Origin of the sequence: Paenibacillus intestini, from assembly GCF_030803945.1 — a bacterium.
In the GTDB taxonomy this organism is placed as follows: Bacteria; Bacillota; Bacilli; order Paenibacillales; family Paenibacillaceae; genus Paenibacillus; species Paenibacillus polysaccharolyticus.
In genome coordinates, this window is record NZ_JAURUN010000003.1 from 461,371 (window position 1) to 519,041 (window position 57,671).

Consider the following 57,671-nt stretch of genomic DNA (forward strand, 5'->3'; position numbering starts at 1 on the left):
TGATTTTATTCGCAAGCACGGCGGTGAACGATTCCGTAACCAGATTGTTGATGGCGCCGTAACAACAACAAAATTTAAGCTTATAAACCTCAAGAAAAACCATATACTGCTAGAAGGCGGCGGACAAATCGCTTATTCCAAAGAAGCAGTGAAATTGATTGCTCCCTTGTCCTCACCAACAGAGCGTGAAGTGTATCTTCGTGAACTTGCTGCTGAAGTCGATGTTTCTTTCGAAACATTGAAGCAAGAATGTAACGAGGAACGGGAAGCGATGAAAAATAACGAGGATTATGGGGATAATAACCCGAAAAGGTGGAATAATGGTAGGCAACAAAATAGGCAGGTGCCTACACCCAATCTGTTGCCGGCATACCATGCTGCTGAGCGCAAACTGATTGCCTGGATGTTACAGGATGATGAAGCGGCTCAGTATGTAAATGAACATCTTGGCGAAGCTTTTAACTTGGATGATCATGCAGCAATTGCTGCTTATCTATATGCCTATTATGCACAGGGCAAACCGCCGGATACAAGTCGTTTTATGTCTTCGTTGCATGATGATCGTCTGGAAAAGACGGTCAGCTCAATCTCGATGATGGATGGCCCGGGTGAATGGAGCGTCCAAGTGCTCGATGATTGCATCAGGGAAGTGTTGAAGTATCCGCGCAAAAAACAGTACGATTTAAAAAAGGAAGAAATGATTGCTGCAGAGCGGGCAGGTGATTCTGTACGCGCGGCACAAATTGCACTTGAGATGATTGCCCTAGAGAGACAGTGAACGTCTGGATGACTTGGATGTTTCTAGGGAGGAGGGAGTCGAGTTATGGCGAATGATCAGCATACTGAACTAGAAACAGAATTGACACTGGATCAGGTTAAAGATCAATTGATTGAATCAGGTAAGAAAAGAGCTTCACTCAACTATAAGGAAATTATTGAGAAACTTTCTCCGTTTGAGCAGGATGCAGAACAAATGGATGAGTTTTACGAACAACTCAGTGATCTCGGTATTGATGTTGTTAACGAAAATGATGAAGAGGTAACCCTTCGTCCTAGCGAGGATTCCGAAAACAATGGTCGAGAGGGAGACGATGAGTTCCACTTTGATGATGATCTAAGCTTGCCTCCTGGTATCAAAATTAATGACCCTGTGCGGATGTACCTCAAGGAGATTGGACGTGTACCGTTGTTGTCAGCTGATGACGAGGTGCAACTCGCAAAACGGATCGAAAACGGGGATGAAGAAGCGAAGCGCCGTCTGGCTGAAGCGAACCTTCGTCTCGTTGTAAGTATTGCGAAACGTTATGTAGGACGCGGAATGCTGTTCCTGGATCTGATTCAGGAAGGTAACATGGGTCTGATTAAAGCGGTAGAGAAGTTTGACCATAAAAAGGGTTACAAGTTCAGTACGTATGCGACATGGTGGATTCGTCAGGCGATTACACGTGCAATTGCTGACCAAGCACGTACGATCCGTATCCCTGTGCACATGGTAGAAACCATTAATAAGCTGATTCGGGTATCCCGTCAACTATTGCAGGAACTTGGACGCGAACCGACTCCTGAAGAAATCGCTGCGGAGATGGATCTAAGCGTAGAAAAAGTGCGTGAGATTACAAAGATTGCTCAAGAACCGGTTTCCTTGGAAACACCAATTGGTGAAGAAGACGATTCCCATCTGGGTGATTTCATCGAGGACCAGGAAGCATTGGCTCCAGCAGATGCTGCTGCCTATGAGCTTTTGAAAGAGCAGCTTGAAGATGTTCTGGACACATTGACGGAGCGTGAAGAAAATGTTCTTCGTCTGCGTTTTGGTCTGGACGATGGACGTACGAGAACACTTGAAGAAGTTGGTAAAGTTTTTGGTGTTACTCGTGAGCGTATTCGTCAGATTGAAGCCAAGGCTCTTCGTAAATTGCGTCACCCGAGTCGAAGCAAACGACTTAAGGATTTCCTCGAATAATTAAACTGTGGGAGACTTTCTGCGAGACGCTTTGGCGGCGGCGGGGTCTCCTTTCGTTTTAATTTGAACGGTTAGATTTCTTTCTTTTGGAAATTCATCCTTGAAATGTTTGATTGGATTTTATTTTATCGCTTTTCTTTACGCAATGCAAATCAATAAATTAAATGAATGGTGTAGGTGCCCCATGAAACTTTCGAATCGATTACAACAAATACATGACCAAATTCCTGAAGGTAGTCGGCTGGCGGATATTGGATCAGACCATGCTTTACTACCCGTCGCTGCAATCCGAAGTGGAAAAGCGGTGAGTGCAATCGCTGGGGAAGTCAATCCGGGTCCTTATGATGCGGCTTCTAAACAGGTCAGTGATGCCGGACTTCAATCGCAAATCACGGTACGTCGTGGAGATGGTCTCGATGTCATTACTGCTGGAGAGGTTGATGTAATTACCATTGCTGGCATGGGCGGCGCACTGATCGCCTCCATTTTAGACCGGGGAATCTCCAAACTGGAAGGTGTACAGCTTCTGATTCTGCAACCCAATGTAGGCGAGGATATTTTGCGACGCTGGCTACTTCAGCATCATTGGGTTGTCGTGGCTGAGCAACTTCTTGAAGAGGATGGCAAGATTTATGAAATTATTACCGCAATGCCGCAAGCAAGCAGCCCAATCACGAATGAAGAGGTATATCGTGCTCGCCCGTTACAGGGTGACGTGGAGTTAACTGAAGATTTGCTACTGCGTATGGGGCCGTACTTGGTGGACCGTGCAACAGACGTATTTTTTGCCAAATGGGAAAGTGAGATACTTAAATTACAGAGTGTGGTACAGTCCATCTCCAAGTCCGATCAGGATTCTTCCAGAGACAAAGCAGCAGAGGTGGAACAGCTTATCATGAGTTTGAAGGAGGTATTGGCATGTTTGCCAAAGGTCAAACCGTAATTCAATGGATGGAGCAACTTGCTCCTAAACATCTGGCAGTACCCGACGACCGTATTGGCTTGCAGCTGGGAAGTCTGCAAAAGGACATTACCCATGTGCTTGTAGCGTTGGATGTCACGAATGAGGTTGTGGATGAAGCAATTCGGATCGGAGCCAATCTGATTATTGCCCATCATGCTATTATTTTCCGTCCCGTAAAATCACTCAGCACCGATACGCCTATGGGCAAATTGTATGAAAAGCTGATCAAGCATGACATCGCGGTTTACATCAGTCATACGAATCTCGACGTGGCTGAAGGTGGTATCAATGACTGGATGGCTGAGGCGCTTGGCATTGAGAGCAAGGAAGCGCTCGAGGATGTGCACACAGATCAGTTGTACAAGCTGGCGGTATTTGTGCCTAGGACGCATCATGAGCAGGTACTGCAGGCGATTTTGGAAGCTGGAGCAGGTAGTATCGGTCAATATAATAAATGCAGTTTTAGCACCGAAGGAACAGGCACATTTGTACCTGGTGAAGGGACTCAGCCTTTTATCGGATCACAGGGACAGTTGGAACGTGTGGAAGAAATGCGGATTGAAACGGTTGTACCTCAAAGTTTGCGGGGCAAGGTCATTCAGGCGATGTTAAAGGCGCATCCCTATGAAGAAGTGGCATATGACCTTTATGCAATGGATTTAAAAGGGCGTACACTTGGCCTAGGACGTCTTGGTCCTCTTCGGGAATCTAAAACACTTGGCGAGCTGGTAGAGGTCGTGAAAGCCCAATTAAATGTGCCTCATGTGCGCGTTGTCGGTGATTTGAACAAAAGAATCAAGAAAGCGGCTGTGCTAGGCGGCTCGGGTAGTCGTTATGTGCTCACTGCACGTTTCAAGGGTGCGGATGTCATTGTAACCGGAGATATTGATTACCACACGGCACATGACGCGTTGATGGCAGGGATGTGCATTATTGATCCGGGTCATAACACGGAGAAGATCATGAAACCTAAAACAGCAGATTGGCTTCGTGGCCGACTAGCCGATCAGCGATACGAGACACAGGTCACTGCATCCGAGGTGGATACTGAAGTATTTCGTTTCTTGTAAAAGAGAGAGCATGTAGCCTGATTTCCATTAATATTTAGCTTGTGTGGGACAGCAAATGCCTGTATACTATGTAATGTTGTTCGGAAAGCTTGACAGACAATCGCTGGTGGCCTTTGTTGCCACGAGAGGAAAGTCCGGGCTCCACAGGGCAGGATGCTGGATAACGTCCAGTCAGCGCGAGTTGAAGGATAGTGCCACAGAAATGGACCGCCGATGGCCGGGTTTCCCGGCACAGGCAAGGATGGAACCGAGGTGTAAGAGACCCCGAGGAACGCTGGTGACTTCGTTCCTGGTAAACCCCATCTGGAGCAAGACCTAATGGGACACGGTCGCCTCTTTGGAGGAGACAGCCTTAGCCCGAGGTGTGTCTAGGTTGGTCGCTTGAGCTGTGTAGCAATGCATGGCCTAGATAGATGATTGTCGCTTCTGGTGGGAGGGTAGTTCCCGTTTGAACCACGAAGAGCACAGAACCCGGCTTACGGTAAGCTTTCCTAACTGCAACAACAACTTTTAAAATGAAATGTTCCTGTTCACGACGGGACAGGTTATATAAAATAAGGCAGCAGATTCGGATTAACGAATTTGCCGCCTTATTTTTTTGTCTTTAAGGAAAACCGCCTATCCCATATATGGAATAAGCGGTCAACTGTTATGGTGATCAATTACAGATGATTACAGTTTTCATGCTTTACCGATCAGTTACATGGTAACGACATGGTCTGATTGATTGGAAGCATGCCAGCGCTGAATCGCGCGATCCATTCGCTCCACGGCCTCAGGAAGAAGTTCAGGGTCAGTATGAGTAAAGTTGATACGCATCCGGTTAAGCTCTGGCGTGCCGGCATAGAAGGAATCTCCAGGCACGATGCACACTTTTTCCTGAATGCCATAAGTAAATAGATTGCTGGCGAGCATACCTTCAGGTAATTGTAGCCATAGGAACATTCCGCCTTGTGGGGAGTTCCATGTAATGCCATCCCAGGATTTAGAAGCCATGAGTGTGGTTAGTTTTTTCATGCGCTCTTCATAGTCCTGAGAGATGTGGCGAATGTGGCCATCCAAATCAAAGGTCTCAAGCAAGGCATGGAGTGCCCGCTGATCAATGCTACTCGAATGCAAATCTGCGCCTTGTTTGGCCCGAGCAGCGATTTTGACAATGTCGGGAGCAGCCAGAATCCAGCCTGTACGAAGACCTGGGGCTACTGTTTTGGAAAAGGTGCTGGTGTAAATCACGTTAGATGGTCCTTCATAGGAAGCGGCATCGAGTGCAGCGAGAGCGGGTACGTCCAGCTGTTCCGGGTTAAAGCGGATTTCGCCGTAAGGGTCATCTTCCAGAATAAGTACACCATATTTACGGCACAAATCTACGGCTTGTTGTCTTCTTTCCCGTGACCAGACTTTTCCTGTCGGATTGGAGAACGTTGGGTTAATGTAGACGAGTTTAGGACGATGCAACTGAAGCTGTTCCTCGAGTGATTCAGGCAACATGCCGTGATCATCACAAGCGACTCCATAAGATACTCCTTGATAGGATTGAATGACTTGCAAGGCAGCTAGATAAGTGGGTGATTCCACGAGCACGCGATCACCGGGATCTAAAAGAATTCGGCAGATGAGATCAATTGATTGCTGTGATCCAGTAGTCAAAAGCATATGATCAGGTGAGGCCGCAAGTTCTTTCGATTCCAGACGCTCGGCGATTTTGACACGAAGAGGACGGTAACCTTCCGTTTCAGCATATTGAAGAGCGGCTGATCCGCTCATAAATACTTTTTCATACGCCAGGCGTATAGCTTCCAGTGGAAATGAAGTCTGTGCTGGCAATCCACCAGCAAGTGATATCATTCCAGGTGCCTGAGCAGCCTGCAACATGTCGCGAACGACAGAGGACGGGGTGTTTTGTGCCATTTTAGACCAAGGTGTACTCATATTATTCTCATCTCCTGTTATTCACTGTTATACTGATATTATAAACTATATTAGACGTAGCGCACTATAACAGTAAAACAACGATCATAACAGTTAGGGGGATGAGTAGACATGCATATTGAGCTTAAAAGGGGAAGCAGTACCAAATTATATATGCAGATTGCTCTGACCATTGCAGATCGTATCCGCTCAGGTTTGATTGAACCGGGAACGAGGTTGCCATCTGTTCGTAAGATGACCGCTGATTTAGGCGTTAGTTTGGTAACTGTAACTAAAGCATATGCGGAACTGGAGGCTATACAACTCGTTCGTTGCTCTCAGGGAAAAGGCTGTTATGTAAGGGGAACAGAGCCTTCGGATCAAATGTCCAGAGAAGCAGTTGCCCATAGCAAAATGAGCACCAGCGACTCCGGTGTTTCGTTGAACTGGCAGATGACACTGGTAGATTATTTACCCAGAGCACAACTGTGGAGACATTTTGACGCATCCCCTCAAGTCCGATATGAACTGCATATGTCAGCGATTCAGCCTGAGTTATTACCTACGCGTGATATTATCAATAGCGCCTATCACTTGTCCTCAGATCATGCAGAGCGCATGGCGGCCTATGGATCATTTCAGGGGGATTGGGAACTAAGACAGACTTTTGCAACACATTTTGCTTCTCGCGGACTGCAAGTTACGCCCGAAAGAATGTTAATTACAAGCGGAGCACAGCAGGGGATTGATCTGGTAGCTCGTACATTTATCGGTCCTGGAGATGTCGTATATATGGAGGCACCAACGTATACAGGGGCTATAGATGTGTTCACGAGTCGAGGAGCCAAAATCATTACCGTTCCTATGGACAATGAAGGTATGCGTATCGATCTGCTTACCCGCTTGTGTGATACATACCCGCCCAAGTTAATCTATACGATCCCTACATATCACAATCCGACAGGTGTGACGATGAGTACTCAAAGACGGGCCCAATTGCTAAATATCGCACAAAGTTATCACTGCCTCATTCTGGAAGATGATCCGTTTGCAGATTTATACTTTCGTGAGCCTCCACCGGCTTCGATTAAGTCCATGGATAGAGCGGGGCATGTGGTTTACATTAAAAGTTTCAGCAAAGTACTCTCCCCCGGTTGCCGTATAGCTTGTGCTATAGCCGATGGAAGTGTGCTTACCCGGCTTGTGGCCGCGAAGTCTACGGCCGATCTTGGGAGTCCGTTATTAACTCAGAAAGCAATTCAGGCTTATATTCAGGAACAGTATGACACTTACGTTTATCAGCTCCGAGAAGAACTCTACTCGCGCTTGTGTGTTGCCTCAGAGGTGCTCGAGCAGTATGCAACGGACGAGATGCAGTGGCGTCTTCCTGAGGGAGGGCTTAATTTGTGGCTCGAATTGCAGGGGAATATGGACATGCATGAACTGCATCGGCAGTCTCTCGCTGCTGGCGTGTCTTTTTTGCCTGGTTCAGCCTGTTATGTTGCGGAAAGTGACACAACGAGTTTACGGATATGTTTCACTGTGACGAGTAGTGAAGCGCTGAAGCAAGGGCTTCGAATTCTGTGTACTGTCATTGAGAGGGTCTCATCACAACAAGTTGGGGCAACGGCGGACAGGCTACCGCTCATTTAATTTTTTAGAATATGGACATCCATCCATACCACATCGGGTTCATTGCAATAGGTTATAGTATCACTTGAAAGGGAGTTGGTTTGAAATGAACCATTGTTGTCCGCAAGTTTCACCGATTGTATGTGACCCGATTCAGGTTGTTCAGGATTATTACATTCCACAGATCGTACCTGTAATCCACCCGATTGAAGTTGTGAAGCAACATCACTGTGTTCCAATACCTCATCATATGTACCCCGTTGTTATCAGAGAAGAAGGTCCAATGTATGTATCCAGTCATAAGAAAAAATCCGTGAAAAAATCAAGCAAAGCCCGCTCGACTTCTCGCAAACGCTAATCGCAGTTAACGCCCCGGGAAAAAGAACAAACCAAAGAGCAGCATACGCCCCGGGGCGCAGCTGCTTTTGTTTTTGGTATAATTCGACCAGGAAAACGTACACAGTCCACTCTGATGTCCGAATAACCTGGAGATTAACGCTTATCCCATAAGTTAAGGTTATTAAATAAGATATTATTGGATATATTTTTTCATCGTGTTATCCATCTGCTGTCTGACATGCTGAGGCCAGAACTGTAACGGAGCACTGCTTCCCGATGCGGCTTGCAACGCTTTGTATACATCGATCTGACCATAACCGTAGTACTTATCATGGCCGGGTTCCCCTAGATCAATTACACTTTGCCGCATCAGATCCATAACCTCCGTATTGGTCAGATCCGGGTTCAACGAGCGAATTAATCCTGCAAGTGCTGCGACGTGCGGACTAGCCATGGATGTGCCTGACAGAGCAGCGTACTGATTGTCCGGGTACGTACTGGCAATACTTGATCCGGGAGCCATGACATCCACATAGTCTCCATAGTTGGAGTAAGAGGCTTTATTCATATCCGGGTCTGTAGCAGAGACTGCAAAAACTTCGGGATAAGCAGCAGGATATCCTGGGCGCTCGGTATTATCGTTGCCGGTTGCAGCGATAAGTACGATATCCCGGTCAAAAGCGTATTTAATAGCATCATGGAGAAATTGAGCGTCCGCATAGTTACCAAGACTCATATTAATGACTTTGGCGCCATGATCGGCTGCCCAAATGATGCCCTCAGCAACCGCATACGTTGTACCTGATCCCGAGTTGTCCAGTACTTTTACAGGAAGCACCTTATTGTACCAGCTCATACCAGCTACACCTTCGTTATTGTTTACAATCGCTCCGATGATACCGGCAACATGGGTACCATGACCGACATCATCGAGCGGTTTGTTGCCCGGATTCACGACATTGTACCCCTCGAGCAATTTTCCTTTGAGATCCGGGTGATTCACATCAACACCTGTATCTACCACGGCTACGATAACATCTTTGTTGCCCTTCGTAATATTCCACCCGCGATTTGTCTCAATGGCAGGCAGATTCCACTGATAATCCGAGAACAGTACATCGTTAGGGATAGGTACATCCGGTTGTTCAGTGGCCGTTTCATTGGTTAAGTACATATAGTGGGGTTCCATATACAGCGGATTCCATTTACTTCCGAAATATTCTCGCAATTGTTTATAATTCATCGTTTCAGACCGAAAAACATACGTATAACCGAGCTTGCGAGCAGACTGCGTTTTCACGTCAGAACGAATGATGCGCATATCTCGTTCACCCGGATCTTGCCGGAAACGAATGACGATTTCATTTTCGTAAAAATGGCTTGCATTGGCGTTGTCATGCCCTGTTTTTACCGTGATTTCGTTTAATGTGTCGGGATGAACCGATTCGATTTTGAATTTCCCTTCACGTGGATAAGGAATCATCCGCAAATTTTTACGCTGATGCTCTTCCACGGCATTTAATACACTTTGACTAAACAGAGCGATGATGGCTCGTTTGCCATCCTTGGAGGGTTGTCCCATGACAAAGTATTTTTCTTTTCCAAGTGGAAACGAAGAGGACTCGAAGCTTTGACGCTTGTGTACCGCTTTTTTTGCCAAATTCATTGCATGAGATAATTTTTGTTGCTCCAGTTTACTGCCTTCTTTGAACGCACGATCAAATCGTTTACTCGATGAGTCATCCATATTCATTAATTGAATAGACCGCATGTGCCCGTGTGAATCTTGAAGATCTTTCATATAACGGGTCACCTGTGCATCTGTCATCGTGTTCGTTTTATCCAGTATGATCCCGAGGTGCTGTTTGGCATCTACACGGGTCAGCAGATCGGTGGCTTTGATATCCTGAACTTTCAAACGCTGTTTACTTGCATGTTCCTTCTGAGGATTCTCCTGCATAGCGCTTGGCTTGGGTACGGTACGATTGGATGTTGGAAGCAGTAAGGTCAGCGCTAAGGCGCCCGCACCTGCTGCGAGAGCCCAGTTGATCCACCTTGGTCTGGACATAAGACAGAACCTCCTCGTTCATTTTGGACAATGACTTATACGGCGTGCTTGAACGCATCGTCGTTGTCACGGATGTAGTTATCGTTAGGAGAAGCACATATTTTTATACAAAAGAGTTTCGAGTCATTGCATGTTCCGAAGCATATATCATGACAGGAATGGAAAGCACGATTAAGGGATACCGCTCGTCAACTTTTTATGGTAGGATTATATCTGAGTATTCAAAAGGTCAGGAAACAAACATGGTTTGGCCTACCTAGATGTAAAAATGTAAGGACTTATTTAAGGGGGAGCTACCTTTATGTCAGCAGCCAATGTACAAAAAACATGTGAGTCAACCAGAGAAAAGTTAAAACCGGCGATCGATCGGATCGAAAAGTTTTTGAATGAAAATGCTTTGCCTGAACTGGATCAGAACCAGACGGAGGAGTCAACCGCCTTCTACAAAGGTTTCCTTTCAGATCTCCGTCATTTGCTCGTTTTTTCTGAAGTTTCTTACGAAAAACTTGGCGTTGTGCTGCGTCGTGCCAACTTTGATGTCGAATTTGCCGAAAAGGCTCTTTATAATACGTATCACCAAAGTGTAAACAGCTTTTTCTATCCGAAAAATGAGTGCTACTCTGAGGACGGAAGATATGCTTACACAGGTCAGGATGCCATCCGTTTCCGTGATAAGCCGATTCGGGCTGTACGCGACGTCATTTTGGAAATTTCCAAGACTTATGAAGAACTTCGTGACGACTTGGCCTATTACGAGAGTGATTATCTGACCCAGCGTCGTATGCAAAGCCAACGTAACCACGCCTAATATTTCGTAACAGACAGACCGCCCTTGTGGCGGTTTTTTTTGTTTGGATGTAAGGATGGAACGTTCGTTTCGAACTGAATGGCTTTAGATAAATACGTATCCTGATACATGTTATCATCTGGCATTTCGGCGAAGAATATCGGATTTGGCGCGTGGGAACATTAGATGTCGAGGTGATAAAAAATGAGCCATGACAAACCAATTGTCAAATGCAGCGTTTCCAACTGTCATTTCTGGGGAGAAAACAACTTTTGCCAGGCCGATGCCATCATGATTGACATTGACCAGCACGCTACCCGTCGTCTGCATGAGGAATTTGCCGGAGAGACTTTTGACTCCGATCATCATGATCATGCGCGTACCTCTTCAGCAACATGCTGTCACACATTCAGACCCAAGTAAGCAGTCATCCAATCCATTAACGGAGGTGCTTTCACGTGAAGAATGATGATTTCAATGACGAACATTTGGATCGTTACAACACAGAATCGCAGAGCCAACAACAGCGCCAGCGTGTGGATTATCCAAGAAAAGCATATCGTGAGGAATACGGTGCGGAGATTACGCCGAGAGCAACCGTGCGAACCAGGGAGAGCAACCGTGTCGATTCAGATGCAGTACCGCAGAAACATGAGGCTGATCGTGTAATGGAATCCACAGGCCGTGTTGCAGGGTATATGGGTCTTGCTTTTGGTATCGCGTCGTTGTTCATGTGGTCCATTGTATTGGGTCCCGCTGCGGCTGTACTTGGTTATTATGCTTATGTGAATGGACGCAAGACAGCAGGAGCCTGGTCCATCGGACTAGGTATCGTCGCTACACTGAGTTACTTTTTTATGATTCCTTTTGCACGTTAAAAAAAGCGGACATTCGTTCATGGGATGGAAGAGTTATCCTCGGATCTCAGGACAATAGAAAAGCCTTCTGTATTCACTTCCTTATGGTGAATCAGAAGGTTTTTTTCACATTTGCGCATATTTTTAACGTCTAATCAGCTATTTTTTATGAAAATGATGGAACCTGTCTGTAAAACCATGTAGAATAAAGTCATCTAGCTTGAATGAAACGGGAGTGGAATTAACTCATGCAAATTGATCCACGCAATTCGCGGCAATTATTGGAGTTGCAATTGTCCAATATCAATAATCAAACGAACGGATCAGCTGTGCCAACTGGTTCGACGACTGACTTTTCAAATATGATGGATGGATTGTTAAATGCGGATAATCGTAGTCTGAGCGATACGGAAAATCAAACTTCGACCTCTAAGCGATCCAATGACGGTTTGTTGTGGTTGCAACTTGGCAGTTCCTATAGTCCGGATACGAATATTACGGGTTCCTCCCAAGCAGGTAATCTGGATTCACTGCTTGCTTTGAGTAATACAGGACAAGCTGATTCCGGCAAATCCGTGCCTACGGATTTCGAATCACTGATCTCACAGGCCAGTGCGAAGTACGGGGTCCCTGAATCTTTAATCAAAGCGGTCATCGATACAGAATCGGGTTTTAATCCGAATGTTGTCTCTTCGGCAGGTGCGAAGGGGCTGATGCAATTAATGGATGGTACGGCAGCCGGACTTGGTGTGAGTGACTCCTTCGACCCGGGTCAAAATATCGATGCAGGCACCAAATATTTATCCCTTCAGCTTCAGCGTTTTGGCGGGCAGGAGAAAATGGCTTTGGCAGCCTATAATGCTGGCCCAGGTCGGTTGTCCAGACTGGGCGTTACCAATGATAATGAACTGATGAGCATGCTCCATTTGTTGCCTGTGGAGACGCAAAATTATATTACCAAAGTTGAACGGGCTCGTTCCAAATATTCGATCTAAAATGGACATCTTCTGAGCATGTCCCAAACAAAGAGATCCAGCTTAAAAGGCAGGCCTTCATTGCCTACTTTCAGTTGGTCTTTTTTTTGTGTTGTACGGAGATCGTGGTACAATGCTCAATATAGGTTAATGAACGAACGAATAAGGAAGGTGCACCTTGTTTTGAAATATTTTGATTATGCTGCAACGACTCCTCCATATCCCGATGTGGTTCGCACGATGGCGGAAATTATGGAAACACAGTTCGGAAATGCGTCGTCGATTCATGGATACGGTGAACGTGCAGATCAATTACTACGCCGAGCGCGGATAGGCTGTGCAGCCACAATCGGTGTAAAAGCAGATGAAATCGTATTTACATCCGGAGCAACGGAGAGTAATAACCTCGCGATTAAGGGGGCTGCACTTCGGTATCGTTCACGGGGAAAACATATTATAACTACGGCAACGGAGCATGCGTCTGTGTATGAGAGTGTGTTGCAGTTACAGCAATGGGGATGGGATGTAACCTTTATCCCTGTAGATTCAAGAGGTGTCGTTACTGCTGAGCAGGTACTAAAAGCTGTTCGTTCCGACACCGTGCTTGTTAGTCTGATGCATGTGAACAATGAGACGGGTGCGATTCATCCGGTAGAAGAGATTGGTAATCTGCTCAAAAAAAACGCGCCACGGGTCCTTTTTCATGTAGATGGCGTACAAGGTTTCGGAAAAGTGCACGTTGCACCAGCCAAATGGAAAGCGGATCTGTACAGTTTGTCCGCTCATAAAATCCGTGGGCCGAAAGGTGCCGGGCTCCTCTATGTGAGAAGTGGCGTAGAGCTTATACCACTGCTATCCGGCGGCTCACAGGAGCATGGGCTAAGAGCAGGCACAGAGAATACGGCTCTGATTGTGGGTATGGCCAAGGCAATGCGAATCGCAACAGAAAGGCAGATTGATTTTTCGAGTCAAATTCGCATACTTCGAGACCGGGTGATGAAGACGATTGCTGCTATCCCGGAGCTCGAGCTCAACAGTACGCATGACGGAGCGCCACATATTGTACATTTTTCCTATCCTGCTATGAAAGCAGAAGTAGCCTTGCATACCCTGGAGCAACTTGGCTGTACGGTGTCTACCCAGTCGGCATGCTCCTCGCGTTCGGCTGAGCCAAGCCGGGTGCTGCTTGCCATGGGAAGAGATGTTGCCTGTGCCGCTGGGGGATTGCGAATTAGTTTCGGTGACGAACATACAGAAGAGGATGCAGCCATGCTGGAAAAGGCACTGCATCAGATGGTGGCACAATTACGGCCACTCGAAAGGCGGATGTAAATTAAATGTTGAATTATGATATGCTACTTCTCCGTTTTGGAGAGTTTATGTTAAAAGGAAAAAATCGTGCGCGATTTGAGAAAACGATCATCACTCAAGTCAAGGCACTGCTTAAGCCTTATCCAGGGGCAAGTCTGCGTAAAGAATACGGCCGAGTCTACGTGGATCTTGGTGGTGAATCCCACACACAGCTTATTCCCGTGCTCAAACGTGTATTTGGTGTAGCGTCCATCAGTCCTGTGAAAGTAACCCCTTCCGAGATTGACGAAATTGTTCAAACTGCGGTTGCGTTTATGGATGAACGAGCTGAAGAATTCGGTGAAGTCACGACCTTCAAGGTAAATGCGCGCCGAGTGTGGAAGGCCTTCCCGCATTCTTCTCATGAAACAAATCATTTGGTCGGTTCACCGATTCTGCGCAAATTTCAGCAGTTGAAGGTCGATGTGCGTGACCCTGATATCGAGTTGCGTGTAGAAATCCGCGAACAAGGCACATATATTTTCAGTGAAGTCATTCCTGCCGCAGGCGGATTCCCGCTTGGAACAAATGGCAAGGCAATGGTTCTTTTATCCGGGGGGATAGATAGTCCCGTAGCTGCATGGTCATCTATGCGCCGGGGACTCGAAGTCGAGTGTGTGCATTTTTATAGTTATCCTTTTACCAGTCAGCGGGCCAAAGAAAAAGTGATTGATCTTGCCCGTGCGCTTGCAGATCACGCGGGTTCGATCAAATTACACCTGGTTCCATTTACAGAGATTCAGACCGCATTCACTCAGTTGGGTCAAGATAATCTGATTATTACCTTAATGCGGCGTTCCATGCTACGAATTGCCACCAAGCTGGCAGAACGCGAACGTGCATTGGCGCTGATTACTGGTGATAGTCTGGGTCAGGTAGCAAGCCAAACCCTTCCGAGCATGAATGTCATCGGCCGCGCTACGGACCTGCCTCTGCTGAGACCGCTGGTCATGATGGACAAGCAGGAGATTATTTCACTTTCCAAACAGATTGGAACGTATGATATCTCGATTCTGCCTTATGAAGATTGCTGTACATTGTTTGTTCCAAAATCACCATCCACCAACCCGAATCTGCGGATTGTGGATAAAATCGAAGCAACGATGAGCCATCTTCCGGAATGGCTGGATCAAGCGGTAGAACAGACAGAAACGATAACTTTGTATGCCGGGGAAGCTTCAGTATTGACGGGGCAGTCAGAGAACAGTGAAATGAAGGATGACTGGTTTTAAATGTGGCGGTTATTTGGGGCATGCCAAATTAGAGGTAGACATAACAAATGAAATGTAAATAGAACACAAAAAGAACAGGACTAACCAAGGTGAGAAGGGGTAGTCCTGTTCTTTTTGTGAGACGTTATTTCTTAAATGTATTGCCTCTATTTCCTTGGCCCGTCTATGAATAAGAACGTTGCCGTTCAGCTCGAGCTTTCTTACTTGTGCTTCGTTTACGGTAACCCGCAAAAACAACGCCTCCTATCACTGCAACGATAAACAAGACGCGGAGTGCCGGATGCTCCGTGAAAAAAGGCATAATCCGTTTTTCTTCAGTAATCATATTGGCAGCAGTATAACCTAGTACCATAGCGCCAACATAGATAATCCATGGAAAGTGGTTAATCAGTTTGATAAATAAGGTGCTACCCCAAACGATAATCGGCACACTAATCAGCAATCCGAGGATAACAAGTACTAGATGTTGTTGTGCAGCCCCCGCGACGGCAATCACGTTGTCTAGTCCCATGGCTGCATCAGCAATGATGATTGTACGAACAGCGGCCCATAGGGAAGTATCGGCTTGAATGTCATTGTGTTCCTCTCCCTGATCAGCCAGCAGTTTATAGGCAATCCAGACCAGAAGCAAACCTCCTACAAGTAAGAGCCAAGGCACTTTGAGCAACCATAATACAACGACTGTAGCTGCAATTCGGATGAGAAGTGCACCGCCTGTGCCGAACAGGATGGCCTTTTTTTGCACGGAAGGATGGAGATTTCTGGCTGTAAGACCAATGACGATGGCATTATCGCCAGCCAGGATCAGATCAATAAAGACAACATTCAGCAGGGACAGCCAGAATGTTGGACTAAACAGCTCCATGTGATATGTCACTCCTTATATATTCTTCAAACACTAAGAATAGCATGTACATCTTTCACATACAAGTTAGAGTGGGGGGATGAGGAGATGGATACGCTATGGTTGTTAACACAAATTTTAATGATTAATCTGGTATTGAGTGGAGATAACGCAGTTGTCATTGCAATGGCGAGCAAAGATTTACCTCCAGCTCAACGTAAAAAAGCAGTATGGTGGGGAGCACTTGGTGCAGTACTTCTACGTTGCATACTTACTTTCGCAGCTGTACTGTTGCTGGGGATTCCTTTTATTCAGGCGGCAGGCGGGTTGTTATTGTTCTGGATTGCGCTGAAGCTGCTGCTTCAAAATGATGATGAGGTACATATCCGTAACGCATCCACAACCTGGAAAGCGATTCAGACAATATTGGTAGCTGATTTCGTGATGAGTCTGGATAATGTATTAGCGATAGCTGCATTGGCGGATGGAGACCTGGCTCTAATTGTTATCGGGATTGCTATTAGTATTCCTATTGTAGTATGGGGTAGTGGTGTCATTGTGGGACTGCTCAAACGCTTTCCGATTCTGGTGTATGCGGGATCAGGAATACTTGCGTTTACCGCAGGAGAAATGTTGATGAGAGACCCGAAGCTAGGGGAGTGGCTGGGCGGAATGGCAGCACAGGCTCATGCAATGTTACCAGCAGCGTTAGCTTGTCTGGTTATAGCGGCGGGAGGGGCACATAGATTCGTTCGCCGAAATGCTTAGATGTCAACATGAGTTGAAATTTGCTTTTTGTTTGAGAGGTATCCCATAAGGGATACCTTTTCTGTTTTTAAATATGCCTGAGGGGTTCCGCCAAGAAAAATCTATGTTTTTTCGCATGGGGAAGATACTTCGTATCGTAAGTTTATCTGATATTATATATGGTGTCTCTAAAGGGAATACAGATTAAGGTTGGAGGCATAATGTTTATTTCGCTTGAGTTAGGACGACTCATTTTCGACATCAGTATAGTTTTTTGTGGAAACATCAGATACACTGTTAACATCAGGTTATAGCTTGTTTTTACAATTCAAAATGTGTTTAGTACTGGGAGAGTCAGCATAGTTCGGAATTACATAATTAACGAAAACAAGAGGTGATTATAATGAAGAATGAAAGAGCGATCGGATTATTTATTGTAGTTGCTGGTCTTGTCATTTTGCTCGGTAAATTAGGAGTTTTTGGGTTTATTGGTCGAAATTTCTGGCCTCTGTTGCTATTGCTGCCAGGTATTGCTCTTTATGCATTGTTTTATGCCCGAATTGCGCCGTCCTGGTCGTTAATGCCTGCGGGAGTTCTCACGGTGTATGGTGTACTGTTCAGCATAACGAACATATGGGGAGCCGGGCTAATGAGAAATTTGTGGCCAATCCTATTGCTTGGAATAGCTGTCGGCTTGCTTGGATATGGTGCAGTTGAGCGGCGAAGACCCGAATTTGTCTATCCTGCTGCCCTAATTATCGGAGCGGTATCCATCGTATTGTTGGCGTTTACGCTGTTACAGACAGGGATCATTTATGTACTTGCTGTTCTGCTTATTTTGGGTGGAGTCTGGTTGCTTGCTGGGCGAGGGCGTATAGGCCGAGGCAGGGGATGGTAAACATCTCCGGTCTTAACCAATGGAGTTTCGAGCGAAATATCTTGATTTTTACCTATGATAAACTATAATATAAGGGATATAGACATGCGTCGGGTTATCACCGACGCTTATTTTGTGAGTAACCTGCGATTTTGCGGGAAGTTTAGTAGATAAGAATTGAAATTGGAAAGGATATGGATACAAACCATGCATTCAAGAGAACACATTCGCAATATTGCGATTATTGCCCACGTCGACCACGGGAAAACAACACTCGTCGACAAGTTGCTCCAGCAATCCGGTACATTCCGTGACCACGAGACTGTACAGGAGCGCGCAATGGACTCCAACGATTTGGAGCGTGAACGCGGTATTACGATTTTGGCCAAAAACACGGCTATAACGTATAAAGATTACCTGATTAACATTGTAGATACACCTGGACACGCCGACTTCGGTGGTGAAGTAGAACGTATCATGAAAATGGTTGACGGCGTATTGCTCGTTGTTGACGCTTATGAGGGCTGCATGCCACAAACGAAGTTCGTACTTCGTAAAGCACTGGAGCACAACTTGACTCCAATCGTAATTGTAAACAAAATTGACCGTCCAGCGGCTCGTCCGGCTGAGGTTATTGATGAAGTACTTGACCTGTTCATCGAACTGGGTGCCAACGATCAACAACTTGAATTCCCTGTTGTATATGCTTCCGCATTGAACGGAACATCCAGCATGGAAGACGATCCTGCCAAACAAGATGACAACATGATGGCGATCTACGATACCATCGTAAGTCATATCCCTCATCCAACAGAGAACGTTGAAGAGCCACTGCAATTCCTCGTTACGCTGATGGACTACAATGAATACCTTGGACGTATCGCTATCGGTCGTGTAAACCGCGGTGTGATCCGTCAAGGCCAATCCGTTACTGTTATTATGCGTGATGGCAAAAGCAAAACAGCTCGTATCGAGAAACTGTTCGGTTTCCAAGGTCTGAAACGTGTTGAGACAGAGGAAGCTGGCGCAGGTGACATCGTGGCGATCGCAGGTATTAAGGATATCAACATCGGTGAAACGATTGCTGATCCGAACAACCCTGAAGCTTTGCCGGTTCTGAAAATTGATGAGCCAACACTGCAAATGACATTCCTCGTAAACAACAGTCCATTCGCAGGCCGCGAAGGTAAATGGGTTACTTCCCGTAAACTGCGCGAGCGTTTGTTAAAAGAATTGGAAACTGACGTATCTCTTCGTGTTGAAGAAACAGAGAGCCCGGATGCATTTATCGTTTCCGGACGTGGTGAACTTCACCTCGGTATCCTGATTGAAAATATGCGTCGTGAAGGGTATGAGCTTCAAGTATCCAAACCAGAAGTTATCATCAAAGAAGTTGACGGTAAGAAAATGGAGCCTGTTGAGCGCTTGTTGATTGACATCCCTGAAGAAAGCATGGGTTCCGTCATGGAGAGCCTGGGCGCACGTAAAGCAGAGATGGTTAACATGATCAACAATGGTAGCGGTCAAGTCCGTCTGGAGTTCCTGATTCCTGCACGTGGTCTGATTGGTTATAGCACGAACTTCCTCACATTGACTCGTGGTTATGGCGTAATGAACCATGCATTTGACAGCTACGCTCCAGTCGTATCCGGTCAAGTGGGTGGACGTCACCAAGGTGTACTGATCTCAACAGAAACGGGTATATCTACGTTCTACGGAATGATGGGTGTTGAGGATCGTGGTACGCTCTTCCTTGAGCCTGGAACAGAAATTTACGAAGGTATGATTGTTGGTGAGCATACACGTGACAATGATATCGTTGTTAACATCTGTAAAGAAAAACAACTGACTAACGTTCGTTCTTCCGGTAAAGATGATACGGTTAAAATTAAAACGCCAATTATCTTCTCGTTGGAACAAGCGCTTGAATATTTGAACGATGATGAGTACTGTGAAATCACGCCGAAATCCATTCGTCTTCGTAAGAAGCTTTTGAACAAATCCGAGCGTGAGCGTTCAGAAAAACAACGCAAAATGGCTCAAAATAACGCGTAATACCCACTACTCTAAGAGATACAAAAGTCAATGTTTGAAGGGACATTATTGCACGATGGAACGATTCGTGTCTCTCGCCACGGTAGTGGAGGGAGAGGAATCGATTCTGCAGAAGCGAAGCGTTCGCCTTTGTCCCCGAATTTCAACACTTGATAGAGTGTTCACAGAAATTCGGGGACAACAGCGATCAAAAGAACGATCCGATCTCGGAACGGTCGAACGAGCGCCTAAGAATCTCATTGTGCAGCAGTAAAGTCCATCCAATGATTGAATTTTGTATAGCATGATCATGAAAGGAGATGCCTTAACATGCAAGCATGGTTTGCATCACACCCGATCATCGCCTATATCGTCATCTTTGTACTGATTACTTACGTGTATAACAAGGTCTTTCGGGTACGTCAGAAATTGCCAATCGGTAAGGAAATTGTGTTGTATATCTTGATGGCGATGGGTACGTTCATGCTTCTTATTTTTCAGATCGATAAGTTGCCCATCATTCAATGTTTGTTGGTAGCTGTAGGTCTGATGCTGTTAGTGCGCGTGCGTTATTTCGTTGAAGGTCGTCAAAAGAAAAAAGCGGAAGCTTCCGCTCGAAACTCATAATGCTGTCTATGCATAAAACACATCCGTTTTCCCTTGGGAAAGCGGTTGTGTTTTATGTAGACCAAACAGATGTGATAAAGGTGTTGAGAACATGACTTCAAATTCAAACGGACTGCCTCCACGAAGACAACCTTCGAATGCATCCGGTAATTCAGGCAACAAGAGCGGTAAGGGTAAGGCGCCGAAGAAGAAGCGTATGCGCGCATTCTTCAAGGTGTTCCTCAGCCTGCTTGTGATCGGTATTCTGGTCGGTGGGGGATATATGTACTGGCTATACAACCAAGTTGCGAATACGGGAATAGATAAACCCGTTCCTCCAGGCATGTCGGCTACAACCAAACCGCTTACGATGTTGCTGCTTGGTACAGATAATCGTCCCGAAACAGGTACGTTTTTATCGGATGTTGTGATGGTTGCTGCACTTAATCCGAATACAAAGACTGCCACCGTGGTATCTTTACCGCGTGACACGCGTATTCAGCTGGACGGATATAAGTCGAACAAACTGAACGCCTATTATCCGCGATTTAAAACACAAGAAAAAACATCTGGCAAGAAGGCAGAAGACCAGATGAAGGATATGATGGGTAAGTACCTCGGTGTGGATATTAACTATACAACTGTTCTTAATTTTCAGGCTTTTCGTGATGCGATAAACGCTGTCGGTGGAGTAGATGTTACGGTGGATAAAAACATGTGTTACCGAGATACGGCTGACAATACAGATATTAATCTGAAGGCAGGAGCTCAGCACTTGGACGGAAAAGAAGCACTTGATTTTGTTCGCTATCGTAAGTCCAACTGTAAGCCAAAGACGGCGGAGTCCAATGATTTTGATCGGAATAAACGTCAGAGCCAGGTAATGAATGCCATGCTGGATCAGATGAAGTCGCTTGGCGGAATCACCAAGATTGGCAAAGTGATCAGTGCGGTAGATAAAAACATGACCACGGATGTGGAATCCGAACAAATGAAAAACTTTATAGCAACCTATTGGAACATTTCCACCGCAGATGTACACTTTACTCCGGTTACGGGAGAGTGGAGAAGTCCTTATGTATATATCAATGAGACAGAATTGGCCAATGCCAAACAGGCACTGCAAGATACACTTTCAGGTAAAGTCACAGCGTCATCTCCAAAAGAATAGCAATCGTTTTGGGGATTGGAAGCTCGGTTCGCGGTGTGATATAATAACATCAACCAAGATGAGAATTGCATAAAGAAGGTTAGGGGGCTGGTTGAATGTCCGAAGCCGTCACACAGTTAACAGAATCGCTTTTACAGCAATTTAAAGACGAGACCTTTGTGCTTCTTAACACCGTAGATGTGGAATCTGGAGGTCCGACTTCTACAGCAATCTCCTGGATTTATGCTGAAAATGCATCAACTTTTCGTTTGGCAATTGATCATCGTTCCCGTCTGGTAAATAACATGAAACACAATCCGCTGGTTACAATTACTGTTTTTGGCGAAGAAATGGTGTATGCAGTCAATGGACGTGCTTCCGTGCAACAAGATCCATTGCAAGACGTACCCTTTAATATGTGCTGTTTCGACATTCGAATTGAAGCGGTGAGGAATGCGTTGTTTTATGGCGCTCAACTGTCCTCTGTGCCTCAATTTGTCAAAATATACGACCAACGTGCTGCAGAGAAGCTTGATGAGCAAGTTTTTGCGGCCATGAAAAAAGCCTAGTGAGAGATCACTGGGCTTTTTGTTGTCTTTTTTCCGATGTGTGTTGTTGCATGTACTGATCCTGGGCAGGTTCATCCGGGTTTTGACGAACTTTGACGTCTTTCGGAAGCTGTGGAATGATACGGCCCACCATATCGGCAAGTTCTGAAGCAAAGCCGGAAATTGGGTGGCCTTTACGAATATGCTCACCAATTTCTTTGATACGCTCCGTGACATCAGCATCGGCGGTTACGATGGAATCCACACCTTCTGGATCTTTGCGCAAAGCTTCTGCAACGGCATACTTAATGGTGCCAACGCGTGCCCGTTCGAGATCACCATCAACATCAATGCCGACAACCGCTGTGTTGCCGAGTATAACGCAGTTAGCATCCTGTACACCCTCAACTTGCTTGGCGAGTGCTTTGAGGTGACTCACTCGTTTTTTATTTGTCATTCGGCCCATTTCTGTATCATCCGCGACATTGAGATCATGTACCTCGCCCGTATTTTCGTTGAAGTGATCTAAGCGTGAAGGATTCATTCGATCTTCTTGCTGTGTTGTTATGTTTCCTCCGTAACTTCTAGGATGCATCTCATGCGGTTCCTGTGAAGCGTTACGTGTAGAAGTATTACAGCCGGTAAGAACAAAGATTAGAAGCAGCGTGCATATCCCCATTTTCATAAATGTTCATCCTTTCTTGGAGTTTTTCAGAATGGTTGACAATTATTTTGCCCTAGTCGAATACATTTATGTATGGGAGTATGATTGTCCATGCCGCTGCTGAAGATCACACGATCAAGATGAACTCGGGAATGAGGGGAAACGGAAGGCTCGTAAGAGCAACTTCGTCATTCCCGAGAACACGTTCCAGCCCATGCCTTTAACGACGCCGCTTTGGAGGGGATTGAATGAAAAAGATTTTTGTATTGGATACCAACGTGCTTCTGCATGACCCCAATGCCATATTTGCCTTTGAAGAACATGAGGTAATCATTCCCGCGGTTGTACTGGAGGAGATTGACTCCAAAAAAAGAAATGCCGATGAGATCGGCCGTAATGCACGCAACGTGTCCAGACTGCTGGATGGACTCAGGGAACTGGGTCACTTGCACAGTGGCGTACCTCTTGCGAATGGAGGCAATCTAAAAGTTGAGCTTAATCACCGCAGTTTTGTGAGAGTTCAGGAAATGTTCGGGGAAGTGTCCAATGACAATCGAATCTTGGCCGTCGCGCTGAATTATCAGATTGAAGAGAATGAAAAAGAAGTGGTGGAGCGACAAGTTGTTCTTGTCAGTAAAGACGTTCTGGTACGGATCAAGGCGGACGTACTTGGACTGAACACACAGGATTACTTATCGGATCGGACTGCTGGGCTTAGCGAGTTGTACCCTGGATATACAGCGCTGAAAGTTCACCCGTCTGTCATTGATGAGTTTTACACATATCGTTTCTTGCCGATCAAACCGTTGCAATTGTCCTATTCTCTCTACCCGAATGAATTTGTCATTCTGAAAGATGAGATGGGTACGAACAAATCCGCTTTGCTTAAAGTGAATACTGAAGGTACAAAACTGGAGCCATTGTTCCTCAGTAATGATAATGTCTGGGGGATCAGCGCCCGAAATGCACAACAACGGATGGCGCTGGAGCTTCTGCTGAACGACGATATTCCGCTTGTGACGATAACGGGTAAAGCTGGCACGGGTAAAACACTGCTCGCCTTGGCAGCAGGATTGCTGAAAGTAGAGGATGATCACAAATACAAAAAGCTGCTGATCGCGCGTCCTGTAGTACCTATGGGCAAGGACATCGGGTATTTGCCAGGGGAGAAGGAAGAGAAGCTTCGTCCGTGGATGCAGCCGATCTATGATAATCTTGAATTTTTATTTGATACGAAAAAGGCCGGAGATATAGATAAAATACTGATGGGTCTCGGCAGTATCCAAGTTGAAGCACTGACGTATATCCGCGGAAGATCGATTCCCGGCCAATTCATCATTATTGATGAAGCTCAGAACTTGTCTCGTCATGAAGTAAAAACAATCGTATCTCGGGTGGGGGAAGGGAGTAAAATTATATTGATGGGTGACCCTGAGCAGATTGACCATCCTTACCTGGATTCCGCAAGCAACGGATTGACCTACATTGTCGAACGTTTCAAACAAGAGGGAATCAGTGGGCATATTATGCTTGAAAAAGGAGAACGTTCCAAGCTGGCACAGCTTGCGGCAGACTTGTTATAACAAGAATTTGATTGTTGATAGCTGGATTTATTTCCCGGAAAATGTTTTAAAGCAAGCCGACTTTTAAAGTCGGCTTTTTTTGCTGAAAAAATTAAAATCAAATGTTATACAGAACTGGATATGCTCTTAATATGCAAAATACAAGAAAAGTGTTTTTTGGCAGGGTAGGACAAGAGCACTACATATTTGTTACAATAATGGTTGCGAGAAAATATAAAACAAGTTATTTCAAGGGGGAGAGTGAATGAAGCGTAGACATCAGGTTGTTTTATTTGCAGTTTTACTGCTTTCGCTAACAATCCTTTCACCTAGCTTTGATTTTAGAGGTTCGCAGCATAATCAGGGACGAAATCAAGAGAAAGATACATACACGGGTGTTTCATCCCGTAATGAGGATACAAGTGCCCCTCTCGATGTATTGGTATCTATGTCAGAAGAGGAGTTTGCGTCTTTTCAAAAAGTGGCTAAAGAAGTAGCGGCTTCTATTTATGTTGAGGTTAATCTCCGCAATGTGGAACCGAAGGAGTATAAAGAGGTGCTGGATCGGGAGTTTTCTTTGGGAGAGAACGGAGATATTATTTTATTGGATAGTGACCAAGTACAACATTATGCCAGAAAAGGATATTTGCTTCCTTTGAATGCGACAACGCTTTCCAAAGCTCTTGGTGATTCAGCTGCTGAGTTGCGAGGAATGACAGAGTGGAATGGATATCAATGGGCAATGCCCTTTGATGTAGATCCTTATGTGATGGGAATAATACCCTCATACTTGAATGAGGCTGGATTGCAGGGCTTTCCACAGAATAGGGAGCAATGGTCCAAATTGATCAAGGAATCTCAAACAAAGAGCGCACCTTTGATTTCGTTGAATATAGATGATATTTACGAAGCAAGTGCGTGGTTGAGTTATTTGCCGCCAGGAATGAGTCCCGACCAGATACTAACCATGCAACTTACCTCTATGACAAATGAATTTCAACAGGGGGTAAGCTTACTCGGCGAGCTTCAACCCCATATTGTGACTATGTCAGTAGATCCAGTATTATCTGCTTCGGATTATAAGGTTCAAACTCCGATGTTTGTATCTACACTATCTCGTATTTTACATGCAGATGAGGTTGCCAAAGGTCGGGGAACGTTTAGTTCACCTGTCTCTTTGCAGGCTTTGCGGGCGGTAGAATCCAGAAGTCTGGTCATTACAGCAGGAACTACGGAAGCCGATGCAGCAAGTCGGTGGATTGAAGGCATGGCTTCGGCAGTAACGCAGAAAAAGTGGTATAAACAAACCAAACGTTTGCCTGCAAGACAACAAGAGAGTGAGAAGGAAGTTGGTGAGGTTAGGAGTCGGTACAGTATGGTTCTAAATCAACCCTGGTTTGGCAAAGAGTCTCCGGTACAATGGATTGAAAACAAAACGAAGATCGAACGTTTTCAAAAACGGGTTCAACAGGTTCTCGAAGGGGAGATCAGTGCTGCCCAGTATGTGAGCAGCATCAGAAAAACGGTTAACCCCTAGAATGAAATTGCTAATTTCACTTCCAAAACCCCTTCATCTGTAGAAACATCCGTAGCTTTGACAAAGGACAGAATTTTTTGCGGATAAAAACCGAGATCAAACTCTTTCTCCAACATGTTGCGTGTTGTGTCAGGCAGTTCAAGCTGATTGAACACCAGCTTATCCACATGAAAACGAATTGAATTTTGCGGTTCGTTCTCGACCGTATAGTGACCTTCAATGCTTAATTGCAACTGATCACGCTTACCCGAAGCTGTAATTTTATTCGAATCAAATGTGAACGCAAAATCGTTAAAAATTTCATTTTGTGAACGCAGAAACATATTTAGTTCGTCCTGAGCAATACGAATGGTATAGGTTGTTCCTGTGGTGGATATCGCTCCGTTTTGTTTTTGTACAAAATCAGGCAAGTTTTGCATGGCTGACGCCAATGCCTTGAAATAACGTTTTACCTCGTAAATGCCCACGTTCTCCCAATACAGCGTTAATTCATTCATTAATTTTTGAATAGCTGCCGCGTCACCGCTGGCGGTTATTTGCTTATCCACTTCTTTTTGCAGCAGGGCCACCCTTGTTCGCTGGTTTTCCAGATTGGTTTTCATCTGGGTAAGCTCCATAGAGGTTTGGCGGATTCGATCAGACGTATGTTGCAATTCATTATAGCGAGTCTGATACTTGTCCAAAACAGCTTGATCTTTACCAATGATGATTTGATAGTAGTCATATAGAACAAACAAATCCTTAAATGATCTTGCTCCAAGCACTGTCATGAGCAGGCTATCGCGCTCTCCTGTGTAATAGGATCTTACAACAGCTCCGGCCCGTTCTTGCTGGATATGTATTTCCTTTTCCTGTTGTAGCAGTTGGGCAGATAATGTCTCATGTTGCTTGGCTAATTGCGTCTGCTGTTCACTAATACGTTTAATTTCATGATCAATCTCTACAATAGATAATGTTTTTTGAAGAATGGCTTGCGTGTCTTCGGGCGAAGTCTCTCCATAAACGTATGATGAGGCGGATTGCACAAACAATATGATAATGAACAAGATGGCGATTAGGCCATATCGATGCTTCACAATCATTCTCCTTTCTTCCATCCTTTTAAAATCATGCAGATGAGAACTCTTCCAAACAATATATGAAATCCATACGAAAAATATCCTTAGTGGTTACATACCATTATATCTTCATATGTAATCTGACAACAAAAAAACAATCCGACAAGAGCCGGATTGTTTTGATGCTGCTGGCGGATTAGAGCGGCAGTCCCATTTGAAATACAGTCCAGTAGCTGAACCCTGTGAACGTTACGATCATATAACCCCAGAAGAGCAATATATACGTACGTTCTGTAAACTTCAAGTATCCCAAAAGGACAAAAAACGCAGTCTGCAGGAAGAAAAGCAAAGCCATTTCAACTAAGTCTCCTGCAAAAGCCATCAGGCCAATCGCAAGCGTGAAGAACCCGAGTACCCGAAACATGCGTGCCACGGTAAATCCTCCTCTCTTATGTACGTTCATAGATTGTCTACATAATATTATACCGACAAAGGAAAAACGTGTAAACAAATTTGGGTATGAAAGCGAATTCTTTTTTTATCAGCTTAGGATTAAAGTGTTCAGAATTATACCGATCACGTATGAGGGAACCTGAATGTGGAAATACATTTTAGTATGAAATCAATTCTATGAACTCTATGAGAGGCATAAGATTGAGTAAAGCAACTTTTATACCTAATTCACATAACGGGTTACCGGTTATGGGGACGGTTATTTCAGGATGGTGTTAGGAGGGTATTATAGCATGACTGCAGTGAGACAGGATGCTTGGAGCACAGAGGATGATTTGATTTTGGCAGAGGTTACATTGCGTCATATTCGGGAAGGCAGTACGCAGCTAGCCGCTTTTGAAGAAGTGGGAGAAAAAATAGGCAGAACTTCGGCCGCCTGTGGGTTCCGTTGGAACAGCTGTGTGCGTAAGAAGTATGAATCAGCGATCAGCAATGCTAAAGCACAAAGGCAGAAGCGGAGCTATCTAAGAAAACAGCCGGCAATACTTGGTCCACAGGTTGCTGCACTGGCAACATTAGACGCCGAGGAAGGTCTCTTTAAGACGGAAGGTGTGTCAGATGAAACCCTATCTATGGATGCGGTCATCCGTTTCCTAAGGCAGTGGAAAGGAACTGCACAGGAGAGCAATCGTCAGCTTAAAATGCTTGAGAAGGAATTGCGTGAGAAGGAAGACGAACTGCTTGAATTACGTTGTGAGAACGACCGACTTTCCAAAGAAGTTAATGAGGTTCAAACCGATTATCGTGTCGTGAACGATGATTACAAAGCATTGATCCAGATTATGGATCGTGCACGCAGGCTTGCTTTTTTATCCGAAGAAGAAGAAGAACTCAAGACAAGGTTCAAAATGGATGCTAACGGAAATCTGGAACGAATCGAGTAGCGATATTCAAAATTAAAGTAACCTTGTAATATTTGCCCGCCAAACCTCCGTAATCATACGGCTGGTATGACGGGTTTTTAGTTGTGTGCATTTTGTACTATTATAGAAGAAGGTTTTTCGGTTTGATTCAAAAGGTACAGGAAATGACCAGAACAGGGGGATCAGATGATTATAGATGTAGTAGGAGCAGGTTCGCTAGGACTTCTATTTGGAGGGAAGTTGCAAGCATCGGGTGAAAGAGTACGTTTTTGGACTAGAACATCAGTGCAGGCCGATCAGCTTAAACGAGACGGAATTAGGATTACCGAGAAGGATGCGGAAATTCACATCAGGCCGTACGAGATTCAAGCTTACCCGATATCCCAACTGGCGAATCATTGGAACAAGACACCTGGAGACTGGATGCTGCTCACTGTGAAGCAAACTCATATTAATGATTTTATTGAACAGGCAGCAACGTTAACGTTAGAGATACGGCAGCCATTCAAGATTGCTTGTTATCAAAATGGTCTTGGTCATCTGGAGAAGCTACAGGCTGCTTTGCCAAATGCATTGCTGTGTAGTGCGATTACAACTGAAGGGGCTAAACGTACCAAAGGTGAGGTGGACCGGGCCGGTTATGGAAAAACACTTCTGGGCTTGAGCAAGAGTTTGGCGAAAATGAACGTGGGAATAATAGATGAACAACAAATATTTACTTTAGCCAGGGTTGTGCAACAGGCAGGATTTGACTGTACAGTGTCGAATGAAATCGATAAGCTGATATACAGAAAACTGCTCATTAATGCGGTTATCAACCCGCTTACGGCAATATGGAGAATCCCCAATGGTGAATTGCTTCACATGAAGGAACGAGTTAGCATTATGCACCAGTTGTATGATGAGGCAATGACCGTGTATGGAGCTATGAACGTACAATTGGAAGGCGATTTATGGGATCAAATTCAGGGGGTATGCCGCGACACTGCTTCGAATACGTCCTCCATGCTGGCAGATGTACTACATAAACGCATAACAGAGGTTGAATCAATTAACGGATCAATTATAAAAATGGCAAAGGAGTTCAATCTGAAGGTACCTACACATGAAATGCTTTTTCATTTGATTCAAGGGATACAATCAGAAGGGGTGAGTTAATGGGGTTTTTCATCGTATTGAGTTTATTGCCCTTTTTTCCTTTTTTACTCGTGTATTGGGGCATGATGGTATGGAAGAAAGATAAGGCGATTGCATTGCGAGCAGCTATGGACGTCACTACATTTTTCCTTATTTTCTCCGTGTCTGCGTTATTCAACTTAACATTTGATTCGAATTTTGGTTTTTATCTGACATTAATACTCATACTAATAGCGCTTGGTTTTATCGGAGGTGCGCAAAATCGACTAAAAGGAAAGGTCGATGGGGGAAGAATGTTCCGGGCCGTATGGCGCATGTCGTTTGTGATGATGAGTTTTGGATATGTTTTGTTTACTTTATTTGGATTATTTAGATACATTATGAACCAGATGTGAGGTTACATAACGCAAAATCCCGAAAAGATGTGGCGATTTTGTCGAAAACTGAAAAAAACATTACTTTCTGAAAAAGTAATGTAGATTTTTTTGACCGGTGGTTGTATAATCTATAAACATAAACCACATCAATTTAGGGGGAAAAGTTAGATGAAAAGGAAAAGTCTATTAGTCCTTTTGACGCTGATCTTGGCGTTCGGTACCGTACTTGCAGCGTGCGGATCGAAAAATGAAGGCACAGGTACCACACCAGATAACAATTCTGCAAGCGGAGAAAAGGCTCTTGCCAAAGATCAGGTTCTAAAAATTAACTTAACGGCTGAACCTCCTACGTTTGACCCTGCTCAAGCCAAAGACAGTCAAACGAACACGGTTTTGAAATTTTTGTATGAAGGTCTGGTACGTATCGACGCGAATGGTAAAGAAGCCGCGGGTGTCGCTAAAGACTGGACAATTTCTGAAGATGGTTTGAAATATGTGTTCAACCTGAACCCAGATGTTAAATGGAGTAACGGTGACGCAATTACTGCCGAAGACTTTGTTCGTTCTTGGGAACGTGCTTTGAAACCGGAAACAGCTTCTCCTTATGCATACCAATTGTACTACATCAAGGGCGCTGAAGGTTTTAACAAGAGCAAAGATAAAGACTACAAAGGAACTAAAATTACTGATTTCGCTCAAGTAGGTGTTAAAGCTACGGATGAGCACACACTTGAAGTTACATTGGAAAACCCAACGCCTTACTTCTTGGGTCTTACAGCATTTTACACGTATTATCCAGTACACAAATCTGCTGACACGAATGACAAATTCTTCACAGATTACAAAAACATGATCGTTAACGGTCCATTTGTAATGGATCAATACACTAAAGGTCAAAAAATTGTTGTAAAGAAAAATGAAGGCTACCATGCAGCTTCAGATATCAAATTGACTCAAATCGATATGTCTCTGACAAGTAGTAGTTCTTCGGAACTGCAAGCGTACAAGTCAGGACAATTGGACTATACTGGTGCACCTAACGGTGAGGTTCCTACGGACCAAATTCCTTCTTTGAAAGCTGAATTGCCAAACGAGTTCAAAGCTACTGGTATTGCAAGTACGTATTACTATCAGTTCAACGTACATGAAGCACCATTCAACAATGTTAAAATCCGTAAAGCATTTGCAATGTCCATTCAGCGTCAGCTGCTTGTTGATAAAGTAACACAAGGTGGACAAATTCCTGCATTCGGATTCGTTCCTCCAGGTATCCGTGGTGAAAACGGCGAATTCCGCAACGAGCACAAAGATGATTACTTCACTGAAAATGTGGATGAAGCTAAAACATTGCTTGCCGAAGGTATGAAAGAAGAAGGTTACACTACATTGCCAGCAATCACTTTGATCTACAACACAAGTGATGGTCATGCTAAAATTGCTTTGGCTATCGCTGATATGTGGAAAAAGAATCTTGGTGTTGACGTGAAAACAGAAAACCAAGAGTGGGGCGTATTCCTTGAGAACCGTCAAAATCAAAACTTCCAAATTGCTCGTGCGGGCTGGTCTGCAGATTATAACGATCCGTACAACTTCTTGGAAATGTGGACTACTGGCAACACAAACAACGACTCAAAATTCAGCAATGAACAGTATGACAAAGACGTAAAAGACACTGTGAAAACAGCTGATGCAGCTGCACGTATGACTGCTTTTGCTGATGCTGAGAAAATTCTGATTCAAGATGAAATGGCTGTAATGCCTATCTACTACTACACTAACGTATCTTTGACTAAGCCTTACCTGAAAGGTGTACAACTTGATTTTAGTGGAGCGATTGACTTCACACGTGCATATCTGGAAGAGAAGTAAGTTGTTCTGAAGTCTAATATGATTGCTTCGGGATATATATGTGGAATTCCATATATATCCCGATTTTTTTGTATGTGCACTGATTTTCCTTATAATTCTTGAAATTTCCGATAAATGGATTGGACTTTATTGTGGTCTGATTCTACAATCGATTTGTATACAAAATATTGTTTGTGGAGGTGTGCAAGGGTTGGTTAAGTACGTTTTGAAAAAACTGCTATTTATGCTGCTATCGCTTTTCATACTCGCATCGATGACTTTCTTCCTGATGAAGGCCATTCCTGGTGACCCTTTTACATCGGAGAAAAAAGTTTCACCTGAAATTCGGGTTCTTCTTGAAGAAAAGTATGGCCTGAATAAACCGATGTATGAACAATACCTGAAGTACATGGGTGGGATCGTTAAAGGGGACTTCGGAGTTTCAATGAAGTATCTAAACCGTGATGTCTCTGACATGATTGGTGAAACATTCACAGCTTCGTTGAAATTAGGTGTGTTTGCAATCATCATCTCCATTATTGTAGGGGTGTTGCTTGGTCTGCTTGCAGCAGTATATCACCGTAAATTGATTGATGATGTGACTATGGTGCTTGCTGTCATAGGAATCGCCGTGCCCAGTTTCTTGCTCGCATCGTTATTACAGTACGTGTTTGCGTTTAAACTAGGCTGGTTTAACGTTATGGGCTTTGATGGGCCGCTTGACTACGTTCTACCTGTTGCTGCGCTGTCCGCATCACCGATTGCCTTTATCGCACGTCTAACGCGTTCAAGCATGCTGGAAGTTTTACATGCAGACTATATTAAAACGGCGAAAGCCAAAGGTTTGAAATGGCCTGCCATCATGTTTAAGCACGTTGTACGGAACGGTATTTTGCCTGTTGTTACGTATGTAGGACCAATGACGGCTAACATTATTACAGGTTCTGTTGTAATTGAGCAGATCTTTAACATTGGTGGAATTGGTAAAGTATTTGTCGAGAGTATTACGAATCGGGATTACACTATGATTATGGGAATTACTATTTTCTATGGTATTCTCCTGATGTTAGCGCGTTTCCTTACGGATATCGCTTACGTATTGGTTGATCCTAGAATTAAGCTGGAAAGCCGGAAGGGGGCATAACGTTGTCTGGCATGAATAATAACAATAATGGAACGGCGAATACTGACCTGAACAGTCAGGCAGCGGTAAAGCCGCAAGAAAGTATTTCCCTTTTTAGAGACGCGATGTACAGACTGGCAACCAATAAAGCCGCAATGATTAGCCTTGGTGTGCTGGTGCTTGTTGTATTGTTTGCTATAATTGGACCAACTTCTTTGTTTACGAAGTACAATTATTATTCGAATGATCTGCTTAATTCGAACGCTGCTCCAAGTGCGGATCACTGGTTTGGTACAGATGATCTGGGCCGTGATGTGTGGGTAAGAACATGGGTAGGCGCACGTGTCTCCTTGACAGTAGGTTTGGCTGCGGCGTTAATTGACCTTGTGATCGGGGTTATCTACGGTGCGATCATGGGTTTCTACGGTGGACGAGTTGATGGGATTATGAATAAGTTCTCCGAGATTTTGTATTCTTTGCCTTACATGTTGGTTGTTATCTTGTTGCTGGTTGTTTTGGAGCCAAGTCTTACAACGATTATTATTGCGCTTACCATTACAGGCTGGATTAGTATGTCCTGGATTGTACGTGGTGAGATTATGCAACTGAAAAATAGAGACTTTATCCTTGCTGCAAGATCGATGGGTGCAAGTACTGGACGTCAATTGTTCCGTCACTTGTTGCCAAATGCGGTTGGACCGATTATCGTTACATTGACATTGTCTATTCCAAATGCGATCTTTGCAGAGGCGTTCTTGAGCTTCCTCGGTCTGGGTGTATCTGCACCAAGATCTTCCCTTGGATCCATGATTAATGATGCACTTACAGGCTGGACGCTTTATCCATGGCGGATGTGGTTCCCGGCTGGTTTGATGGTTATTACAATGCTTGCATTTAATTTGCTCGGTGATGGACTGCGGGACGCACTTGATCCGAAATTACGTAAATAGAAAGAGGAGGTGGGATTATGGAGCCGATTTTAACAGTCAAAGACTTAAGTGTATCGTTTTCGACGCGCTCGGGTGAATTTGATGCCGTTAAAAATGTGAGTTTCGAAATTGGCAAAGGAGAAACGCTAGGGATCGTAGGTGAATCCGGTAGTGGTAAGAGTGTTACCGCCCAGACGATCATGAAATTGATCCCTTCCCCGCCTTCGAAGGTTAAGAGCGGAGATATTACGTTTCACGGGCAGGATCTGTTGAAAAAGACAGATAAACAAATGGAAGCCATTCGTGGTAAAGATATCGGTATGATATTCCAGGATCCAATGACTTCCTTGAATCCTACTATTAAAATTGGTAAACAGATTACAGAAGTATTGCGTAAACACCAAAACATGTCCAAGCAGGCAGCGAACAAAGCAGCTCTTGAGATGCTTGAACTTGTAGGTATCAAAAATGCAGCGATTCGCATGAATCATTATCCGCACCAATTCTCTGGTGGTATGCGTCAACGTGCGATGATTGCAATTGCACTTGCCTGTCGTCCGTCTTTGCTGATTGCGGATGAGCCTACAACAGCACTCGACGTTACCATTCAGGCTCAAATTCTGGATGTCATGAAAGACATGCAGAAAAAGCTTGGAACATCCATTATGCTGATTACGCATGATCTTGGCGTTGTAGCGGGCATGTGTGACCGTGTGGTTGTCATGAAGGAAGGCGAAGTTGTAGAAACAGGGACAACAGCTGAAATCTTCAGTAACCCACAGCATCCTTATACGATTAAATTGTTGAACGCTCTCCCGCGTTTGGACGAGCCGAAAAAAGAAAAGCCAACTCCGGCAGGTATTGTCAAAGGAAGTAACAAACCTTTGGTTCAAGTGAAAAATTTGAAACAATACTTTAACCTTGGCAAAGGTAACATCCTTAAAGCTGTAAATGATGTGAGCTTCGACATCTTTGAAGGAGAAACCCTTGGTGTTGTAGGTGAGTCAGGTTGCGGAAAATCGACGACTGGACGCACCATTCTGCGCCTTTATGAGCCAACTGGCGGAAGTGTGAACTTCAATGGTACGGATATTTACAAATTGTCTCCACGCAAGATGAAAGAAATGCGTAAAGACATGCAGATGATTTTCCAGGATCCATATGCTTCACTGAACCCGCGTTTTAACGTTATGGATATTATCGGAGAGTCTTTGGATATTCACGGGCTGGCAACAAGCTCTAAAGAACGTAAGAGACGTGTAGAAGAGCTGTTGGACCTCGTAGGTCTTAATCCAAGTCATGCTTTGCGTTATCCGCATGAATTTTCCGGTGGACAAAGACAGCGGATCGGGATTGCTCGTGCTCTTGCCGTTGATCCTAAATTTATCATCTGTGATGAGCCGCTTTCTGCACTGGATGTATCCATTCAAGCTCAGGTTGTTAAATTGCTTGAGGAGTTGCAGCAACGTCTTGGGTTGACGTACCTCTTTATCGCCCATGACTTGTCCATGGTGAAACATATCAGTGACCGTGTTGCGGTTATGTATATGGGTAAAGTAGTAGAATTGGCTGAGAGTGAAGAACTGTACGCGAATCCAATTCATCCATACACCAAAACATTGCTTTCTGCGATCCCTGTTCCAGATCCGGAAGTGGAAGCAAATAAACGTCGCATTTTATTGCCGGATGAACAATCTGGACCAATCCAGAATGCTTCGGGCGGTCCTAAAAATGACCCGTATAATTTGGAAAATGCTCAATTGATTGAGGTTTCCAAAGGACACTGGGTTGCAGAACCTTACGTATAATAGTTTCGAAAACGAATATGCTATTATATACATCATAACCGCCGATTTAAATCGGCGGTTTTTTTCATATATTTGTGACTTTGTTTTGACGAAGAGCTACTGAATTCGGTACAATCAAGGAAGGCTCTTTAGAAGCAGAATAGGAGGCAGACCTCATGAAAGGGATCACCGAGGCGCTCCGCAGCGGATCAAAGCTTGCAGAAGATTATCTCTGTACGACAGATGCTGCGCGAAGCCTTTATGAATATGACATTCGCTGGGAAAACGGCCTCCACGCGCGTGCTGAATGGCTGAAACAATCGGAGCATACACGTGTTGACCGTCATGAACTGGCGGCGTATTTACGTTTATATAATAAGCGAGTAAATGATCATGACAAGGTTCATGCTTCGATTACCCGCCTAGTTGAAGAAGATGCACTCGTCGTTACGGGTGGACAACAGAGTGGCTTGTTCACCGGACCATTGTTTGTGATATACAAAGCAGCCAGTGTGGTCGCCGCTGCGCGTGAAGCTGAACAGCAATTGAAACGTCCTGTAATTCCAGTGTTCTGGATTGCGGGAGAAGACCATGACTGGGATGAGGTAAATCATACGTATTTGCCTGATAAGCAAGGACAGATTCACAAAGTTAAACTGCAAGGGCATTTTAAAGGTAAGGACTCGGTAAGTTATGTGGAAGTAAAGTGGGATCAGTGGGAAACGGTGTTGAATCAAGTGGAACAATTATTGCCTGATACCATGCATAAGCCTGGATTAATAAAGCTGATCACAGAAATCCATCAGTCGAGTACGAATCTAAGTGATGCGTTTGCGCGAATGATATCGGCCTTGTTTGCAAAGACTGGACTGGTACTCATGGATGCTGCCGATCCTGAATTGCGTAAGTTAGAAAAGCCCATATTTGAGCGTTTGATCCGGAAGAATAACTCGTTGCGGGAAGCCTATTTACAAGGGGCATCGCTTGTAGAACAAGCGGGTTATTCGATATCAGCAGAAGTGGCGGAAGATGGGGCCAACCTCTTTTATATTCATGAAGGCACCCGTTTGCTTTTGATGCTGAAAGATAACTTGTATCAGGATCGTAAGGGGTTAGTTTCCTTTACAGAAGAACGTTTGTTACAAGAATTGGAAGATCACCCTGAGCGTTTTAGTAACAACGTACTCACCCGTCCTTTGATGCAAGATTCATTGTTGCCTGTGGCTGCTGTTATTTTAGGGCATGGAGAAATTGCATATTGGGGTCTTACACGTGAGGCGTTCCGTACTTTTGGGCTACAAATGCCGATATTATTGCCTCGTCTATCCTTCACGATTATGGAGGAAGTGCAACACAAATATATGAAACAATACGGACTTTCTTTCCAGGATGTACAGAACCAACTGGAAGAAAAGAAAGCACAATGGCTAACGCAGCAGGAAACTTTCCAAGTTGATGAACAATTCACGCAGATCCGTGAGCAGTTTATGACGCTCTATCGTCCGCTATTGGATCAGGTTGCAGAAGTGCATCCCGGATTGAACCGCATTGGTGAAGCGAATTTAGCCAAAATGAATGAACAGATTCAGTATCTGGAGCGTCAGGTTCGCAAGGCAATCGAGGATAAACATCAAGTGAGTTTGAGGCATTGGAACGGTATTCAGAATGCTCTGTTCCCAATGGGCAAACCCCAGGAACGAGTACATAATGCACTCTTTTACCTGAATCGTTATGGAACGGACTGGATTGAGGAATTGATTAAAGCATCTGCTGAATTCCGGGGCGAACACAAGGTTATATCCTTATAAGTATCTATTTAGATTATATTGATTTTTATAATAGAAGAAACACATTTGAGGAGGAGATAAAGTGACCACATCTTCATTACAAAACAGTATCGTCAAAGATATGGGACTTGCTGCAGAGGGCCATTTGAAAATTGATTGGGTTGAGGCGCATATGCCGGTTTTAAACCGGATTCGTCGTCAATTTGAACAGGATTTGCCTTTTAAAGGTCTAAAGGTAGCGATTTGCCTTCACCTGGAAGCTAAAACCGCATATCTGGCAAAAGTCATTCAGGCTGGTGGTGCTGAAGTGACGATCACACATAGTAACCCGTTGTCTACTCAAGATGATGTATGTGCGGCTTTGGTAGAAGACGGTGTGACTGTTTATGCGAAATATAATCCTGAACCAGCTGAGTTCAAAGCACTGCAACTCCGTGCTCTTGAAGTGAAGCCTGATCTCATTATTGATGATGGTGGGGATTTTGCAACTATTATTGCTTCCGAACGTCCTGATCTTGCAGCTACGATTCGCGGGGGCGCAGAAGAAACGACAACAGGCATTATTCGTTTGAAGGCACTGGCGAAAGAAGGACAACTGAAATTCCCGATGGTTGCGGTAAATGACGCATATTGCAAGTATTTGTTTGATAACCGCTATGGTACTGGGCAATCCGCTTTTGACGGTATTATTCGGACAACGAACCTGGTGGTTGCAGGTAAAAATGTTGTCGTAGCTGGGTATGGCTGGTGTGGTAAAGGTGTGGCTATGCGTGCAAAAGGTTTGGGTGCCAATGTCATTGTAACTGAAATCGACCCAATCAAAGCCGTGGAAGCACATATGGATGGTTTCCGGGTTATGACGATGCTGGAAGCAGCAAAGTTGGGTGATTTCTTTATTGCTGTGACAGGCAACAAGGACGTCATTACAGGTGAACATTACGATGTTATGAAAGACGGAGCTATTCTGAGTAATGCAGGTCACTTCGATGTTGAGGTTAACAAACCGGAGCTTGCCAAACGTTCTGAGTCTATTCGTACCGTTCGTCGCAACATTGAGGAGTACCGTTTCAAAGATGGTCGTAAAATGTATCTGCTCGCGGAGGGACGCTTGGTAAATCTGGGAGCTGCTGACGGACATCCGGCCGAGATCATGGACACTACGTTTGCACTGCAGGCATTAGGTTTGCGTTATGTGAGCGAAAACTATGAATCTCTTGGTAAAAACGTAGTGAACGTTCCTTACGAAATTGACCAGCAAGTGGCGAGTTACAAGCTGGAGAGCCTGAACATTGCCATTGATTCTTTGTCCGCTGAGCAAGAAAAGTACCTCGATAGTTGGAAATTTTAAAGGGTTATCCAATAATTACAAACGGATAAACTGTTTCAAAAGTAGTAGAATGGTGTATTGACGATATGGCTCATGTACGGGTGCACATACGATCACCCGTAACCGGGAAACGTCTTTGGTCCTGAATGACAGGATCGAAGGCGTTTTTTTCGGTGAAATCAAATAAAAAAACAGAAAAGTCAAGAAGGGTTTTGATTTTTTTAACCGAATCTATTATGCTTAGGTGGTGGAAAGTGGGGCAAAGTGGGGGAAATGGGTGGGGGAGTGAGTGCGGCAATGTTTATGGGCGAGTTTCAACATAGCATTGATGATAAAGGTCGGGTCATTATTCCGGCTAAATTCCGCGAATCTCTCGGATCCACTTTCGTTGTCACACGAGGTTTGGACCAGTGTCTTTTCGTGTACCCCATGGAGGAGTGGGGGGTCATGGAACAGAAACTGAAAGCACTGCCGCTGATGAAATCCGACGCACGTGCGTTTACCCGGTTTTTTTTCTCAGGTGCAACTGAATGTGAACTGGATAAACAGGGCAGGGTAAATCTGCCGGGTAACCTGAGAGAGTATGCCAAATTGGACAAGGATTGCGTTGTTCTTGGTGTGTCGAACCGGGTGGAGATTTGGAGCAAAGGCATATGGGAAAGTTATTTTAATCAATCCGAAGAAGCATTCAACGACATTGCCGAAAAGCTGGTCGATTTCAATTTTGACTTATAAAGTAAGGAGGGGTGCAGGTTGTTTCACCACATAACCGTACTCAAAGAAGAGGCAACCGAGGGATTAAACATCAAGCAGGACGGTATATACGTGGACTGCACTTTAGGAGGGGCGGGACACAGTTCCGTGATCGCATCCAAGCTAGGTCCGGGGGGACGTCTGATCGCACTTGATCAGGATGACTGGGCTTTGGACAATGCACGCGAGAAGCTCGCTGCTTATGAAAACCAGGTTACATTGGTGAAAACCAATTTTAGAGATTTGGAGCAGGTTCTCAAAGACCTTGATGTTCCTATGAAGGATGGTGTACCACAGGTTGACGGAATTCTGTATGACCTTGGTGTGTCATCTCCACAGTTTGACGAAGGAGAACGTGGATTCAGTTACAATCACGATGCACCGCTTGATATGCGTATGGACCAAGATGCACTTCTGACAGCCAAAGAGATTGTGAATGAATGGCCGGAAGAAGAGATTGCGCGAATTCTGTATCGCTATGGTGAAGAGAAGTTTTCCAGACGGATTGCTCGTGTTATTGTGAATCAACGTAGTCAGTCTGAGATCGAAACGACAGGTGAACTTGTGGAATTGATCAAAGAAGGTATTCCTGCAGCAGCCCGCCGTACAGGTGGACATCCTGCGAAGCGAAGTTTTCAGGCGCTGCGTATTGCTGTGAATGATGAACTGGGGGCTTTTGAAGAAGGACTGCATCAGGCTGTTCGTTGTTTAGCGCCAGGGGGGCGCGTATCTGTTATCACCTTCCATTCCCTTGAGGACCGGATATGTAAACAGATCTTCAGCAGCTATCTTGAAAAATGTACATGTCCACCTGACTTTCCGTTATGTGTATGCGGTGGTAAAGGGACTTTACGTCTCGTCAATCGAAAACCGTTGATTCCATCAGAAGCGGAACTGACCGAGAACTCTCGTGCGCGATCAGCCAAGCTGCGTGTAGCTGAGAAATTGTAGAACAAAAGAGGAGGAGGAGCCTTCAAATGGCATATACACGTGGCAATCTAGCGGTCAAAGAAAAAGCCCAAGAACGTGTAACACAGCAAAGGTACAAGGAAACTACTAAAGTTGTGACACGTCGCACAGGTCTGCCAGGCCGCGAAAAGTTTTTATACCTGATCACACTCTTAGCCGTCATTATTGTGGGCGGTGCCCTGATGTCTCGTTACGCTCATATTTATGAGCTGAACAAGCAGGCTCAGTCGACCATTGTAAAAATTAAAGAGGCTGAGAAGACCATTGCCGACTTACAGGTGGAGAGAGAAACATTGAATAATCAGGTTGTCGAGAATGCAAAAAGACTGGGTTACGTGGAAGCTTCCGATAAGGATGTTATTTTTGTACCACGCTCAACAACGAATACATCGACAGGTACTGAATCATCCTCGAATGCAACCAGTGGCAAGTAAAGAGGTGTTTCGATGGTAAAAAGAATAAAAATGCGCACGTTGTTAATAGGGGGATTCATTACCCTCTTTTTTCTTGTACTCGTAACCCGTATATTTTTCATTCAGGTGGTTAATGGTGACAAATGGCAAGAGCGTGCGGCGGGTCTTATCGAAAGGGAACAGACGATCAAGGCTGCTCGCGGAACGATTACGGATCGAAACGGGAATGTGCTTGCCACGGATTCGCCGGCTTACACGGTTTCGGTTAACCCGCTTTTGATTAATCAACTAGGTATTGAGGACGAAGTGACGAAGAAGCTATCGGCACTGCTCAAGAAAAACGAGAGTGAGATGCGAGCTCTTGTTACAGCAAAAAATAAAGACGGGAAGTTTTTTCAACAACGCGAAGTACGCAGTGAAGGATACAAAATTAGTCCTGCACTTGCTGAAAAGGTCAATGAGTTGCGCGAAGAGCTTCAGGAGCAACACAAGGCAAGAAATGCGATCGTCATGACGCAGGAGTCCAAACGTTTTTATCCGGAAGAGTCGCTGGCCTCTCATGTGCTAGGTTATATGAGTCGTGATGGCAAAGCTGTCAATGGGCTGGAAGTCTCGTATGATGACGTGCTGACAGGCACAGATGGTTTCCTGAATTACCAGAAGGATGCGAAAGGCATCAAACTTCCGGATTCACAAGATAATTATTTGCCTCCGAAAAACGGTAAAAACCTGAAACTGACGATTGATGATACGATCCAGTTTTACATTGAAAGTGCAATGAAAGAGACAATTGCGAAATATAACCCGCTGAGTATGACCGTCATTGCGGCTGATCCAAACACGATGGAGATTCTGGGGATGGCCAACTGGCCGACCTTTAATCCGAATACGTATGCGAGCACACCGGATCAGAAAAATTTTATCAACCATGCAACGCAGTCGATCTATGAACCAGGTTCTACGTTCAAAATTGTGACACTTGCGGGAGCCGTGGAGGAAAAACTGTTTGATCCGAATGCAACGTTTGAATCCAAGCGCATATACATCGGTGGTTTCCCGATTAGTGATAACGGACATACGTACGGAAGAATCTCTTACCTTGAAGGTGTCAAACGCTCCAGTAACATCGCTTTTGTTAATCTGGGGTACAACATGCTCGGGGGAGAGCGACTGCGTCACTATATCGATCAGTTTGGTTTTGGTAAAAAGACGGGCATTGACCTGCCAAGTGAAGCGGCTTCGCCAATCAAACCCTTGGTATACAAGTCAGAGATTGCTACCGCTGCATATGGTCACGGTCTCGTACAAGTGACGCCGATCCAGCAGTTATCAGCCATCTCGGCCATTGCAAACGGCGGTAAGTTGCTCCAGCCTCATCTCGTGAAGGAGATCATTAATCCGAATGATGGCACAACGGAAGCAATCAAACCGAAAGTGATTAGACAGGTCATCTCTAAAGAATCGGCCAAGCTTGTTGGCGGGTATCTGGAGCAGGTCGTAGCAGATCAGACGATCGGTACAGGACGTAATGCCTATATTGAAGGATACCGGGTTGCAGGCAAGACAGGGACAGCGCGAAAAGTTATCAACGGTCAATATAGCAAAAACAAAGACGTCGTTTCGTTTATTGGATTTGCACCAGTCAACAATCCGAAGATTGCGATGTTGATTGTGATTGACCAGCCAGATGGCACAAACATTGGCGGAGGAACTGCAGCGGCTCCAGTGTTCAAGAAGGTTGTAAGCCAGACGTTGCAATATATGGGTATACCGAAAGATACAGCCAAAACGACAGACAAAAAGTCAAAAGAAGCTCCTGTTGTACAGGCTAAGGCTCCAGACTTGAGTGGTAAAACGGCCAAACAGGCCAGAAGCCAGCTTCTCAACTCCGGAATTGCTTATGTCACGCTTGGTCAGGGTGAAAATGTGATTCGCCAGTATCCACAAGCAGGTGCTTCGATGAATCCAGGTCAACGAGTCTACCTACTGACGGAAGAGAGCAGTAAAATGAAGATTCCAGATCTGACGGGTGAATCGCTTCGTGATGCGTTGGAGGTTCTCTCACTGATGAAGGTAGGCGTAACAGTCAAGGGTGAGGGATACGTCGTGAAACAGAAGGAGCAGGTATCGGGTGAGCAACGAACGGTGCAGTTAACCTTACAGACAGCGAAGGCAGCGGTAACCGGTATAGCTGATGAAGCTCCAGATTCTTCTGATCCGAATGCGAAAAACCAGGACAACAATACGAAAACAGCTGATGAGGGTAAAACGGATGGGGATGATCCGCCGGGAAGTGCCTCAAATCAGAGTCAGACTGACAAGCAAAAGGGTCAAGACGAAACATCTGGTAAACCAGCCACTGAAGGGGCTTCCCTGCCATAGACTGTATAGACAGCTTGTTCTAACCCCCGGTTGTCCTGAATATTCATGAATGAGACAGTTCATGATTTTGGGACGAGTGGGGGGATCTTTTCGTGAAGGGAACAAGTGTGAATCTGCGCCGCAGGTTGCTGTGGAGTTTGTTAATTCTGGTTATGTTATTTTCGGCCTTGGTCATCAGGCTTGCTTATGTTCAGTTGGGGAAAGGGCCGGAACTATCGGCCAAAGCGGAAGAATCCTGGCGTCGTAATATTCCGTACACAGCTAAAAGGGGAGAGATTCTGGATCGAAACGGGACATCTTTAGCCTACAATGTGACAACCCCAACAATCATGGCGATCCCGGCTCAAGTTAAAGAAGCGGAGACCACAGCCAGGGCGCTGGCACCGCTACTAGGTATGACAGAAGAGAAAGTACTGGCAACCATCAAGAAACGAGAATTGATTGTAAGACTACAACCCGGTGGCCGCAAAATTACGATGGAGAAAGCTCAGCGCATCCGTGATTTGAAGCTCCCGGGTATCGTTGTTGCCGAGGATAACAAACGTTTCTATCCGTATGATGATCTGGCTGCTCATATTCTCGGATTTACAGGGATTGATAATCAGGGACTGACTGGTGTTGAAAAAAGATATGACGACAAGCTGAATGGTTTAAATGGCAGTGTATCCTACTTGTCCGATGCGGCCGGAAGGCTCATGCCGGGCTCATCTGAGAAGTATGTGGAACCGAAGGACGGGCTCAACCTCAAGCTGACCATTGATAAATCCATTCAATCTATTATGGAACGGGAATTGGATCAGGCGATGGTTAAGTTTCAGGCTAATTCCGCTTTGGCTATTGCAATGAATCCCAAAACAGGCGAAATTCTAGGGATGTCTAGCAGACCGGGCTACGAGCCGGCAGATTATCAGCAATATCCTTCAGAAATTTATAACCGGAACTTGCCCATCTGGATGACGTATGAACCAGGTTCAACTTTCAAAATTATTACACTGGCTGCTGCGTTGCAAGAAAAAAAGGTAAATCTGCAACAGGATCAATTTTTTGATCCCGGATTTGTAGAAGTCGGCGGAGCACGCTTGCGCTGTTGGAAGAAAGGTGGACATGGAAGCCAGACTTTCCTTCAGGTGGTGGAGAACTCCTGCAACCCCGGATTTGTTGCTTTGGGGCAGAAGCTTGGTAAGGAATCGTTGTTCTCCTACATTAAAAATTTCGGTTTTGGTGCCAAAACCGGGATTGATCTTAGCGGAGAAGCAAGTGGTATTCTTTTCAAATTAGCAAACGTAGGTCCTGTTGAACTTGCAACGACCGCCTTTGGGCAAGGTGTATCCGTAACTCCTATTCAACAAGTAGCAGCGGTATCGGCTGCCATCAATGGTGGGAAGCTCTATAAACCTTACGTTACGAAAGCCTGGGTACATCCAGAAACCGGAGAGGTACTGGAAGAAGTACAGCCTGAACTCGTTCGTCAAGTCATCTCGGAGGATACGTCCAAAAAAGTACGAGAAGCACTAGAAAGTGTCGTGGCCAAAGGAACAGGACGTCCAGCTTTTATCGATGGTTACCGGGTTGGAGGTAAAACAGGTACAGCCCAGAAAGTTATTAATGGTCGTTATTCGTCGAGTGAACACATCGTTTCGTTTATTGGATTTGCTCCGGCTGATGATCCGCAGATCGTGGTGTACACCGCTGTAGACAATCCGAAGGGGATTCAGTTTGGCGGTGTTGTTGCAGCCCCAATCGTACAAAACATTCTGGAAGATTCGCTGCATTATATGAAAGTGCCTGTGCGTAAGGACCAGCTCGCGAAAGAGTACAAATATGGTGAAACCAAAATTGTGACGGTTCCTGATCTTACTGGGGCTACAGTGGAAGATTTGTACGAGGATCTCAACATGAATTTTATGCTCGCGAAGTCGGGCAGTGGCAAATACGTAATTAATCAGGCCCCTAAACCAGGAGCAAGAGTAGAGCAAGGCTCAACGATACGTATCTATATGGGTAACGTCCTGAAAGATGATGGGCATGATCATTCGAAGCACGAATAAAGTTCTCAAATGGAGCTTTAAGTAAGGATGCAATGTAGGCTTAAGCGGAGTTTCCTACTCCGACCGCAACAAAATTCAGGGGATCGCGTTTCATTATTTGGTGGTCTGGTCGATATTAATACTATAGGAATCTGTGGATACAGAAGTATATTTGGAAAAGTGAGGTTATTCATGTGCTTTTAAAACAGTTTGAATCCAAGTTGATTACCGCCCGTCTCGTGGGCGACCCCCATACAGAATGTCACAACCTTCAGACAGATTCCCGGCAAGTCAAACCGGGGGATCTGTTTATCTGTCTTCCGGGACATACGGTCGATGGACATGATTATGCAGATAAAGCAGTGCAGGCCGGAGCGTCTGCTCTCGTTGTGGAGCGGCAGCTTGACTTGCCTGTACCACAATTGATTGTAAGAGACAGTCGCTTTGCTATGGCTGTTTTGTCGGACTTCTTTTTCGAATCACCGAGTCACAAGATGAAAATGATCGGAGTAACGGGAACGAACGGCAAAACAACAACGACTTATTTGATTGAAAAAATTATGAGCGACTACGGTCAGAAAACCGGGCTGATCGGAACCATCCAGATGCGTTATGATGGACGCACTTACCCGATGTCGGGAACAACACCTGAAGCTCTGGATTTGCAACGTAGTTTGCATGATATGGTTCAGGCTGGTACGGAATGCTGTGTGATGGAAGTTTCTTCTCATGCATTGGAGCAAGGGCGGGTGAAAGGCACGGATTTCCGTACAGCAGTATTTACAAACCTGTCGCAGGATCATCTCGATTACCATCATTCCATGGAGGAATATCGCGGAGCTAAGGGGTTGTTTTTTGCTCGCCTGGGTAACGGTTATGCAGAAGATGCTTCCGAGCGGAAGTATGCAGTGATCAATGCGGATGATCCGGCTGCGGATTATTATATCTCTGTAACGGCTGCTGAGGTTATTACATACGGCATGGGAGAACAGGCGGATGTTCGTGCATCTGCAATTTCAATCACAGCTCAGGGGACGACCTTCCATGTAGATACCTTTGCGGGTAGCACAGACATTGAACTGCGTATGGTAGGCAAGTTCAACGTGTACAATGCAATGGCGGCCATCTCGGCAACGCTGGTGGAAGGTGTGCCACTGGAAGAGATCAAGCGTAGTCTGGAGACCGTACCGGGTGTGGATGGCAGGGTGGAAGCTGTCAATGAAGGCCAGGCATTCGCGGTCATCGTTGATTATGCCCATACACCTGATGGACTTGAGAATGTACTGCGTACAGTCAATGAGTTTGCGGAGGGCCGTGTCATTTGCGTATTTGGGTGCGGCGGTGACCGGGATCGCACAAAACGCCCATTGATGGGTAAAATTGCTGCGAAGTACAGTGACTTTGTATTAGTGACTTCTGACAACCCGCGGACGGAAGATCCCGATCTGATTCTAAAAGACATTGAGCAAGGTTTGCTGGAAGAGTCCGTTCCGTCTGAGCGTTACACAATGATCGTGGACCGGCGTCAGGCCATTCATGAAGCTATTGAAATGGCAAGCCCGGCCGATGTAGTATTGATTGCGGGCAAGGGTCACGAGACTTATCAAATTATCGGAACAACCAAGACCGATTTCGATGACCGGATCATAGCCAAAGAAGCGATAAGGGGCAAATCCAATTGATAAAACGAACATTGGCGCAAATCGCCGACATGTGTGGTGGCACACTAAGTGATGCCGCAGTTTATAGTGAAGTTATCGCCGAAGGGGTATTTACCGATTCACGTAAACCGGTGGCAGGCAGTTTGTTTATCCCTTTGGTAGGTGAACGTTTTGATGGGCATGAGTTTGTGCAGGCTTGTCTGGAGCAAGATGCTGCGGGGGCGTTGTGGCAAAAAAATCATGGTGCTCCGCCGCAGGGAGCCGTTATTTTGGTGGACGATACCCTGACTGCATTACAGGCACTTGCATCGGCTTATCTTCGTGAGAACAAGGCATCTGTTGTTGGCATTACAGGCAGTAACGGGAAAACAACAACCAAGGATATTGTAAACGCGCTTCTCTCTACCACATTCAAGGTGCATAAAACGCAGGGGAATTTCAACAATCATATCGGTCTGCCACTAACGGTATTGAGTATGACACCGGATACGGAGATCATTATTTTGGAGATGGGCATGAGCGGTCGCGGTGAAATCTATGACCTTTCTGTCATTGCTCAGCCGGATGTAGCAATCATCACGAATATTGGCGAATCCCATTTGCTTCAGCTTGGCTCAAGACTTGAAATTGCCAGAGCCAAGGCTGAAATTGCTGCTGGTATGAAACCTGGCGGATTACTCATATACAACGGAGACGAGCCTTTAATCGCGCAGGTGCTTGAAGAGTCTGCAACGAAGCAACCTGAAGGCATGCAGCGGTTTAGGTTTGGATTACAAACGGATAATAACGATTATCCAACTGGGCTTATGAATGCACAGCACGGGATGGTGTTTACAACCAAGCAGTCTGTCGACAAAGCTTATAACCTTCCCTTGCTGGGTACGCACAATGTAATTAACTGTCTGGCTGCCATGGCCGTAGCACGTCATTTTGGGGTGACTGAGGAAAATATGGCAAAAGGCTTGTCGCAGCTAAAATTGACAGGGATGCGTATTGAGGTCACCCAGGCGGTCAGCGGACTTACTCTCCTGAATGATGCATATAATGCAAGCCCGACTTCCATGAAGGCTGCTATAGATGTGTTGGAAGGGTTAAAAGGATATCGGATGAAAGTGGCTGTACTGGGAGATATGCTGGAGTTAGGTTCGGAGGAGCAGCAGCTTCATCATGAGATCGGGATGTATATTACTCCTGATAAATTGGATAAAGTGCTGGTATACGGTCCATTATCCGTGAATATTGCTGAGGGAGCAAAAAAGCATATGGTAGCTGAAGCTGTGCATGCTTTTGATAATAAAGAAGAATTGACCCGTTATCTGCTGGAGAATCTTCATCCGAAAGATGCAGTTTTGTTTAAAGCCTCGCGAGGCATGAAACTGGAGGATGTAGTTCAAACACTGCAGACGGCACCATTACAGAATCGAGTAGACTAGAGGGGTGAACCCATGGATTTTCAGGTATTACTGTTAACAATCGGCGTTTCATTTATTTTGGCGGTGATTGCCGCACCGCTACTTATTCCGCTTCTGCGGCGGATGAAGTTCGGACAGCAGGTCAGGGAAGACGGGCCTCAGAGCCATTTGAAAAAAAGCGGAACACCAACGATGGGCGGAGTTGTTATTTTACTTGCGTTCACGCTGGCGTTTCTTAAATTCTCAGCGGTCAAAAACACAGACTTTTATGTGTTGCTTGTCGCTACGCTTGGATTTGGTCTCATTGGTTTTTTGGATGACTATATCAAAATTGTATTCAAGCGTTCGCTTGGATTGACAGCCAGACAAAAAATGCTGGGGCAGCTGTTCTTCAGTGCCCTCATGTGTTATTTACTTATTCAAAATGGACACAGCACCGCGATTTCTATCCCGGGAACTTCGGTTTCGTTTGACTGGACGGGATGGTTTTATTATCCGTTTGTTGTCTTTATGATGCTGGCCATTACCAATGCGGTTAACTTTACGGATGGTCTGGATGGCCTTCTCTCCGGTGTCAGTGCGATTGCTTTTGGCGCGTTTGCTATTGTGGCAATGCAGGCAACGTCGATGCCGGCGGCGGTGTGTGCAGCTGCCATGATTGGGGCTGTTCTCGGATTCCTGGTTTACAATGCACATCCGGCCAAGGTGTTTATGGGCGATACGGGTTCGCTCGGAATCGGCGGTGCAATCGGCGCGATTGCAATCGTTACGAAGACAGAACTTCTGTTTCTGGTTATCGGCGGTATTTTCGTAATTGAGGTCCTTTCCGTTGTGATCCAAGTTGTATCCTTCAAAACCCGCGGTAAACGTGTATTTAAAATGAGCCCGATCCACCATCACTTCGAGCTTAGTGGCTGGTCAGAATGGCGGGTTGTCATTACCTTTTGGGCGGTAGGTGCTATTTTGGCCGCTCTTGGACTTTATCTCAACAAGGGGTTGTAAATTATGAATCATCCAGAAACATATCGCGGACAACAAGTCGTCGTGCTTGGGCTTGCGAAGAGCGGCGTACAAGTTGCCAAGGTGCTGTATCGTGCCGGGGCTAACGTTATCGTAAATGATAAAAAAGACAGGGAACAGTGTCCCGAAGCTTCCGAATTGGAGGCTTTGGGAATTTCTGTTGTATGCGGGGGCCATCCGGATGATCTCATTCATAGTGATGTGAAGCTGGTCGTCAAAAACCCCGGCATTCCTTATCAGGCTGCTCCTGTGCAGCAAGCTCTTGAATTAGGTATTGAGGTGGTAACCGAGGTGGAGGTTGCATATCACCTTTGCGGGGCACCTATGATCGGTATCACCGGTTCTAACGGAAAAACAACGACCACAACTTGGGTAGGAAATATGCTGGAACAAGCGGGCTTGAATCCCATTGTTGCTGGTAACATTGGAACCCCTCTCTGTGAAGCTGCAGAGCAGGCTACCGCTGATAACTGGATGGTCGTCGAACTAAGTAGCTTCCAGCTCAAAGGCACGGTAGAGTTTCGTCCGCGTATTGCTGCGCTTCTTAACGTGGCAGAGACCCATCTGGATTATCATGGCGGCATGGAAGATTACGTGGCTTCCAAAGCAAAGCTGTTTGCCAATCAGAAACCAGATGACGTCGCTGTTCTCAATTGGGATGATGCTGTATGCCGTGAACTCATTCCTTATATCAAAGCGAGGGTGATTCCGTTCTCATTGACGGAAAACCTGGAAACAGGCGTGTATGCAGATCCGCCTTATGTCGACGGAGAAGAGGATGATGTGAAACGTCAGGTGATCTATGCGGATGGTGCAGGCAATCGAGCAGTGATTATCGATGTGCAGGACATTGGCATACCTGGACGTTTTAATGTAGGCAATGCGCTTGCTGCAGTAGCTATTGCAATCGCAGCGGGTGCTGATCCGTCACAGCTGGCTGCTCCGCTAGCTGATTTCAGAGGTGTTGAACATCGACTGGAGTATGTGCTCAAGCATAATGGCTCAGTTTATTACAACAATTCGAAAGCTACCAATTCAAAAGCAACGGTCATGGCACTGAATTCCTTTAAGGAACCTGTTGTATTGATTGCAGGCGGACTAGATCGCGGTTCAGATATGATGGAGCTGTTGCCGGTATTGGAGGAGCGTGTCAAAGCGTTGGTGGTTCTTGGTGAAAACCGTGCTAAAATTGCTAAAGTCGCAGAACTGGCGGGACTAAAGCATATTAAGGTCGTCGATAATGAGGAGGACGCTGCCCGTACGTTGACGGTTGCTGTTCAGGAAGCAGCAAGTCTTGCCGAACCAGGGGATGTTGTTTTGTTATCCCCTGCGTGTGCAAGCTGGGACATGTTTGCCTCCTATGAAGAACGGGGACGCATTTTTAAAGAGGCGGCGCATAACTTGTAAGTAGGGGGGTGGAAAAGCCCCTACTTCCATGCAAGGGGTGGCCTCCTGATGAAACAGACGCGACCGGCGCCGGATATTTGGCTCCTGATTTGTATTTTGGCTCTGCTTGCCATCGGCATCATTATGGTGTACAGCGCAGGCTCAGTACTTGCGTTCCGAAACTATGGCGACTCATTTTATTTTGTGAAAAGGCAGATTTTATTCGCCGTGCTTGGGCTGGTAGCCATGTTTGTGACAGCGAATGTGGATTATAGGGTATGGCGAAAGTATGCCAAGCCGATTTTAATTATCTGTTTTATTATGCTCATTGCCGTATTAATTCCGGGAATCGGAGTCGTTCGCGGCGGTGCACGTAGCTGGCTGGGGATTGGCTCTTTCGGTATCCAGCCCTCCGAATTCATGAAACTGGGCATGATCTTGTTTTTGGCTCATTGGCTGAGCAAAGATCCTGGTAAAATTAAAACTTTTACAACGGGGCTGTTGCCTCCGCTTGGGCTAATGGGGCTTGCTTTTGGCATAATTATGTTACAGCCCGATTTAGGTACAGGCACCGTGATGATGGGGGCATCCATGCTTATCATTTTCACAACCGGAGCACGAATGAAACATCTCGCTCTGCTTGCTCTGGGTGGAGTTGCAGGATTCGCGGCACTTGTTGCAGCGGCACCTTATCGGTTGCAACGAATTACAGCTTTTCTGGATCCATGGTCAGATCCGCTTGGTGCAGGTTATCAGATCATTCAATCGCTCTATGCGATTGGTCCAGGTGGACTGGCTGGTCTCGGGCTGGGGATGAGTAGACAGAAGTACAGTTACGTGCCTGAACCGCAGACGGACTTTATATTTAGTATTTTGGCGGAAGAACTCGGTTTCATTGGTGGAATGATTGTATTATTATTGTTTCTGGTGCTGGTGTGGAGAGGAATGCGTGTAGCGATGACGGTTCCAGATTCCTTTGGCAGCCTGCTAGCTGTGGGGATTATCGGTATGGTTGCTGTGCAGGTCATTATTAATATCGGCGTGGTGATTGGACTTATGCCTGTCACAGGGATTACACTGCCGCTGATCAGTTATGGAGGTTCATCACTGACACTCATGCTCACCGCACTGGGCATATTATTGAATTTATCCCGTTATGCGAGGTGACTTATACGATGCGAGTCGTTCTTAGTGGTGGTGGCACGGGTGGGCATATCTATCCGGCCGTAGCCATAGCAAGACAATGTGAGGCGGAAAATGCCGACTCGACGTTTTTATACATTGGCGGTACACGAGGACTTGAAAGTAAGCTGGTTCCTCAGGAAGATATACCTTTTAAATCGATTGACATTACCGGTTTTCGGCGTAAGTTATCCTTTGAAAATGTGAAAACGATCATGCGATTCGTTCAAGGGGTAAGGAGATCTAAAAAAATGCTGAAGGAATTCAAGCCGGACGTTGTCATCGGTACGGGCGGATATGTCTGTGGTCCCGTTGTATATGCGGCGGCAAAGCTGGGAATTCCAAGCGTGATTCATGAACAGAATGCGATTCCAGGTCTGACGAACAAGTTTCTCATGCGTTATGTAGATACAGTTGCCGTCAGTTTTGAAGGTTCTGAAAAATCATTCTCTGGTGCAAAAAAGGTTATCTATACTGGAAACCCGCGGGCAACAACAGTAGCCCAGGCCAGTCGGGATCGTGGATTCGCCACATTAGGTGTTCCGATGGACAGCCGTGTTGTGCTAGTCGTTGGGGGGAGCCGGGGGGCTAAAGCGATTAATCAGGCGATGATTGAAATGGCACCGATGCTGGAACAGCTGGATGATGTACATGTTGTTTACGTTACAGGCGAGACCTATTTTGATGAAACCCGTGAAGCGATCCGTAGTTCTTTGGGAACGATGCCTAATCATCTGCATGTACTTCCTTATGTACATAACATGCCCGAAGTACTCGCTTGTACCTCTTTGATTGTGAACCGTGCAGGAGCCTCGTTCCTTGCGGAGATTACATCTCTTGGTATTCCGTCGATTCTGATTCCATCACCAAACGTAACCAACAATCATCAGGAGGCTAACGCGCGTACCCTTGAAAAAGGAGGGGCCTCACTCACAATGCTGGAGAGAGAGCTTACAGGCAAAGGCCTGTATGAAGCAATTGCAGGCATTATGAATGACGAATCAGGACGTAAGCAGATGGCAGAGGCTTCTCGAAAATTAGGGAAACCAGATGCGGCCAAAGTGCTTGTAAACGAAATTAAGCGTCTTGTTGCAAAACGATAATAGGTGTTTGGACGCATTTATGGGCGATTGTCACACACCAGACGGGACTGACATAAGATACGGTATAAATCGTGACAATCGTTCCATGATACCGCAGTACAGCATCATATCGGCAAAGGTGCAACTAGGGTGAAGACCGTGAATTCCCGACATGGTATTGCTGGCAATGACTGGTCGAACCGAGGGATGGATTGCGGAGCCTCATGGATCGGATGTGTCACGGATAATTCAATTCGCTGAGATTGACTGGGAACAATGGATATCCAATTTATTGTTCAATCAGGCCAAGCGACAGCAGAGGACGTCATCACCCTTATACAGTCTATTCAGAGCACTATATCATCTCATGGCGGTATCCACCGGGTACCGTATGTTATCGCAGTGGGTGAGCGTAAACCCCGGAGGTGATACATTGGACAAATTGGTGATTGAAGGTGGGAGACCCCTATCAGGATCCATACGCATCCATGGAGCAAAAAATGCCGCTTTACCGATTATGGCCGCAAGTTTGCTCGCAGACGGAGAAATTACGCTGCACAACGTTCCACACTTGCTGGACATCGAAGTAATGCTGTATATCCTGGAACGACTTGGATGCACATGTCGGCATGAGCAGGGAACAGTGACGATCAATACGTCGCTTGTCCGGTCACATGATGTGCCAGAGGATCTTATGAAGCAAATGCGGTCTTCCATTTTTCTGATGGGGCCATTGCTTGCGAGGTTTGGGAGAGTATCTGTATATCAGCCGGGTGGCTGTGCGATCGGAGAACGTAAAATTGATCTTCACCTCCGGGGGCTGGAAGCACTCGGAGCACAGATTGAAGAGCAAGATCAGCAAATTATCTGTCATGGAGCTAATCTGATAGGTGCGGATATTCATCTGGATTTTCCGAGTGTTGGAGCCACTGAAAACATCATGATGGCTGCTGTGCTTGCAGAAGGCACAACGACAATTTTCAACGCAGCGAGAGAGCCTGAAATTCAGGATTTGCAGCATTTTCTGAATGCGATGGGGGCACGAATTATGGGTGCCGGCACGGATACAATCACGATAAATGGTGTTGAGAAGTTGCAACCTTGCACCTATGAAATCATACCTGACCGGATTGTCGCTGGAACCGTTATGATTGCTGCTGCTGCAACCCGAGGCAATGTTACGCTTACACACTGCAATCCTGCACATCTTACTTCGCTTATACATGTGTTAAAGCGCACTGGTGTTCAAATCACAGTATGCAATGATATAATGACTGTGAGTTGTATGACCCGCCCAAAATCAGTGGATCGTATTGTGACTTCCCCGTATCCATCGTTTCCAACAGATCTTCAATCACAGATCATGGTGCTACTCAGTTTGGCAGATGGATTCAGCGTGATGAAGGAAACCGTGTTCGAAGGAAGATTTAAACATGTGGATGAACTGAATGTCATGGGAGCGGATATTTCGGTTGACCTGAATGCAGCTTTTATCCGTGGAGTTCCAAGACTATATGGGGCTACTGTAGAGGCGACAGATCTTCGTGCGGGTGCAGCTTTAGTTATTGCAGGTCTGGCGGCTCAAGGTAAAACCATTGTGGAGCAAGTGCATCACATTGACAGGGGATATGATCAGATCGAAAAGTTATTCCAGAGTCTTGGAGCCTCAGTGGAGAGACAGTCGACTGTTTCGAAACAGTTGGATTTTGCCAATTAACGTCCTTGGCGTCCCCTTCTTGGAAGAGGAGGGGGCCTGAGGCTTTGTGGAGCGTTATTATGCCTAAAAGTCAAATTCCGGTTCTCAAGGAGAATCGCCCAAAAGGAAACACAAGCCGTAAGATTGTAATTATCCTATTATTATTATTTATTGCATTGCTGGCTGTATTATTCTTTCGTTCTTCGGTAAGTCGCATATCAGCGATCGAAATTACGGGTAATGTATACACGGCCACTGCGGATTTACTTGAAAAGAGTGGTTTGAGGGAAGGCGATCAGTTTTTTGGAACAAGTGCTACTGAAATCATAGAACGTCTTAAAACGATTAAAGCTGTCTCAACAGTTACTGTGGACAAGCAATTTCCGGGTACGATTCATATCAAGGTTCAGGAGTTTCCTACAGTCGCTTATGAACTGGACACAACCGGGGCGCTTAAAGCCATATTGTCTAATGGGACAAGCCTGAATGTTCCGCCAACGATCGGTGTTGCTGTAGAGAAGCCGATTCTGACACAATGGAAACCGAATGATCCGCTCAAGGCAAAGCTGAGTGAGGCGCTGGCTCAAATTCCAAATGAACTGACAACGGACATATCCGAAATTATTCCGAATCCGACACCCTCTTTTCCGGATCAGATTCGCATGTACACCAAATCACAGTTTGAAGTGATTACAACGATATCGCTGTTAACGGATAAAGTGGAGTATTTGAATCAGGTGATCGAGACCGAACGACCTGGTAAAATTACGATGCTTGAGGCGGATACGTATGTCCCGTTTGTACCGGATAATCCTGAGGATGACGCTGAGCCGGGAGCAGGGCAATGATGCATGTTGCTGATTGGCGGTTTATTGCGTAAAAGTGTAGACAGGATCGGGCTTTAGCACCGGTTGATGTGTGAAACTTGTTCTTTCTGAGATGAAGAAAAAATGGTACACTTGAACTTACGGCACATGAGTTGCCTCCTTCTTTTTTCTTCAAAGTTTTATGTTTCACATCCAGAACTTGGCACCCAAAAAAATTGTAGAAAAAAGAGGGAAAGCCTAAGCTGTGTTGAATATGTTTTAATGTGTGTTTAAACCCGAACGTATTTTACTATTGGAGTCAGGAGGTGCCACAGACTTGAGCAACAATGACATCATTGTTAGTTTGGACATCGGTACATCCAAAATTCGCGCTATTATTGGGGAAATTAATAATGGAACCTTTAATATTATTGGAGTTGGATCTGCCGACTCGGAAGGAATTCGCAAAGGTGTAATCGTAGATATCGATCAGACGGTGCAGTCGATTCGCAATGCAGTCGATCATGCAGAACGTATGGTAGGTATTCAAATATCCGAAGTATATGTTGGAATCTCAGGCAATCACATCGGACTGATGAGCAGTCACGGTGTGGTGGCAGTATCGAACGAAGATCGTGAGATCGGAGAAGAAGACATGGAGCGGGTGTTGAAAGCAGCCGAAGTCATTGCGGTTCCGCCCGAACGGGAAATTATTGATGTTGTCGCCAAGCAATATGTTGTAGACGGCTTGGAAGGCATACAAGACCCGCGTGGTATGATTGGTGTTCGCCTGGAAGTTGAAGCAACCATCATTACGGGTGCTAAAACCGCGATACATAATCTGTTGCGCTGCGTGGAAAAAGCGGGATTAAAAGTGAGCGACCTGGTCCTCATGTCACTCGGAGCAGGTCAACTCGCCCTGTCCAAGGATGAGAAAACGATGGGCTCTGTGCTCGTGGATATCGGAGCAGGAGCAACAACCATTGCTATCTTTGAAGAGGATAGCCTAGTTGCGACTTCAACACTGCCAATCGGCGGGGAATTTGTAACCAATGATATTGCTTATGGTTTGCGTACTTTGACCGATCAAGCGGAGAAAGTTAAGCTGAAATATGGCTGTGCCTGGCTTGATGATGCTGCCGCAGATGTGATGTTCAAAGTGACGCGCATCGGCAGCAACGTGGACAAGGAGTTTTCCCAGGAAGATCTGGCGGCTATTATTGAGCCTAGGGTTCAGGAGATATTCCAGATGATCGGCACAGAGGTCAAACGCCTTGGTTACAACGAGCTTCCTGGCGGTTATATACTAACGGGAGGTACGGTCTCTATGCCTGGTGTTCTGCAAGTGGCACAGCATGAACTTGCTGCTTCGGTGCGTGTCGCCGTTCCGGATTACATTGGTGTGCGTGACCCTGGATATACAAGCGGCGTTGGTATTTTACACAATGTTATTCGCAGTTTGCGTATCAGGCCCTCGAGCAGCAATGGCGGTAACAACAACACTAATAGCAAGAAACCGACGAACCGTCCGAAGCCAAATACGGCACAGGAATCGGAGCAAAAACCCGGTCTGTTCGAACGACTGAAGAATATGTTCAGTGAATTTATATAACAGGTTGGATCCATTTCATACATTCTTGAAGCCGTCTGAATGCGCTGGTACTAAAATAAACGCTTTCGTTCGTCGATATATGAAATTGATTCGGTTCAAATCAAAAATTGGACGGGCCATCCATGCACATTGAGGGGGAGATGGAATAATATGTTGGAATTTGATTTTGAGATGGAGAGCTTGGCTCAGATTAAAGTCATCGGGGTAGGCGGCGGCGGAAGCAACGCTGTAAACCGAATGATTGAAAATGGTGTACAAGGTGTTGAATTTATTACGGTGAACACGGATGCTCAGGCATTACACCTGGCAAAATCCGAGCATAAATTGCAAATCGGTGATAAATTAACTCGTGGTCTTGGTGCAGGTGCCAATCCGGATGTAGGTAAAAAAGCAGCGGAAGAGTCCCGCGACCTGATCATGAACACGTTGAAAGGTGCAGACATGGTCTTTGTTACAGCCGGTATGGGCGGTGGTACAGGTACAGGTGCAGCTCCTGTGATCGCTGAAATTGCCAAAGAGTGTGGCGCCCTTACTGTAGGTGTGGTGACACGTCCCTTCACTTTTGAAGGCCGCAAGCGTTCCAGCCATGCAGAACAAGGCATTGAAGCACTTAAGGAAAAAGTGGATACACTGATCGTCATCCCGAATGACCGTTTGCTTGAGATCGTAGATAAAAAGACGCCGATGCTGGAAGCATTCCGCCAAGCAGATAACGTATTGCGTCAAGCGGTACAGGGTATCTCCGATCTGATCGCAGTACCTGGTTTGATCAACCTTGACTTTGCAGATGTCAAAACGATCATGCACG

51 protein-coding genes and 1 other RNA gene (2 of these 52 only partly in view) are annotated in these 57,671 nt (G+C 45.5%); 46 read left to right on the top strand and 6 right to left on the bottom strand.

All coding sequences use genetic code 11. The features are described 5' to 3' along the window. The 5 genes from dnaG to rnpB form a co-directional block, all read left to right on the top strand. Window positions 1–778: the end of a DNA primase gene (gene dnaG, locus J2T16_RS11275; RefSeq protein WP_090915624.1), read on the top strand. 1,043 nt of this gene lie to the left of the window's left edge; 778 of the gene's 1,821 nt are visible here — the last part of the coding sequence; its start codon lies beyond the left edge, outside the window; it ends in the stop codon at window positions 776–778. Between the two features lie 45 nt (window positions 779–823). Further along, entirely contained in the window at window positions 824–1,963 is a 1,140-nt protein-coding gene (rpoD, locus tag J2T16_RS11280) for an RNA polymerase sigma factor RpoD (protein ID WP_154888049.1), read from the top strand. Between the two features lie 184 nt (window positions 1,964–2,147). After that, complete coding sequence (locus J2T16_RS11285; RefSeq protein WP_221788932.1) at window positions 2,148–2,906, top strand: tRNA (adenine(22)-N(1))-methyltransferase; 759 nt, start codon at window positions 2,148–2,150, stop codon at window positions 2,904–2,906. Then, entirely contained in the window at window positions 2,882–3,997 is a 1,116-nt protein-coding gene (locus J2T16_RS11290) for a Nif3-like dinuclear metal center hexameric protein (protein WP_221788933.1), read from the top strand. Before J2T16_RS11285 ends, J2T16_RS11290 begins: the two co-directional genes overlap by 25 nt. Window positions 3,998–4,081: 84 nt before the next feature. Then, an RNA gene (gene rnpB, locus J2T16_RS11295) (RNase P RNA component class A) lies at window positions 4,082–4,491 on the top strand. Window positions 4,492–4,696: 205 nt separating this feature from the next. Here the strand turns inward: rnpB and J2T16_RS11300 are convergent. Beyond that, complete coding sequence (locus tag J2T16_RS11300) at window positions 4,697–5,926, bottom strand: aminotransferase-like domain-containing protein (RefSeq protein ID WP_499018351.1); 1,230 nt, start codon at window positions 5,924–5,926, stop codon at window positions 4,697–4,699. A gap of 111 nt (window positions 5,927–6,037) precedes the next feature. On the opposite strand from J2T16_RS11300, the gene pdxR reads away from it, so the two are divergent. Beyond that, entirely contained in the window at window positions 6,038–7,558 is a 1,521-nt protein-coding gene (gene pdxR / locus J2T16_RS11305) for a MocR-like pyridoxine biosynthesis transcription factor PdxR (protein WP_341181123.1), read from the top strand. A gap of 85 nt (window positions 7,559–7,643) precedes the next feature. Then, window positions 7,644–7,895 (top strand): hypothetical protein, encoded by a 252-nt coding sequence (locus J2T16_RS11310; protein WP_123062555.1) that lies wholly within the window; start codon window positions 7,644–7,646, stop codon window positions 7,893–7,895. A gap of 174 nt (window positions 7,896–8,069) precedes the next feature. Here the strand turns inward: J2T16_RS11310 and J2T16_RS11315 are convergent, their stop codons facing one another. Beyond that, window positions 8,070–9,944 (bottom strand): S8 family peptidase, encoded by a 1,875-nt coding sequence (locus J2T16_RS11315; RefSeq protein ID WP_341181122.1) that lies wholly within the window; start codon window positions 9,942–9,944, stop codon window positions 8,070–8,072. Window positions 9,945–10,245: 301 nt separating this feature from the next. On the opposite strand from J2T16_RS11315, the gene J2T16_RS11320 reads away from it, so the two are divergent. The 6 genes from J2T16_RS11320 to thiI all read left to right on the top strand — a co-directional run bounded on the left by J2T16_RS11320 (window position 10,246) and on the right by thiI (window position 15,144). Then, window positions 10,246–10,752 carry a YpuI family protein gene (locus J2T16_RS11320; RefSeq protein ID WP_090914707.1) on the top strand — a complete coding sequence of 169 codons (507 nt, stop codon included), beginning with the start codon at window positions 10,246–10,248 and terminating at the stop codon, window positions 10,750–10,752. Window positions 10,753–10,935: 183 nt separating this feature from the next. After that, on the top strand, window positions 10,936–11,154 hold the full coding sequence (locus J2T16_RS11325; RefSeq protein ID WP_090914705.1) for a DUF1540 domain-containing protein: 219 nt from the start codon (window positions 10,936–10,938) through the stop codon (window positions 11,152–11,154). Window positions 11,155–11,189: 35 nt separating this feature from the next. Then, window positions 11,190–11,609 carry a hypothetical protein gene (locus J2T16_RS11330; RefSeq protein ID WP_445667206.1) on the top strand — a complete coding sequence of 140 codons (420 nt, stop codon included), beginning with the start codon at window positions 11,190–11,192 and terminating at the stop codon, window positions 11,607–11,609. Window positions 11,610–11,836: 227 nt separating this feature from the next. After that, the gene (locus J2T16_RS11335) at window positions 11,837–12,583 is read left to right on the top strand and encodes a lytic transglycosylase domain-containing protein (RefSeq protein WP_499018352.1); all 747 of its coding nucleotides are present in this window, start codon (window positions 11,837–11,839) and stop codon (window positions 12,581–12,583) included. 162 nt (window positions 12,584–12,745) lie between these two features. Continuing rightward, window positions 12,746–13,894 carry a cysteine desulfurase family protein gene (locus J2T16_RS11340; protein ID WP_341181121.1) on the top strand — a complete coding sequence of 383 codons (1,149 nt, stop codon included), beginning with the start codon at window positions 12,746–12,748 and terminating at the stop codon, window positions 13,892–13,894. Between the two features lie 8 nt (window positions 13,895–13,902). Then, window positions 13,903–15,144 carry a tRNA uracil 4-sulfurtransferase ThiI gene (gene thiI / locus J2T16_RS11345; RefSeq protein WP_221789135.1) on the top strand — a complete coding sequence of 414 codons (1,242 nt, stop codon included), beginning with the start codon at window positions 13,903–13,905 and terminating at the stop codon, window positions 15,142–15,144. Window positions 15,145–15,307: 163 nt separating this feature from the next. Here thiI and J2T16_RS11350 read toward each other — a convergent pair whose 3' ends face one another. Then, window positions 15,308–16,009 carry a TerC family protein gene (locus J2T16_RS11350; protein WP_336120567.1) on the bottom strand — a complete coding sequence of 234 codons (702 nt, stop codon included), beginning with the start codon at window positions 16,007–16,009 and terminating at the stop codon, window positions 15,308–15,310. A gap of 87 nt (window positions 16,010–16,096) precedes the next feature. On the opposite strand from J2T16_RS11350, the gene J2T16_RS11355 reads away from it, so the two are divergent. The 7 genes from J2T16_RS11355 to J2T16_RS11385 all read left to right on the top strand — a co-directional run bounded on the left by J2T16_RS11355 (window position 16,097) and on the right by J2T16_RS11385 (window position 21,971). Then, on the top strand, window positions 16,097–16,756 hold the full coding sequence (locus J2T16_RS11355) for a TerC family protein (protein WP_154957774.1): 660 nt from the start codon (window positions 16,097–16,099) through the stop codon (window positions 16,754–16,756). A 376-nt stretch (window positions 16,757–17,132) separates the two neighbouring features. Beyond that, entirely contained in the window at window positions 17,133–17,633 is a 501-nt protein-coding gene (locus J2T16_RS11360; RefSeq protein ID WP_154888630.1) for a hypothetical protein, read from the top strand. 186 nt (window positions 17,634–17,819) lie between these two features. Then, window positions 17,820–19,667: a translational GTPase TypA gene (gene typA / locus J2T16_RS11365; protein WP_499018353.1), complete on the top strand. Its 1,848-nt coding sequence runs from the start codon at window positions 17,820–17,822 to the stop codon at window positions 19,665–19,667. A gap of 55 nt (window positions 19,668–19,722) precedes the next feature. Then, complete coding sequence (locus J2T16_RS11370) at window positions 19,723–19,920, top strand: hypothetical protein (protein ID WP_221788942.1); 198 nt, start codon at window positions 19,723–19,725, stop codon at window positions 19,918–19,920. Between the two features lie 56 nt (window positions 19,921–19,976). Continuing rightward, on the top strand, window positions 19,977–20,273 hold the full coding sequence (locus tag J2T16_RS11375) for a YlaH-like family protein (protein ID WP_090923778.1): 297 nt from the start codon (window positions 19,977–19,979) through the stop codon (window positions 20,271–20,273). Window positions 20,274–20,364: 91 nt separating this feature from the next. Continuing rightward, entirely contained in the window at window positions 20,365–21,423 is a 1,059-nt protein-coding gene (locus tag J2T16_RS11380) for an LCP family protein (protein WP_221788943.1), read from the top strand. Between the two features lie 95 nt (window positions 21,424–21,518). Next, complete coding sequence (locus J2T16_RS11385) at window positions 21,519–21,971, top strand: pyridoxamine 5'-phosphate oxidase family protein (protein WP_090923776.1); 453 nt, start codon at window positions 21,519–21,521, stop codon at window positions 21,969–21,971. 7 nt (window positions 21,972–21,978) lie between these two features. Here J2T16_RS11385 and J2T16_RS11390 read toward each other — a convergent pair whose 3' ends face one another. Then, window positions 21,979–22,635, bottom strand: coding sequence for a YhcN/YlaJ family sporulation lipoprotein (locus J2T16_RS11390; RefSeq protein ID WP_154957771.1), 657 nt, complete (start codon window positions 22,633–22,635; stop codon window positions 21,979–21,981). A 227-nt stretch (window positions 22,636–22,862) separates the two neighbouring features. Between J2T16_RS11390 and J2T16_RS11395 the strand changes: the two genes are divergently transcribed. Both J2T16_RS11395 and J2T16_RS11400 read left to right on the top strand, forming a co-directional pair. Next, complete coding sequence (locus J2T16_RS11395; RefSeq protein WP_090923774.1) at window positions 22,863–24,197, top strand: PhoH family protein; 1,335 nt, start codon at window positions 22,863–22,865, stop codon at window positions 24,195–24,197. Between the two features lie 244 nt (window positions 24,198–24,441). Further along, window positions 24,442–25,713 carry an ABC transporter substrate-binding protein gene (locus tag J2T16_RS11400; RefSeq protein ID WP_221788944.1) on the top strand — a complete coding sequence of 424 codons (1,272 nt, stop codon included), beginning with the start codon at window positions 24,442–24,444 and terminating at the stop codon, window positions 25,711–25,713. Here J2T16_RS11400 and J2T16_RS11405 read toward each other — a convergent pair. Together J2T16_RS11405 and J2T16_RS11410 are read right to left on the bottom strand one after the other, a co-directional pair. Beyond that, window positions 25,710–26,789 (bottom strand): hypothetical protein, encoded by a 1,080-nt coding sequence (locus tag J2T16_RS11405; protein WP_221788946.1) that lies wholly within the window; start codon window positions 26,787–26,789, stop codon window positions 25,710–25,712. The genes J2T16_RS11400 and J2T16_RS11405 overlap by 4 nt on opposite strands. Before the next feature lie 178 nt (window positions 26,790–26,967). Continuing rightward, window positions 26,968–27,204 (bottom strand): DUF2626 domain-containing protein, encoded by a 237-nt coding sequence (locus J2T16_RS11410; RefSeq protein WP_090923772.1) that lies wholly within the window; start codon window positions 27,202–27,204, stop codon window positions 26,968–26,970. Between the two features lie 313 nt (window positions 27,205–27,517). Between J2T16_RS11410 and J2T16_RS11415 the strand changes: the two genes are divergently transcribed. From J2T16_RS11415 to ftsZ, 24 genes are all read left to right on the top strand, one after another. Continuing rightward, on the top strand, window positions 27,518–28,168 hold the full coding sequence (locus J2T16_RS11415; protein WP_221788948.1) for an RsfA family transcriptional regulator: 651 nt from the start codon (window positions 27,518–27,520) through the stop codon (window positions 28,166–28,168). A 165-nt stretch (window positions 28,169–28,333) separates the two neighbouring features. Continuing rightward, entirely contained in the window at window positions 28,334–29,305 is a 972-nt protein-coding gene (locus J2T16_RS11420; RefSeq protein ID WP_499018355.1) for a ketopantoate reductase family protein, read from the top strand. Beyond that, window positions 29,305–29,679: a DUF3397 domain-containing protein gene (locus J2T16_RS11425; RefSeq protein ID WP_154957766.1), complete on the top strand. Its 375-nt coding sequence runs from the start codon at window positions 29,305–29,307 to the stop codon at window positions 29,677–29,679. The genes J2T16_RS11420 and J2T16_RS11425 overlap by 1 nt, the downstream gene beginning before the upstream one ends. Before the next feature lie 150 nt (window positions 29,680–29,829). Continuing rightward, window positions 29,830–31,530, top strand: coding sequence for a peptide ABC transporter substrate-binding protein (locus J2T16_RS11430; RefSeq protein WP_221788952.1), 1,701 nt, complete (start codon window positions 29,830–29,832; stop codon window positions 31,528–31,530). A gap of 190 nt (window positions 31,531–31,720) precedes the next feature. Beyond that, window positions 31,721–32,653: an ABC transporter permease gene (locus J2T16_RS11435; RefSeq protein ID WP_154957764.1), complete on the top strand. Its 933-nt coding sequence runs from the start codon at window positions 31,721–31,723 to the stop codon at window positions 32,651–32,653. An 11-nt stretch (window positions 32,654–32,664) separates the two neighbouring features. Next, the gene (locus J2T16_RS11440; RefSeq protein WP_260510933.1) at window positions 32,665–33,582 is read left to right on the top strand and encodes an ABC transporter permease; all 918 of its coding nucleotides are present in this window, start codon (window positions 32,665–32,667) and stop codon (window positions 33,580–33,582) included. Window positions 33,583–33,599: 17 nt separating this feature from the next. After that, a complete protein-coding gene (locus J2T16_RS11445) occupies window positions 33,600–35,369 on the top strand; it encodes an ABC transporter ATP-binding protein (RefSeq protein WP_154983191.1) in 1,770 nt (589 codons plus the stop codon). Window positions 35,370–35,524: 155 nt separating this feature from the next. After that, window positions 35,525–37,156, top strand: coding sequence for a bacillithiol biosynthesis cysteine-adding enzyme BshC (bshC, locus tag J2T16_RS11450; RefSeq protein WP_336120550.1), 1,632 nt, complete (start codon window positions 35,525–35,527; stop codon window positions 37,154–37,156). A 61-nt stretch (window positions 37,157–37,217) separates the two neighbouring features. After that, the gene (locus tag J2T16_RS11455; RefSeq protein ID WP_154888095.1) at window positions 37,218–38,483 is read left to right on the top strand and encodes an adenosylhomocysteinase; all 1,266 of its coding nucleotides are present in this window, start codon (window positions 37,218–37,220) and stop codon (window positions 38,481–38,483) included. 276 nt (window positions 38,484–38,759) lie between these two features. After that, window positions 38,760–39,197, top strand: coding sequence for a division/cell wall cluster transcriptional repressor MraZ (mraZ, locus tag J2T16_RS11460; RefSeq protein ID WP_154888632.1), 438 nt, complete (start codon window positions 38,760–38,762; stop codon window positions 39,195–39,197). 18 nt (window positions 39,198–39,215) lie between these two features. Further along, complete coding sequence (gene rsmH, locus J2T16_RS11465; protein ID WP_336120549.1) at window positions 39,216–40,166, top strand: 16S rRNA (cytosine(1402)-N(4))-methyltransferase RsmH; 951 nt, start codon at window positions 39,216–39,218, stop codon at window positions 40,164–40,166. Window positions 40,167–40,192: 26 nt separating this feature from the next. Beyond that, entirely contained in the window at window positions 40,193–40,618 is a 426-nt protein-coding gene (locus J2T16_RS11470; protein WP_145332060.1) for a hypothetical protein, read from the top strand. Between the two features lie 12 nt (window positions 40,619–40,630). Continuing rightward, a complete protein-coding gene (locus J2T16_RS11475) occupies window positions 40,631–42,979 on the top strand; it encodes a penicillin-binding transpeptidase domain-containing protein (RefSeq protein WP_336120546.1) in 2,349 nt (782 codons plus the stop codon). A 152-nt stretch (window positions 42,980–43,131) separates the two neighbouring features. Next, complete coding sequence (locus J2T16_RS11480; protein WP_420874671.1) at window positions 43,132–45,027, top strand: stage V sporulation protein D; 1,896 nt, start codon at window positions 43,132–43,134, stop codon at window positions 45,025–45,027. A 173-nt stretch (window positions 45,028–45,200) separates the two neighbouring features. Continuing rightward, window positions 45,201–46,688 (top strand): UDP-N-acetylmuramoyl-L-alanyl-D-glutamate--2,6-diaminopimelate ligase, encoded by a 1,488-nt coding sequence (locus tag J2T16_RS11485; protein ID WP_090923757.1) that lies wholly within the window; start codon window positions 45,201–45,203, stop codon window positions 46,686–46,688. Continuing rightward, on the top strand, window positions 46,688–48,100 hold the full coding sequence (locus J2T16_RS11490) for a UDP-N-acetylmuramoyl-tripeptide--D-alanyl-D-alanine ligase (RefSeq protein ID WP_499018471.1): 1,413 nt from the start codon (window positions 46,688–46,690) through the stop codon (window positions 48,098–48,100). The genes J2T16_RS11485 and J2T16_RS11490 overlap by 1 nt, the downstream gene beginning before the upstream one ends. A 12-nt stretch (window positions 48,101–48,112) precedes the next feature. After that, window positions 48,113–49,081 (top strand): phospho-N-acetylmuramoyl-pentapeptide-transferase, encoded by a 969-nt coding sequence (gene mraY, locus J2T16_RS11495; RefSeq protein ID WP_090923756.1) that lies wholly within the window; start codon window positions 48,113–48,115, stop codon window positions 49,079–49,081. Window positions 49,082–49,084: 3 nt separating this feature from the next. Then, window positions 49,085–50,506, top strand: a complete 1,422-nt coding sequence (gene murD, locus J2T16_RS11500) for a UDP-N-acetylmuramoyl-L-alanine--D-glutamate ligase (RefSeq protein WP_499018356.1) — start codon at window positions 49,085–49,087, stop codon at window positions 50,504–50,506. Window positions 50,507–50,554: 48 nt separating this feature from the next. Beyond that, a complete protein-coding gene (gene spoVE, locus J2T16_RS11505; RefSeq protein WP_154888105.1) occupies window positions 50,555–51,652 on the top strand; it encodes a stage V sporulation protein E in 1,098 nt (365 codons plus the stop codon). An 8-nt stretch (window positions 51,653–51,660) separates the two neighbouring features. Continuing rightward, window positions 51,661–52,770, top strand: coding sequence for an undecaprenyldiphospho-muramoylpentapeptide beta-N-acetylglucosaminyltransferase (gene murG, locus J2T16_RS11510; protein WP_154888107.1), 1,110 nt, complete (start codon window positions 51,661–51,663; stop codon window positions 52,768–52,770). A 412-nt stretch (window positions 52,771–53,182) separates the two neighbouring features. Next, window positions 53,183–54,466, top strand: a complete 1,284-nt coding sequence (gene murA, locus J2T16_RS11515; RefSeq protein ID WP_221789137.1) for a UDP-N-acetylglucosamine 1-carboxyvinyltransferase — start codon at window positions 53,183–53,185, stop codon at window positions 54,464–54,466. 59 nt (window positions 54,467–54,525) lie between these two features. After that, a complete protein-coding gene (locus J2T16_RS11520) occupies window positions 54,526–55,293 on the top strand; it encodes a cell division protein FtsQ/DivIB (RefSeq protein ID WP_090923799.1) in 768 nt (255 codons plus the stop codon). A gap of 295 nt (window positions 55,294–55,588) precedes the next feature. Continuing rightward, entirely contained in the window at window positions 55,589–56,863 is a 1,275-nt protein-coding gene (gene ftsA / locus J2T16_RS11525; protein ID WP_090923752.1) for a cell division protein FtsA, read from the top strand. A 150-nt stretch (window positions 56,864–57,013) separates the two neighbouring features. Further along, window positions 57,014–57,671, top strand: the 5' portion of a protein-coding gene (gene ftsZ / locus J2T16_RS11530) for a cell division protein FtsZ (RefSeq protein WP_090923751.1). The gene runs 452 nt beyond the window's last position; only the first 658 of its 1,110 coding nucleotides appear in the window; the start codon lies at window positions 57,014–57,016; its stop codon lies off the right edge, out of view.

Bases quoted from the DNA above. Each gene is read 5' to 3' on its own strand.
- rpoD (WP_154888049.1), top strand. From the start codon at position 824: ATGGCGAATGATCAGCATACTGAACTAGAAACAGAATTGACACTGGAT.
- J2T16_RS11285 (WP_221788932.1), top strand. From the start codon at position 2,148: ATGAAACTTTCGAATCGATTACAACAAATACATGACCAAATTCCTGAA.
- J2T16_RS11290 (WP_221788933.1), top strand. From the start codon at position 2,882: ATGTTTGCCAAAGGTCAAACCGTAATTCAATGGATGGAGCAACTTGCT.
- J2T16_RS11300 (WP_499018351.1), bottom strand. From the start codon at position 5,926: ATGAGTACACCTTGGTCTAAAATGGCACAAAACACCCCGTCCTCTGTC.
- pdxR (WP_341181123.1), top strand. From the start codon at position 6,038: ATGCATATTGAGCTTAAAAGGGGAAGCAGTACCAAATTATATATGCAG.
- J2T16_RS11310 (WP_123062555.1), top strand. From the start codon at position 7,644: ATGAACCATTGTTGTCCGCAAGTTTCACCGATTGTATGTGACCCGATT.
- J2T16_RS11315 (WP_341181122.1), bottom strand. From the start codon at position 9,944: ATGTCCAGACCAAGGTGGATCAACTGGGCTCTCGCAGCAGGTGCGGGC.
- J2T16_RS11320 (WP_090914707.1), top strand. From the start codon at position 10,246: ATGTCAGCAGCCAATGTACAAAAAACATGTGAGTCAACCAGAGAAAAG.
- J2T16_RS11325 (WP_090914705.1), top strand. From the start codon at position 10,936: ATGAGCCATGACAAACCAATTGTCAAATGCAGCGTTTCCAACTGTCAT.
- J2T16_RS11335 (WP_499018352.1), top strand. From the start codon at position 11,837: ATGCAAATTGATCCACGCAATTCGCGGCAATTATTGGAGTTGCAATTG.
- J2T16_RS11350 (WP_336120567.1), bottom strand. From the start codon at position 16,009: ATGGAGCTGTTTAGTCCAACATTCTGGCTGTCCCTGCTGAATGTTGTC.
- J2T16_RS11355 (WP_154957774.1), top strand. From the start codon at position 16,097: ATGGATACGCTATGGTTGTTAACACAAATTTTAATGATTAATCTGGTA.
- typA (WP_499018353.1), top strand. From the start codon at position 17,820: ATGCATTCAAGAGAACACATTCGCAATATTGCGATTATTGCCCACGTC.
- J2T16_RS11370 (WP_221788942.1), top strand. From the start codon at position 19,723: ATGGAACGATTCGTGTCTCTCGCCACGGTAGTGGAGGGAGAGGAATCG.
- J2T16_RS11375 (WP_090923778.1), top strand. From the start codon at position 19,977: ATGCAAGCATGGTTTGCATCACACCCGATCATCGCCTATATCGTCATC.
- J2T16_RS11380 (WP_221788943.1), top strand. From the start codon at position 20,365: ATGACTTCAAATTCAAACGGACTGCCTCCACGAAGACAACCTTCGAAT.
- J2T16_RS11385 (WP_090923776.1), top strand. From the start codon at position 21,519: ATGTCCGAAGCCGTCACACAGTTAACAGAATCGCTTTTACAGCAATTT.
- J2T16_RS11390 (WP_154957771.1), bottom strand. From the start codon at position 22,635: ATGAAAATGGGGATATGCACGCTGCTTCTAATCTTTGTTCTTACCGGC.
- J2T16_RS11395 (WP_090923774.1), top strand. From the start codon at position 22,863: ATGAAAAAGATTTTTGTATTGGATACCAACGTGCTTCTGCATGACCCC.
- J2T16_RS11400 (WP_221788944.1), top strand. From the start codon at position 24,442: ATGAAGCGTAGACATCAGGTTGTTTTATTTGCAGTTTTACTGCTTTCG.
- J2T16_RS11415 (WP_221788948.1), top strand. From the start codon at position 27,518: ATGACTGCAGTGAGACAGGATGCTTGGAGCACAGAGGATGATTTGATT.
- J2T16_RS11420 (WP_499018355.1), top strand. From the start codon at position 28,334: ATGATTATAGATGTAGTAGGAGCAGGTTCGCTAGGACTTCTATTTGGA.
- J2T16_RS11425 (WP_154957766.1), top strand. From the start codon at position 29,305: ATGGGGTTTTTCATCGTATTGAGTTTATTGCCCTTTTTTCCTTTTTTA.
- J2T16_RS11430 (WP_221788952.1), top strand. From the start codon at position 29,830: ATGAAAAGGAAAAGTCTATTAGTCCTTTTGACGCTGATCTTGGCGTTC.
- J2T16_RS11440 (WP_260510933.1), top strand. From the start codon at position 32,665: ATGAATAATAACAATAATGGAACGGCGAATACTGACCTGAACAGTCAG.
- J2T16_RS11445 (WP_154983191.1), top strand. From the start codon at position 33,600: ATGGAGCCGATTTTAACAGTCAAAGACTTAAGTGTATCGTTTTCGACG.
- bshC (WP_336120550.1), top strand. From the start codon at position 35,525: ATGAAAGGGATCACCGAGGCGCTCCGCAGCGGATCAAAGCTTGCAGAA.
- mraZ (WP_154888632.1), top strand. From the start codon at position 38,760: ATGTTTATGGGCGAGTTTCAACATAGCATTGATGATAAAGGTCGGGTC.
- J2T16_RS11470 (WP_145332060.1), top strand. From the start codon at position 40,193: ATGGCATATACACGTGGCAATCTAGCGGTCAAAGAAAAAGCCCAAGAA.
- J2T16_RS11475 (WP_336120546.1), top strand. From the start codon at position 40,631: ATGGTAAAAAGAATAAAAATGCGCACGTTGTTAATAGGGGGATTCATT.
- J2T16_RS11480 (WP_420874671.1), top strand. From the start codon at position 43,132: ATGTTATTTTCGGCCTTGGTCATCAGGCTTGCTTATGTTCAGTTGGGG.
- mraY (WP_090923756.1), top strand. From the start codon at position 48,113: ATGGATTTTCAGGTATTACTGTTAACAATCGGCGTTTCATTTATTTTG.
- murD (WP_499018356.1), top strand. From the start codon at position 49,085: ATGAATCATCCAGAAACATATCGCGGACAACAAGTCGTCGTGCTTGGG.
- spoVE (WP_154888105.1), top strand. From the start codon at position 50,555: ATGAAACAGACGCGACCGGCGCCGGATATTTGGCTCCTGATTTGTATT.
- murG (WP_154888107.1), top strand. From the start codon at position 51,661: ATGCGAGTCGTTCTTAGTGGTGGTGGCACGGGTGGGCATATCTATCCG.
- J2T16_RS11520 (WP_090923799.1), top strand. From the start codon at position 54,526: ATGCCTAAAAGTCAAATTCCGGTTCTCAAGGAGAATCGCCCAAAAGGA.